The organism is Streptomyces sioyaensis, assembly GCF_004122735.1.
Classification (GTDB): domain Bacteria; phylum Actinomycetota; class Actinomycetes; order Streptomycetales; family Streptomycetaceae; genus Streptomyces; species Streptomyces sioyaensis.
Genome location: NZ_SDIF01000006.1, coordinates 57672 through 115342, shown reverse-complemented (window position 1 = coordinate 115342; position 57671 = coordinate 57672). Strand labels below are relative to the sequence as shown.

Annotated in this window: 47 protein-coding genes, 3 pseudogenes and 1 riboswitch (2 of these 51 cut by a window edge); of the genes and pseudogenes, 39 read left to right on the top strand and 11 right to left on the bottom strand. The window is 72.3% G+C overall.

Features of this window, described 5'->3' with window-relative positions:
- From pyrF to EST54_RS03875, 7 genes are all read left to right on the top strand, one after another.
- Positions 1-534: the 3' portion of an orotidine-5'-phosphate decarboxylase gene (pyrF, locus tag EST54_RS03905; RefSeq protein WP_275415946.1), read on the top strand. The gene continues 438 nt to the left of window position 1, outside the view; only the last 534 of its 972 coding nucleotides appear in the window; its start codon lies beyond the left edge, outside the window; the stop codon is at positions 532-534.
- Positions 535-749: 215 nt separating this feature from the next.
- Positions 750-1073: an integration host factor gene (locus tag EST54_RS03900; protein ID WP_006607450.1), complete on the top strand. Its 324-nt coding sequence runs from the start codon at positions 750-752 to the stop codon at positions 1071-1073.
- Positions 1074-1111: 38 nt separating this feature from the next.
- Entirely contained in the window at positions 1112-1732 is a 621-nt protein-coding gene (gene gmk, locus EST54_RS03895; RefSeq protein WP_129245007.1) for a guanylate kinase, read from the top strand.
- Positions 1733-1832: 100 nt separating this feature from the next.
- Entirely contained in the window at positions 1833-2105 is a 273-nt protein-coding gene (gene rpoZ, locus EST54_RS03890) for a DNA-directed RNA polymerase subunit omega (protein WP_005319902.1), read from the top strand.
- 108 nt (positions 2106-2213) lie between these two features.
- Complete coding sequence (coaBC, locus tag EST54_RS03885; RefSeq protein ID WP_129245005.1) at positions 2214-3449, top strand: bifunctional phosphopantothenoylcysteine decarboxylase/phosphopantothenate--cysteine ligase CoaBC; 1236 nt, start codon at positions 2214-2216, stop codon at positions 3447-3449.
- A 253-nt stretch (positions 3450-3702) separates the two neighbouring features.
- Positions 3703-4911 carry a methionine adenosyltransferase gene (gene metK, locus EST54_RS03880; RefSeq protein ID WP_006607446.1) on the top strand — a complete coding sequence of 403 codons (1209 nt, stop codon included), beginning with the start codon at positions 3703-3705 and terminating at the stop codon, positions 4909-4911.
- A gap of 111 nt (positions 4912-5022) precedes the next feature.
- Complete coding sequence (locus EST54_RS03875) at positions 5023-7161, top strand: primosomal protein N' (RefSeq protein WP_129245003.1); 2139 nt, start codon at positions 5023-5025, stop codon at positions 7159-7161.
- Positions 7162-7399: 238 nt separating this feature from the next.
- Here the strand turns inward: EST54_RS03875 and EST54_RS03870 are convergent, their stop codons facing one another.
- Positions 7400-7954: a hypothetical protein gene (locus tag EST54_RS03870; RefSeq protein ID WP_129245001.1), complete on the bottom strand. Its 555-nt coding sequence runs from the start codon at positions 7952-7954 to the stop codon at positions 7400-7402.
- Between the two features lie 253 nt (positions 7955-8207).
- On the opposite strand from EST54_RS03870, the gene fmt reads away from it, so the two are divergent.
- Together fmt and EST54_RS03860 are read left to right on the top strand one after the other, a co-directional pair.
- Complete coding sequence (gene fmt / locus EST54_RS03865) at positions 8208-9152, top strand: methionyl-tRNA formyltransferase (protein ID WP_129244999.1); 945 nt, start codon at positions 8208-8210, stop codon at positions 9150-9152.
- 319 nt (positions 9153-9471) lie between these two features.
- Positions 9472-10905, top strand: a complete 1434-nt coding sequence (locus EST54_RS03860; RefSeq protein WP_129244997.1) for an RsmB/NOP family class I SAM-dependent RNA methyltransferase — start codon at positions 9472-9474, stop codon at positions 10903-10905.
- A gap of 11 nt (positions 10906-10916) precedes the next feature.
- Here EST54_RS03860 and EST54_RS03855 read toward each other — a convergent pair whose 3' ends face one another.
- The 4 genes and pseudogenes from EST54_RS03855 to EST54_RS36110 all read right to left on the bottom strand — a co-directional run.
- Positions 10917-12098 (bottom strand): hypothetical protein, encoded by a 1182-nt coding sequence (locus tag EST54_RS03855; protein WP_129244995.1) that lies wholly within the window; start codon positions 12096-12098, stop codon positions 10917-10919.
- A 98-nt stretch (positions 12099-12196) separates the two neighbouring features.
- A complete protein-coding gene (locus tag EST54_RS03850; protein ID WP_239012186.1) occupies positions 12197-12985 on the bottom strand; it encodes a dioxygenase family protein in 789 nt (262 codons plus the stop codon).
- 210 nt (positions 12986-13195) lie between these two features.
- Positions 13196-14020, bottom strand: a complete 825-nt coding sequence (locus tag EST54_RS36005; RefSeq protein WP_129244993.1) for a helix-turn-helix transcriptional regulator — start codon at positions 14018-14020, stop codon at positions 13196-13198.
- Positions 14021-15288: 1268 nt separating this feature from the next.
- Positions 15289-15834: pseudogene (locus tag EST54_RS36110) on the bottom strand (AAA family ATPase); the annotation flags it as partial.
- 264 nt (positions 15835-16098) lie between these two features.
- Between EST54_RS36110 and rpe the strand changes: the two are divergent.
- The 9 genes from rpe to EST54_RS03800 all read left to right on the top strand — a co-directional run bounded on the left by rpe (position 16099) and on the right by EST54_RS03800 (position 26112).
- Positions 16099-16782 carry a ribulose-phosphate 3-epimerase gene (gene rpe, locus EST54_RS03840; RefSeq protein WP_129244991.1) on the top strand — a complete coding sequence of 228 codons (684 nt, stop codon included), beginning with the start codon at positions 16099-16101 and terminating at the stop codon, positions 16780-16782.
- Positions 16783-17001: 219 nt separating this feature from the next.
- On the top strand, positions 17002-18018 hold the full coding sequence (locus tag EST54_RS03835; RefSeq protein ID WP_129244989.1) for a sugar-binding transcriptional regulator: 1017 nt from the start codon (positions 17002-17004) through the stop codon (positions 18016-18018).
- A gap of 128 nt (positions 18019-18146) precedes the next feature.
- Entirely contained in the window at positions 18147-18614 is a 468-nt protein-coding gene (locus EST54_RS03830) for a ribonuclease domain-containing protein (protein ID WP_174857384.1), read from the top strand.
- Positions 18611-19054 carry a barstar family protein gene (locus EST54_RS03825; RefSeq protein WP_129244987.1) on the top strand — a complete coding sequence of 148 codons (444 nt, stop codon included), beginning with the start codon at positions 18611-18613 and terminating at the stop codon, positions 19052-19054. Before EST54_RS03830 ends, EST54_RS03825 begins: the two co-directional genes overlap by 4 nt.
- Positions 19055-19243: 189 nt before the next feature.
- The gene (locus EST54_RS03820; protein ID WP_129244986.1) at positions 19244-20707 is read left to right on the top strand and encodes a GuaB1 family IMP dehydrogenase-related protein; all 1464 of its coding nucleotides are present in this window, start codon (positions 19244-19246) and stop codon (positions 20705-20707) included.
- Positions 20708-21084: 377 nt separating this feature from the next.
- Positions 21085-22557, top strand: a complete 1473-nt coding sequence (locus EST54_RS03815) for an amino acid permease (RefSeq protein ID WP_129244984.1) — start codon at positions 21085-21087, stop codon at positions 22555-22557.
- Between the two features lie 10 nt (positions 22558-22567).
- On the top strand, positions 22568-23023 hold the full coding sequence (locus EST54_RS03810) for an Lrp/AsnC family transcriptional regulator (RefSeq protein WP_006607431.1): 456 nt from the start codon (positions 22568-22570) through the stop codon (positions 23021-23023).
- Between the two features lie 403 nt (positions 23024-23426).
- Positions 23427-24290, top strand: coding sequence for a carbon-nitrogen hydrolase family protein (locus EST54_RS03805; RefSeq protein ID WP_129244982.1), 864 nt, complete (start codon positions 23427-23429; stop codon positions 24288-24290).
- 121 nt (positions 24291-24411) lie between these two features.
- Positions 24412-26112 carry a flavin monoamine oxidase family protein gene (locus EST54_RS03800; RefSeq protein ID WP_129244980.1) on the top strand — a complete coding sequence of 567 codons (1701 nt, stop codon included), beginning with the start codon at positions 24412-24414 and terminating at the stop codon, positions 26110-26112.
- Positions 26113-26213: 101 nt separating this feature from the next.
- Here EST54_RS03800 and EST54_RS03795 read toward each other — a convergent pair whose 3' ends face one another.
- Positions 26214-26984 carry a DUF5995 family protein gene (locus tag EST54_RS03795; protein WP_372448080.1) on the bottom strand — a complete coding sequence of 257 codons (771 nt, stop codon included), beginning with the start codon at positions 26982-26984 and terminating at the stop codon, positions 26214-26216.
- A 292-nt stretch (positions 26985-27276) separates the two neighbouring features.
- On the opposite strand from EST54_RS03795, the gene EST54_RS03785 reads away from it, so the two are divergent.
- Together EST54_RS03785 and EST54_RS03780 are read left to right on the top strand one after the other, a co-directional pair.
- Entirely contained in the window at positions 27277-28662 is a 1386-nt protein-coding gene (locus tag EST54_RS03785; RefSeq protein ID WP_129244978.1) for a uracil-xanthine permease family protein, read from the top strand.
- 309 nt (positions 28663-28971) lie between these two features.
- Complete coding sequence (locus tag EST54_RS03780) at positions 28972-29466, top strand: acyl-CoA thioesterase (protein WP_129244975.1); 495 nt, start codon at positions 28972-28974, stop codon at positions 29464-29466.
- A gap of 82 nt (positions 29467-29548) precedes the next feature.
- Here EST54_RS03780 and EST54_RS03775 read toward each other — a convergent pair whose 3' ends face one another.
- Complete coding sequence (locus EST54_RS03775; protein ID WP_129244973.1) at positions 29549-30352, bottom strand: SDR family oxidoreductase; 804 nt, start codon at positions 30350-30352, stop codon at positions 29549-29551.
- Between the two features lie 205 nt (positions 30353-30557).
- Positions 30558-30688, top strand: a riboswitch (FMN riboswitch).
- Positions 30689-30821: 133 nt separating this feature from the next.
- Between EST54_RS03775 and ribD the strand changes: the two genes are divergently transcribed.
- The 10 genes from ribD to EST54_RS03725 all read left to right on the top strand — a co-directional run bounded on the left by ribD (position 30822) and on the right by EST54_RS03725 (position 39519).
- Positions 30822-31970, top strand: a complete 1149-nt coding sequence (ribD, locus tag EST54_RS03770; RefSeq protein WP_129244972.1) for a bifunctional diaminohydroxyphosphoribosylaminopyrimidine deaminase/5-amino-6-(5-phosphoribosylamino)uracil reductase RibD — start codon at positions 30822-30824, stop codon at positions 31968-31970.
- Between the two features lies 1 nt (position 31971).
- A complete protein-coding gene (locus tag EST54_RS03765; RefSeq protein WP_129244970.1) occupies positions 31972-32616 on the top strand; it encodes a riboflavin synthase in 645 nt (214 codons plus the stop codon).
- A complete protein-coding gene (locus EST54_RS03760) occupies positions 32613-33269 on the top strand; it encodes a nicotinamide mononucleotide transporter family protein (protein ID WP_129244968.1) in 657 nt (218 codons plus the stop codon). The genes EST54_RS03765 and EST54_RS03760 overlap by 4 nt, the downstream gene beginning before the upstream one ends.
- Entirely contained in the window at positions 33266-34588 is a 1323-nt protein-coding gene (locus EST54_RS03755; RefSeq protein WP_129244966.1) for a bifunctional 3,4-dihydroxy-2-butanone-4-phosphate synthase/GTP cyclohydrolase II, read from the top strand. Before EST54_RS03760 ends, EST54_RS03755 begins: the two co-directional genes overlap by 4 nt.
- A gap of 54 nt (positions 34589-34642) precedes the next feature.
- Positions 34643-35128, top strand: coding sequence for a 6,7-dimethyl-8-ribityllumazine synthase (gene ribH / locus EST54_RS03750; RefSeq protein WP_129244964.1), 486 nt, complete (start codon positions 34643-34645; stop codon positions 35126-35128).
- 34 nt (positions 35129-35162) lie between these two features.
- Positions 35163-35435 carry a phosphoribosyl-ATP diphosphatase gene (locus EST54_RS03745; RefSeq protein ID WP_006607416.1) on the top strand — a complete coding sequence of 91 codons (273 nt, stop codon included), beginning with the start codon at positions 35163-35165 and terminating at the stop codon, positions 35433-35435.
- Positions 35436-35486: 51 nt separating this feature from the next.
- Positions 35487-36335 carry an ATP phosphoribosyltransferase gene (gene hisG, locus EST54_RS03740; protein ID WP_129244962.1) on the top strand — a complete coding sequence of 283 codons (849 nt, stop codon included), beginning with the start codon at positions 35487-35489 and terminating at the stop codon, positions 36333-36335.
- A gap of 56 nt (positions 36336-36391) precedes the next feature.
- Complete coding sequence (locus tag EST54_RS03735; RefSeq protein ID WP_129244960.1) at positions 36392-36844, top strand: PH domain-containing protein; 453 nt, start codon at positions 36392-36394, stop codon at positions 36842-36844.
- Positions 36845-37018: 174 nt separating this feature from the next.
- The gene (locus tag EST54_RS03730; protein ID WP_129244959.1) at positions 37019-38392 is read left to right on the top strand and encodes a hemolysin family protein; all 1374 of its coding nucleotides are present in this window, start codon (positions 37019-37021) and stop codon (positions 38390-38392) included.
- A complete protein-coding gene (locus EST54_RS03725; protein WP_129244957.1) occupies positions 38389-39519 on the top strand; it encodes a hemolysin family protein in 1131 nt (376 codons plus the stop codon). Before EST54_RS03730 ends, EST54_RS03725 begins: the two co-directional genes overlap by 4 nt.
- Before the next feature lie 131 nt (positions 39520-39650).
- On the opposite strand, the gene EST54_RS03720 is transcribed toward EST54_RS03725, so the two are convergent.
- Positions 39651-41546, bottom strand: a complete 1896-nt coding sequence (locus EST54_RS03720; RefSeq protein ID WP_129244955.1) for an AAA family ATPase — start codon at positions 41544-41546, stop codon at positions 39651-39653.
- 475 nt (positions 41547-42021) lie between these two features.
- Entirely contained in the window at positions 42022-42606 is a 585-nt protein-coding gene (locus EST54_RS03715) for a uridine kinase family protein (protein ID WP_129244953.1), read from the bottom strand.
- A gap of 192 nt (positions 42607-42798) precedes the next feature.
- On the opposite strand from EST54_RS03715, the gene EST54_RS03710 reads away from it, so the two are divergent.
- Positions 42799-44208, top strand: coding sequence for a peptidase C39 family protein (locus EST54_RS03710; protein WP_129244952.1), 1410 nt, complete (start codon positions 42799-42801; stop codon positions 44206-44208).
- Here the strand turns inward: EST54_RS03710 and EST54_RS36105 are convergent.
- Positions 44117-44461 carry a tyrosine-type recombinase/integrase gene (locus tag EST54_RS36105; RefSeq protein ID WP_129244950.1) on the bottom strand — a complete coding sequence of 115 codons (345 nt, stop codon included), beginning with the start codon at positions 44459-44461 and terminating at the stop codon, positions 44117-44119. The genes EST54_RS03710 and EST54_RS36105 overlap by 92 nt on opposite strands.
- A 387-nt stretch (positions 44462-44848) precedes the next feature.
- Between EST54_RS36105 and EST54_RS03700 the strand changes: the two genes are divergently transcribed.
- From EST54_RS03700 to EST54_RS03685, 4 genes are all read left to right on the top strand, one after another.
- Entirely contained in the window at positions 44849-45340 is a 492-nt protein-coding gene (locus EST54_RS03700) for a DUF2975 domain-containing protein (protein WP_129244948.1), read from the top strand.
- The gene (locus EST54_RS03695) at positions 45340-45615 is read left to right on the top strand and encodes a helix-turn-helix domain-containing protein (protein ID WP_129244946.1); all 276 of its coding nucleotides are present in this window, start codon (positions 45340-45342) and stop codon (positions 45613-45615) included. Before EST54_RS03700 ends, EST54_RS03695 begins: the two co-directional genes overlap by 1 nt.
- Before the next feature lie 205 nt (positions 45616-45820).
- Positions 45821-46978 (top strand): FAD-dependent oxidoreductase, encoded by a 1158-nt coding sequence (locus EST54_RS03690; RefSeq protein ID WP_129244944.1) that lies wholly within the window; start codon positions 45821-45823, stop codon positions 46976-46978.
- 125 nt (positions 46979-47103) lie between these two features.
- On the top strand, positions 47104-47373 hold the full coding sequence (locus EST54_RS03685) for a hypothetical protein (RefSeq protein WP_129244942.1): 270 nt from the start codon (positions 47104-47106) through the stop codon (positions 47371-47373).
- Positions 47374-47417: 44 nt separating this feature from the next.
- Here EST54_RS03685 and EST54_RS35195 read toward each other — a convergent pair.
- Positions 47418-47534: pseudogene (locus tag EST54_RS35195) on the bottom strand (HD domain-containing protein); the annotation flags it as partial.
- Positions 47535-47714: 180 nt separating this feature from the next.
- On the opposite strand from EST54_RS35195, the pseudogene EST54_RS03675 reads away from it, so the two are divergent.
- The 4 genes and pseudogenes from EST54_RS03675 to EST54_RS03660 form a co-directional block, all read left to right on the top strand.
- Positions 47715-47855: pseudogene (locus EST54_RS03675) on the top strand (peptidase C39 family protein); the annotation flags it as partial.
- 156 nt (positions 47856-48011) lie between these two features.
- Positions 48012-49442 (top strand): MFS transporter, encoded by a 1431-nt coding sequence (locus EST54_RS03670; protein ID WP_244942433.1) that lies wholly within the window; start codon positions 48012-48014, stop codon positions 49440-49442.
- 16 nt (positions 49443-49458) lie between these two features.
- Positions 49459-51285, top strand: a complete 1827-nt coding sequence (gene asnB, locus EST54_RS03665) for an asparagine synthase (glutamine-hydrolyzing) (protein WP_129244938.1) — start codon at positions 49459-49461, stop codon at positions 51283-51285.
- Between the two features lie 553 nt (positions 51286-51838).
- Positions 51839-57671: the 5' portion of a type I polyketide synthase gene (locus EST54_RS03660; protein ID WP_129244936.1), read on the top strand. The gene runs 1007 nt beyond the window's last position; 5833 of the gene's 6840 nt are visible here — the first part of the coding sequence; the start codon lies at positions 51839-51841; its stop codon lies beyond the right edge, outside the window.

The following is a 57671-nucleotide window of genomic DNA, read 5'->3' as shown; positions in this document are numbered from 1 at the left end:
ATCGGCTCCACCATGGCCGCGTACGCCGCGACCTACCTCGACCCGGCCTCCCCGCTGTTCTCGGACGCCGTCACGGTCAGCCCGTTCCTGGGCTACGGCTCGCTGCGCCCGGCCGTCGACCTGGCCCGGGAGAACGGCTGCGGGCTGTTCACCCTCGCCCTCACCTCCAATCCGGAGGGCCAGGAGGTCCAGCGCGCGGTCCGCGCCGACGGCAGCACCGTCGCGGCGACCATGCTCGGCCACCTCGCCGCCGAGAACGCCGGCGCCGAGCCGCTGGGTTCCTTCGGCGCGGTCGTCGGCGCCACGCTCGGCGATCTCTCCTCGTTCGACCTGGCGATCAACGGCCCGCTGCTCGCCCCCGGCATCGGCGCTCAGGGCGCCACCCCCGCTGACCTCCCGACCGTCTTCGGGGACGCGGTGTACAACGTCCTGCCGAGCGTCAGCCGGGGGGTGCTGCGGCACGGTCCGGACGCCGCGGCACTGCGCGCGGCGGTGGACCGATTCACCGGCGAAGTGCGCACCGCGCTCGCCTGAACGCCGTCCGACGGGGACTTTGGTCCCGAATTGTCCTGGTCAGCAGAGTCTGACCAGGACTTTTCGTCTGTTCTCGCTGACTCCGGAGCCCTCGCCCGCTAGTCTCCGACGAGAGCAGTGCACGTAAGCGCGTTGCTCGTTGCTCCGCAGGTGCGGGGCGACTAGGTTCCACACCGGTCCGTATCCGACAGTTCGACATCCGAGGTGACGTAGGCGTGGCTCTTCCGCCCCTTACCCCTGAACAGCGCGCAGCCGCGCTCGAGAAGGCCGCCGCGGCTCGCCGGGAGCGCGCCGAGGTCAAGAATCGGCTCAAGCACTCCGGTGCTTCCCTCCATGAGGTCATCAAGCAGGGCCAGGAGAATGACGTCATCGGCAAGATGAAGGTCTCCGCCCTCTTGGAGTCCCTGCCGGGCGTCGGCAAGGTCCGCGCCAAGCAGATCATGGAACGGCTCGGCATCTCCGAGAGCCGCCGAGTCCGGGGGCTCGGCTCCAACCAGATCGCGTCGCTGGAGCGCGAGTTCGGCAGTACTGCTTCCTGAATTTTCCGGCACTACCGGGAAGCTGGAATAATCGCGGCATGAGTTCTGCAGTCTCCCGGGGGACGACCCCCGAGCCCCCGGCCAGACAACCGCGGCTGACCGTGCTCTCCGGCCCCTCCGGGGTCGGTAAGAGCACGGTCGTCGCGCATATGCGCAAGGTCCACCCCGAGGTCTGGCTCTCGGTCTCGGCCACGACCCGCAAGCCGCGCCCCGGGGAACAGCACGGCGTGCAGTACTTCTTCGTCGACGACGTGGAATTCGACAAGCTGATCGCCAACGGTGAGCTGCTCGAATGGGCCGAATTCGCCGGCAACCGCTACGGCACCCCCCGCAAGGCGGTGCTGGACCGGCTGGAGGCCGGCGAGCCGGTCCTGCTGGAGATCGATCTGCAGGGCGCCCGCCAGGTACGCGAGTCCATGGCGGAGGCCCATCTGGTCTTCCTCGCCCCGCCGAGCTGGGACGAGCTGGTCCGCCGGCTCACCGGCCGGGGCACGGAGGCGCCGGAGGTCATCGAACGTCGGCTGGCCGCCGCCAGGGTCGAGCTGGCAGCGGAGAAAGAGTTCGATGTGACGCTTGTCAATACCTCCGTCGAGGACGTCAGCCGCGAGCTGCTAGCCTTGATGCTGCATCGATCCGAGGAGCGGAACACCAGCGGCTGACCCCGCCGAGCTTCACCGGCCCCGGATCGTCCACGATTTTGCGCCATTGCGTACGACCAGGCGCATGACCCAGGCTTCATCCCCTTTCGGAAGGCAGAGAGTGTCCTCTTCCATCACTGCACCCGAGGGCATCATCAACCCGCCCATTGATGAGCTTCTCGAGGCCACCGATTCGAAGTACAGCCTCGTGATCTACGCCGCCAAGCGCGCGCGCCAGATCAACGCGTACTACTCGCAGCTCGGCGAGGGCCTGCTGGAGTACGTCGGCCCCCTCGTGGACACGCACGTCCACGAGAAGCCCCTGTCGATCGCGCTGCGCGAGATCAACGCGGGTCTGCTGACCTCCGAGGCCATCGAGGGCCCCGCGCAGTAGGCAGCACAGCAGTACCGTTCATCGAGGCCCGGCGGCGCGTCCGCCGGGCCCTTGGTGTGTCATAGGGGCATACAGGCACACGGACCGAGCCCGGGGAGCGGCGAAGCGATGGACAAGCGGGAGCGGGAGCGGCCCAGGGTCGTCCTGGGGGTCAGCGGCGGGATCGCCGCGTACAAGGCGTGCGAGCTGCTGCGGCGGCTGACCGAGTCCGGGCACGACGTACGGGTCGTGCCGACCGCCTCGGCGCTGCACTTCGTCGGCGAGGCCACCTGGTCGGCGCTGTCCGGCAACCCGGCCGGCACCGAGGTCTGGGAGTCCGTCCACGAGGTCCCGCACGTCCGCATCGGCCAGACCGCCGATCTCGTAGTGGTCGCCCCGGCCACCGCCGACATGCTGGCCAAGGCCGCCCACGGCCTCGCCGACGATCTGCTGACGAACACGCTGCTCACCGCGCGATGTCCGGTGGTCTTCGCCCCGGCGATGCACACCGAGATGTGGGAGAACCCCGCCACCCAGGAGAACGTCGCCACCCTGCGCCGCCGCGGCGCGCTCGTCATCGAGCCCGCGGTCGGCCGGCTGACCGGTGTCGACACCGGCAAGGGCCGCCTCCCCGACCCGGCCGAGATCTTCGAACTCTGCCGCCGGATGCTGGCTCGCGGCCCGCGGGCGGCCGAGCGGGATCTCGCCGGCCGCCATGTGGTGGTCAGCGCGGGCGGCACCCGCGAGCCGCTGGACCCGGTCCGCTATCTGGGCAACCGCTCCTCGGGCATGCAGGGCTATGCGCTCGCCCGGACCGCGGTGGCCCGCGGCGCCCGGGTCACCCTCGTCGCCGGCAACACCGAGCTGCCCGATCCGGCCGGCGTCGACGTGATCCGTATCGGCACGGCCCGTCAGCTGCGCGAGGCCGTACTGAAGGCCGCCGCGGAGGCCGATGCGGTGGTCATGGCCGCCGCCGTGGCCGACTTCCGGCCCGCCGTCTACACCACCGGCAAAATCAAGAAGATCGACGGCCAGGAGCCGGAGCCGGTAACTCTAGTGAGAAATCCAGACATCCTGGCCGAGCTCTCCGCGGAGCGGGCCCGCCCGGGCCAGGTCGTGGTCGGCTTCGCCGCCGAGACCGACGACGTGCTCGCCAACGGCCGCGCCAAACTCGCCCGCAAGGGCTGTGACCTGCTGGTCGTCAATGAGGTCGGGGAGCACAAGGCCTTCGGCTCGGCCGGGAACGAAGCGGTGATCCTGGCGGCCGACGGCGCCGAGACCCCGGTGCCGTACGGACCCAAGGAAGACCTGGCCGATACGGTCTGGGACCTGGTGGCTCCGCGCCTGGCCGATACCGAACGCTGAGACGCGTATCCGGCCTCCGGAATCACTCCTTCGGCCGTACAAAATCGGGCGTGTCCCCTTGACCCGCCCCATTCTCAAGGTGATCGTCCTACCGTGAGTCGCGGTGTCCCAGGTCACGAGGGGTCCATAAATCGAGACTGCGTGTCCGAACGCCGCATACGACCGATAAACTGGCGAGTGGATCGGGCCGAGCGCAGCTCTCGGCCCTTCCGCCAATGATCAGCCAGCAGCCGCTGCAACCCCAGGGAGCGATGTGTCCCGCCGCCTCTTCACCTCGGAGTCCGTCACCGAGGGCCACCCCGACAAGATCGCTGACCAGATCAGCGACACCATCCTCGACGCTCTCCTCAAGGAGGACCCGACCTCCCGGGTCGCCGTGGAGACGTTGATCACCACCGGCCTGGTGCACGTGGCCGGCGAGGTGACCACGAAGGCGTACGCCGACATCCCCAACCTCGTCCGCAACAAGATCCTGGACATCGGTTACGACTCGTCCAAGAAGGGCTTCGACGGCGCCTCCTGCGGCGTCTCGGTGTCCATCGGTGCGCAGTCCCCGGACATCGCCCAGGGTGTCGACACCGCGTACGAGAACCGCGTCGAGGGCGACGACGACGAGCTGGACAAGCAGGGCGCGGGCGACCAGGGCCTGATGTTCGGCTACGCCTGCGACGAGACCCCGGAGCTGATGCCGCTCCCGATCAACCTCGCGCACCGGCTCTCCAAGCGCCTCTCCGAGGTCCGCAAGAACGGCACCATCCCCTACCTCCGCCCCGACGGCAAGACCCAGGTCACCATCGAGTACGACGGCCACAAGGCCGTCCGCCTCGACACCGTCGTGGTCTCCTCGCAGCACGCCAGCGACATCGACCTCGACTCGCTGCTGGCGCCCGACATCCGCGAGTTCGTCGTCGAGCACGTCCTCAACCAGCTCGTCGAGGACGGCATCAAGCTGGACACCGACGGCTACCGTCTCCTGGTCAACCCGACCGGCCGCTTCGAGATCGGCGGCCCGATGGGCGACGCCGGCCTCACCGGCCGCAAGATCATCATCGACACCTACGGCGGCATGGCCCGCCACGGCGGCGGTGCCTTCTCCGGCAAGGACCCGTCCAAGGTCGACCGCTCGGCCGCCTACGCGATGCGCTGGGTCGCCAAGAACGTCGTCGCCGCCGGCCTCGCGGCCCGCTGCGAGGTTCAGGTCGCCTACGCCATCGGCAAGGCCGAGCCGGTCGGTCTCTTCGTCGAGACCTTCGGCACCGCCACCGTCGACACCGACAAGATCGAGCAGGCCATCGGCGAGGTCTTCGACCTCCGCCCGGCCGCCATCATCCGCGACCTCGATCTGCTCCGCCCGGTCTACGCCCAGACCGCCGCCTACGGCCACTTCGGCCGTGAGCTGGAGGACTTCACCTGGGAGCGCACGGACCGTGTGGAGGCGCTGAAGCAGGCCGCCGGGCTGTAAGCCCACTGCCTCGTATGAGGTGACCACGGCCCCGGACCGCCAGGCGGTCCGGGGCCGTCGGTTGTCCACAGCCACCCGTCGCTGTCCGTGCCGTCTGCTAAGACTGGTGCTGTGAGCAGGGAGAACGGGCGACCGGAGGCGGGGGCGTCGGATGCGGGCGAGCAGTTGGCCCTCATCCGCGAGGCCGTGCGGGAGAACAAGGCCGGGCGCGCGAAGCCGCGGACCTGGCGGGGCGCCGAGCTCGCGGCACAGCTGCCGGTGGCGCGGGTGCTGGTCGACAAGGGCCTGGTGCACCTCGACCGGTATTTCGACTATGCGGTGCCCGCGGCGATGGACCAGGAGGCGCAGCCCGGGGTGCGGGTGCGGGTGCGGTTCGGCGCGGGGGAGAAGGGCGGCCGGCGCGAGGGCGGCAAGCTGGTCAGCGGATTCATCGTGGAACGGGTCGCGGAGAGCGACTACCGCGGGGTGCTGGCGCCGATCGCCCAGGTGCTGTCGTCGGAGCGGGTGCTGACGCCGGAGCTGCTGGGGCTGTGCCGGGCGGTCGCGGACCGCTATGCCGGGTCGCTGGCCGATGTGGTGCAGCTGGCGGTCCCCCCGCGGCGGGCGCGGGCCGAGGCCAAGCCGTCGCCCGCCCCACAGCCGCCCAACGCACCACCGGAGCCGGGAAGTTGGGAGCGTTACGGCGCGGGCCCCGGGTTTTTGACGGCGCTGACGCGCGGGGACGCCCCGCGGGCCGTGTGGACCGCGCTGCCCGGGGCGACCTGGCCGCAGGAGCTGGCGCGGGCGGCCGCCGCGGCGCTGGCGGGCGGGCGTGGCGCGCTGGTGGTGGTGCCGGACGGGCGGGCCGCGGCGCGGGTGGACGCGGCGCTCGGCGAGCTGATCGGGACGGACCGGCATGTGCTGCTCACCGCCGATGCCGGCCCGGAGGAGCGCTACCGCCGCTGGCTGGCGGTGAGCCGGGGCGCGGTGCGGGCCGTGGTCGGGACGCGCGCGGCGATGTTCGCCCCGGTCGCCGATCTGGGGCTGGTCGCCCTCTGGGACGACGGGGACGCCAGCCACAGCGATCCCCATGCGCCCCAGCCGCATGCCCGCGAGGTCCTCACCCAGCGCTCGGTCAACGAGCGCGCCGGCTTCCTGCTGGGCGGGCTGAGCTGCACCGTCGAGGCGGCGCAGCTGGTCGAGACCGGCTGGGCGCGCCCGCTGGCCGCCGAGCGCGAGCAGGTGCGGGCCGCGGCGCCGCTGGTGCGTACGGTCAGCGACGGTGACGAGGCGCGGGACGCCGCCGCGCGGGCCGCCCGGCTGCCGACGATGGCCTGGCAGCTGGTGCGGGAGGGGCTGCAGCGCGGGCCGGTCCTCGTCCAGGTGCCGCGCCGCGGATATGCGCCCCGGCTGTCGTGCGAACGGTGCCGTACCCCCGCGCGCTGCCGGGCCTGCGCGGGCCCGCTGGAATCGCAGCACGCGGGCGACCTGGTCTGCGCGTGGTGCGGACGGCCGGAGTCCGACTGGCATTGCGGCGAGTGCGGTGGCGCGCGGCTGCGGGCCCGGGTCGTGGGGGCGCGGCGCACGGCGGAGGAGCTGGGCCGGGTCTTCCCGGCGGTCCCGGTGCGCACCTCGGGGCGGGACCATGTGCTGGCGACGGTGCCGGACGCCCCCGCGCTCGTGGTGAGCACACCGGGCGCGGAGCCGGTGGCAGCGGGCGGCGGGTATGCGGCCGCGCTGCTGCTGGACGGCTGGGCGCTGCTCGGGCGGCCGGATCTGCGGGCCGGGGAGGAGGCGCTGCGCCGCTGGCTGGGCGCCGCCGGGCTGGTCCGCGGTCAGGCGGCAGGGGGCACGGTCGCGGTGATCGCGGAACCGACGCTGCGGCCGGTGCAGGCGCTGGTGCGCTGGGATCCGGTCGGCCATGCGGTCCGCGAGCTGGCCGAGCGGGCCGAGCTGGGCTTCCCCCCGGTGTCGCGGATGGCCTCCGTGACCGGCCGGTCCGAGGACGTCACCGAACTGCTGCGGTCCGCCGAACTCCCCGCCGGCGCCGAGGTGTTGGGCCCCGTACCCCTGCCCATACCGGACCCCGCTCGCCCGCGCCGGCCGGGCGACCCGCCGGCCGGCGAACAGTGGGAGCGGGCGCTGGTACGCGTCCGCCCGGGCCAGGGCGCGGCGCTCGCCGCGGCGCTCAAGGCCGCCCGCGCGGCCCGGATGGTCAAGCGGGAGGGGGAGGCCGTACGGGTCCGGATCGATCCCCCCGATCTCGGGTGAGACCGCTCGGTGCGGCTGGTGAGACCGCTCGGTGCGGGGGACGGCCTCGGCGCTCGTGACCCCGCCATCCCGCCATCCGCAATCGCGCCCCGTCGTACGGCAGCCATGCCGTGTTCGGCACGGCACGGCACGGCCCGATCGGCCCCGGACATGGCGCCGCCCCGGGACCGGTGTCGGGGGCGGTTCCGGGGCGCTGGCGGGCGGCGCGTGGGCGCGAGGCGCCCGAGGGGGGAGTGGTTCAGCCGTTGCGGGGGCCGGGGAAGGCGCCCGGGCGGGCGGGTTCGTCGCGGGAGGTGGCGGACGGCTGGGCGGGCAGGGACCGGGCGGAAGGTACGGCCGCCGAGCCGGGCAGACCCGCCGCCATGCTTACCGTGCGGGGCGCGGAGGATTCGGGGGAACGTACCGCAGGCTCCGCGCCGTTGCTGTCCGCGGCGGGCTGCGCGGCGGCTCTGCGGCCGCCATAACGGCGGTGCACCGCCTGTTTGGTCACGCCGAGCGCCGAACCCACCGCGTCCCACGAGAAGCCCAGCGAACGGTCGAAGTCGACCGCGGCGGTGACGAGTGTTTCGACGCTGTCCCGCAACTCCTGGGCGAGGCGCACCGTCGGAGCGGGCGCGCGTCCGTAGACGACAAAGCCCGCGGAGGGGCCCGTGCGCCGTGGCCGGTAGACGTTGCCGAGCTGAGCGGTCAGCGTGCGCAGTGCGTCCACCTGCCGGCGCACCCGTTCGATGTCCCGCACCAGGAGATGCAGGCTGGCGCGCGCCTGGGCGTCGTGGGTTGCGTGGTCGGCCATGAGCATGCCTCTCGAACCGGCGTGGAAAAGGAAGGATGAAAGAGAGCGGGCCGCCAGGGCGGCCCGGTCTTCAGGTCAATGCTTTTTGACCAACGCGACAGCAGCGGCTCTGGTCACGGTATGGGGGCGTACGAGCTTCCGTACAAGGCGCGGGAATTCGTGTACGCCCCCTGGAACCGTCGCCCGTGGCCCGGGAGCCGGACCCATAGACTGGTGCGTCGTTCCGCTGCGTGTGAGAGGTAGTTCGCCACCCATGAGGCTTGTCTTCGCCGGCACCCCCGAGGTCGCCGTACCCGCCCTCGATGCCCTGATCGCCTCGGACCGGCACGAGGTCGTGGCCGTAGTGACCCGGCCCGACGCGCCCGCCGGACGCGGCCGGAAGCTGGTCGCCAGCCCCGTCGCGGAGCGGGCGGAGGAGGCCGGCATCGAGGTGCTCAAGCCCGTCCGGCCACGCGAGGAGGACTTCCTGGCCAGGCTGCGGGAGATCGCGCCGGACTGCTGCCCGGTGGTCGCCTACGGCGCGCTGCTGCCGAAGGCCGCGCTCGACATTCCCGCCAAGGGGTGGGTCAATCTGCACTTCTCGCTGCTGCCCGCATGGCGGGGGGCGGCGCCCGTGCAGCACGCCGTGCTCGCGGGCGACGAGGTGACCGGCGCCTCGACCTTCCAGATCGAGGAGGGCCTGGACTCCGGTCCGGTCTACGGGGTGCTGACCGAGCAGGTCCGGCCGATGGACACCAGCGGCGATCTGCTCACCCGGCTGGCGTTCGCCGGTTCCGGGCTGCTGGTGGCGACGATGGACGGCATCGAGGACGGCACGCTGCAGGCGGTGCCGCAGCCGGCCGAGGGCGTCACGCTCGCCCCGAAGATCGAGGTCGAGGACGCCAAGGTGGACTGGACGGCGCCCGCGCTGCGGGTCGACCGGGTCATCCGCGGCTGCGCGCCCGCGCCCGGTGCCTGGACGGTCTTCCGCGGCGAGCGGCTCAAGCTGATGTCGGCCGCCTCCGCGGCGGGGCACGACGAGTTGGCGCTGGCGCCCGGCGCGCTCGCCGTCACCAAGAAGGCGGTGTACGCCGGGACGGGCAGCCACCCCCTCGAACTGGGCTGGGTGCAGCCGCAGGGCAAGAAGCCGATGAAGGCGGCCGACTGGGCGCGCGGGGTGCGCATCGAGGCGGGGGAGCGGCTGGGGGACGGGGCTTAGGGGACAGGCTCTAGGGGTGGGCGAACACATCCCGTAGGGGATGCAAGCGCCCCCTGCGGGGCCACAACGCGGCGGGCGCGGGCGGTATTCCGGGAGTCCCGCCCACGCCGCCGAGCCGCCACACCGCCGCACCGCCGAGCCGCCGCTCCTCTCCGCCGGCGCCCGCGGGTACCCGGCCCGCGCTCGTCCTCCGCCCCGGCACGGGCCCGGCCTCCCCGTGCGCCCCGGCCCCCGCGCGCCCCGGCCTCCCGCGCAGGTGGCCGGTTCGCCCGCGTAGGCTGGGACGGACCCCTCATCTCGTATCCGGAGCACCTTTTCTGTGAGCCAGCAGCCCCGTCGCCGCCCCAGCAAGCCCTACCGCCGCCCGCAGAAGGACCCGGTCCGCATCCTCGCGTTCGAGGCCTTGCGGGCCGTCGACGAGCGGGACGCCTACGCGAATCTGGTGCTGCCGCCGCTGCTGCGCAAGGCGCGCGAGCGCGAGGACTTCGACGCCCGGGACGCGGCGCTGGCGACGGAGCTGGTGTACGGCTCGCTGCGGCGGCAGGGCACCTATGACGCGATCCTCGCGCAGTGTGTGGACCGCCCGCTGCGGGAGGTGGATCCGCCGGTCCTGGACGTGCTCACCCTCGGGGCGCACCAACTGCTCGGCACCCGTATCCCGACGCACGCCGCGGTGAGCGCGAGCGTCGAGCTGGCCCGGGTGGTGCTGGGCGACGGGCGGGCGAAGTTCGTCAACGCGGTGCTGCGCAAGGTCGCGGCCCATGACCTCGACGGCTGGCTGGAGCGGGTCGCCCCGCCGTACGACGAGGACCCCGAGGAGCACCTCGGCATCGTGCATGCGCACCCCCGCTGGGTCGTCTCGGCGCTGTGGGACGCGCTCGGCGGCGGCCGGGCCGGCATCGAGGACCTGCTGGAGGCGGACAACGAACGCCCCGAGGTGACGCTGGTGGCCCGCCCCGGCCGGTCCACCACCGAGGAACTGCTGGCGGCGGCCGGCGAGGACAGTGCGCTGCCCGGACGCTGGTCCCCGTACGCGGTGCGGCTCGCGGAGGGCGGCGAACCGGGCGCGCTGGACCCGGTCCGCGAGGGACGTGCCGGGGTGCAGGACGAGGGCAGCCAGCTCGTCGCCCTCGCCCTGGCCAACGCCCCCGTCGAGGGCACCGACCGCGCCTGGCTCGACGGCTGTGCGGGCCCCGGCGGCAAGGCGGCGCTGCTGGCGGCGCTCGCGGCGCAGCGCGGCGCCGCCCTGCTGGCCTCGGAGAAGCAGCCGCACCGCGCCCGGCTGGTGGCCCGCGCCCTCGACGGCAACCCGGGCCCGTACGCGGTCATCGCCGCCGACGGCACCCGCCCCGCCTGGCGGGCCGGAGCCTTCGACCGGGTGCTGGTGGACGTGCCGTGCACCGGTCTGGGCGCGCTGCGCCGGCGGCCGGAGGCGCGCTGGCGCCGCCGCCCCGAGGACCTGGACGGCTTCGCCCCGCTCCAGCGTGAGCTGCTGCGGCAGGCGCTGGCGGCGGTACGGGTCGGCGGCGTCGTCGGCTATGCGACCTGCTCCCCGCATCCGGCCGAGACCCGGGCCGTGGTGGACGACGTCCTCAAGGGGCGGGGCGGAACACCGGTGGCGGCGGAGTGGGTGGACGCCCGTCCCCTGATGCCGGACGTCCCGGCCCTCGGCGACGGCCCGGACGTCCAGCTCTGGCCGCATCTGCACGGCACGGACGCGATGTACCTGGCACTGCTGCGGCGCACGGGGTGAGCGCCTCCTGATCAGCCCTTCAGCCGGGTGATCGCCGGTACGAGGTCGCCGTGTTCGGCGAGACCGGCGGCCCAGAGGTCGGCGCTGTGGGGCACCGTGGTGAAGCCGCGGACGACGAGGCCCGGGGCCGAAGCCGGGTCCCACTGCTTCTTCGGTCCGTTCCACCGCAGCGCGACGGACGCGGCGCCCTTGCCGCCGACGGCCCAGAGTTCGCCGTTCCGCGTCCGGCCGACGGCACGCAGCCGGCCGTCCGCCACGTCCGGCGTCTTCGCGGCCGTCCAGGCGGTGCCGTTCCAGTGCACGGCGTAGGGCCGTTCCGCGCCGCCGGACGTACTGCCGCCCACTGCCCAGACGTCGTCGGCGGCGAACGCGGTGACCCCGCCGAGCCAGTCGTGGGATTCCTGCGGGCCGGGCGCGGTGCTGCGCTTCCAGGCGGTGCCGTCCCAGTGCAGCAGCAGCGCCGTCTGCGGTGACGAGGCGTCGGCGGCGTACGCGGTGCCGACCGCCCAGATGTCGTCCGGGGCGATGGCCGTGACGCTGCTCAGTTCGCCTTTGCCGACATCGGGCAAGGTCTGCCGGTGCCAGCTCTTGCCGTCCCACGACTGGATGGCCGGGACGCCGTCCTTGACCGACCGGTTCATCGCCCGGCCCACCGTCCACGCCTTCCCGTCGGATGTCGTCGTCACCGCGTCGGGGACGACCCGGCCGCCCGGGTCCGCGGCCAGTTGGTGGGTGGTCCAGGAGGTTCCGTCCCAGTGCGCCGACGCGCTGCCCACCGCCCAGATGTCGTTGGCCGACCGGACGGCGAGGGCCTGCGGGAAGCTGTTCGCCGGCAGGGTGGACTCCTGGGTCCAGGAGGTACCGTCCCAGCGCAGTGCGACGGGTTCGAGCGCGGTGGCGCTCTTCAGCCGATAGCCCACGGCCCAGGCCTGCTTGTCGCCCAGCGCCGCTATCGCGGTCAGATCGCCCTTCGCCACCGGCACCGGTGTCGTGCGCCATTGGCCGGCGCGTGACGCGGAGGGTGCGGGGGCGGTGCCGGACGAGGCGGGAACGGTGGCTGCTGCGGATGCGACCGGCTCACCGTTGAGGCCGGCCGCGACCAGCGCCCCGGTGACCAGGGTGGCGGCCAGCGCGGCCGGCAACAGCGGCACCCGGCCAAGACGTCGTCGGGGCAGGGAGGTACGGGAGGGCATACGGAATTCCTTGTCTGAATTCTGAACGGGGAATCAAACCTGCGGGAGCGGGAGCGGGAGCGGGAGCGGGAGCGGGGCTGAGGGGCGCCGTCTGCTCTCTAGGCCGTCGTGGTGAGCACGAAGTCGAAGGTGCCGGTGTAGCGGCCGCCTTCGGGGCCGGTGAGGCCGATGGTGCAGGCGCGATTGAGGAGCCGGTCGGCGGCGTTGAGGGCGGCGAAGTCCCGGCCGTAGGCCTGGGTGTCGTCGGGGAAGTACAGCTGGGTGACCAGCAGCGGGCCGCCGGACACCTGCACCTGGGTGTGGATGTGCGGCGCCCGTTGGCCCCAACGTCCCCAGTAGTCCCGGGGGATGATGGTCTTCAGGCGGTAGCCGCCCCTGCTGTCCGTGTACTGGTGACCGCGGAGGGAGAAACCCTGGGTGTCGTAGTCGCCGTTCTGATCGCACTGCCAGAACTCGATGAGCGTTTCGGGCAGCGGCTTGCAGGCGGTGTCGTAGACGACCCCGGCGAGGTCGAGGCGTACGCCGCGGATGGCCGGCGTGATCAGATCGCCCCGGGCGGGGGAGTGGGGCTTGAACAACGGGCCCTCGATGGACGCCGGGGTTTCCTGGCCCGAACAGGCCGGGGTGACGGCGAGCGGGCGCGCCGCACGGGGTGTCGTCGCCGGACGGCCCCGCTCCGCCGCCTCGGCGGCCGGGCCCGCCGAGGCAGCCACGCTCGCCCCGAGGGCCACCGAAGTCACCCCTGCGGACGTGGTCTTGAGGAAGGCCCTCCTCGAACTTCCCTGCTCGCCGTCTGCCCGTGACGGCGGTTGCGGGCCGGTCGCGGCCTCCGGGCTCGAATCGTCGGCGTAGCGCATCGCATCTCCTTGCCGGAAGAACTCGGTCATGAGGCACCCCACGGGACGGGCCGTCCCTGACGGCGTTCGCTCTCCCGCCCAGCCTCCGGTGCCGGCCCGGCCCGCGCATCGGTCGGTTGACCGGCGAGTTGTACGCGTGACGAAACCCGGCGGGAGGACGGAGGCCCGAGGCCGGAACCAGAGGCCGGAGGCCGGAGGTCCGGGCGACTGGAGACGGGCGTGCCAAGGCCGCCGGTCCGCTCAGCGGCCGGTCTCGGGGCGGCCCGCGGCCTGGTCCGCGACCCGGACGGCGATCTGGGCGCGGGACCTGACCCCCCACTTGTCCCGGACCCGGTCGAGATGGCCGGCCACGGTGCTCTTCGAGAGGCCCAGATGGGCGGCGATCTGCCGGTTGGTCAGGCCCTCGGCGACCAGCTTCGCGACCGCCGACTCCCGCCCGGTCAAGGGCGGGTGCCCAGCGGCGCCGACTCCCTCGGGACTCTCTTCGTACGCGCTGTCGCGTCCGACGGGACCGCCCTCGCCGTCGCGCAGTGCATACGCGACCAGCCGCGCCCCGCGCAATCGGCGCCCGGCCGCCATCGCCGCCGCGGCACCAGCGGGGGGCACCCGCTCCTCGACCCGTGCCACGGTCGCCTCCACCTGTCCCCACCAGTGCGCTTCCGGCTCGGTGTCGATCCGCTGCCGGATGGCGGCGGCCGCCGCGTACAGCTGGAGCGACCGCTGAAGATCCCCCCGCCCGGCCGCCACCATGACCAGTCCTTCCAGCGGATAGAGCGCATGGAAGCTCTCGCCGGGCGGCGTCTTGCGCAGCACTTCGGCGAACCTCCGCTCGGCGGCATCGAGGTCGCCCCGCGCCAACCGGATCGCACCGTCGGTGTGCAGGGCGGCCGTCAACTGGCCCAGCGGAGCCCGTGCCGCCAACTCGGGCAGACACTCCCGCATCAGCCGCTCGGCCCGTGTCGTCGTGCCGGTTTGGAGCAGCGCCCAGGCCAGATGGTGCCGGGAGAGCGCGAGGTCCAGCGGACGGCCGAGCGTACGGACCACGTCGAGGCACTCGGCGAACACCGCGACGGCGTCGGAGAACTCGCCCCGGCACAGCCGCGCGGCCGCCAGCGCGTCCAGGGCATTGGCCAGCCTGGCGGGGTGCTGCCCCGCGCGTCCGACGGCGACGGCCTCCTGGGCGAAGGCGAGGCCGCGGCATGATCGTCCTGCAGACAGGCCGCCCGGGCGGCCAGCGCCAGTGCCGCGCCGCGGTCTGCGCGGTCCTGCACCCGCTCCAGCACGCCCGACAGCAGTGTGCGCGCGGCCGTCAACTGCTCCTGCCGGTACAGCAACCGGGACAGCGCGAGCGCCAGCGGGATGTGCCTGCCGTCAAAACGGGCGGCGGAGTAGCTGACGGCCGCCGCGAGGTTCTCCCGCTCCTGGCCGAGCGGCTCCTCGGTGAGGTCGGCGAACACCCCGGGTCCGGCGGCCTCCGCGCTCTTCCCGGCCAGCCAGTCGAGCGCCCGGTTCCAGGTGTCGTACAGCTCCCCGGCTTCCGCGAGCCGGTCCATCCCATAGGCCCGGATGGCGCTCAGCTGCCGGAACCGCGCGGCGCCCCGCTGCTCATCCCCGCGGACCCGCACGATCAGCGACTTGGCTTCCAGCGCGCAGACCACGCGCACCACCTGCTCCGGACGCACCGTGGGGTGCGGGCCCCGGGGCGCGATGCCGTCCCGTCGGCCGATGCCCGCCCCGTGGACGTCCCGGTATGCGTTCCGGCCGCCGTCCCGATCCCTGCCCTCGTCGTCCTCGACTCCGCCGGCCACGCCGTCGGCGCAGACCGCGGCGGCTCCCTCCGTGTCGAAGCCGCCGCCGAGCACCGACAACCGCCGGAACACCACTGCCTCCAGCGGATCCAGTAATCGATGACTCCAGTCGATCGCGGCCGCCAGCTCGCGGTGCCGGCCCGGCCCGGTCCTGCTGCCGTCGGTCAGCAGGGACAGCTGGTCGTCCAGCCCCCGCAGGATGCCGGGCAGGGAGAGCGAGCCCGCCCTGCCCGCCGCGAGTTCGATGGCCAGCGGCAGCCCGTCCAGCCGTCGGCAGATCTCGGCCACCGTACGGGCGTCGCCGGGCCCGAGCGCGAACGCCGCGTCGCTGGTCCGGGCGCGCGCCAGGAACAACCTGACCGCTTCCGACCGCAGCAGCGCGGCGGTGCCGTGCTCCTCGCCCGCGGGCGACAGCGACAGTTCGCCGACACGGAAGACGACCTCGCCGGGGACCCGCAGCGTCTCCCGGCTGGTGGCGAGGATCCGCAAGCGGGGGCAGCGGGCGATCAGCGTCGCGGTCAACTGCGCGCAGGCGTCGGCCAGATGTTCACAATTGTCCAGCACGATCAGCGTGGTGCGGGAGCCCAGTGCATGGACCAGTGCCTCGATCCCCGCGCGGCCGCCGCGCTCGCGCACCCCTAGGGCGGCGGCCAGAGCCTGCGGCAGCAGCTCGCCGTCGTGCAGGGAGTCGAGCTCCACCCACTGGGCGCGGCCCGTCCGGCTGCCCCGCACGCTGCCCGCGAGCTCCAGCGCAAGCCGCGTCTTGCCCACTCCGCCGGGGCCCGTCAGCGTGAGCAGTCGGGAGGATCTCAGCAGCGTACGTAACCGCGACAGCTCTCGCTCACGCCCCACGAACGCATCGAGCGGGGGCGGCAGTCCACGCCCCGACAGCTCCGCCGGCCGCGGGGCGCGCTGCTCCGCGCGCTGCCGGAACGCGCGTTGCCGACAGGCACGGGAGCAGTACCGCGCGGGCCGGCCGCCCGGCGCCTTGCCGTCCCGTGCGGCCCGCGCGGGGGGCGGGAGCGGGGCACCACATGCTTCACATCTCCGCGACGTCGCCACACCAGGCATCCTGCCGAAGAGCGCGCCGGCCGCACCAGCCGCTCCGGCGCCTCGTCCGGCAACCACCGGCACCCGACGACCGCGCGGGCGGCCGCGCGAGCCCGCTGACCCGGCCCCGGCAGGCGGAGCGGCCCCGGTTGGCCTGGCCCGGGCAGGCGGAGCGGCCCTGGCACGTACCTACCTACCGGTGGCCGCCGGCCCTCGGGCCCCCGGCGCTCGCCCCGCATCCGTCCCGCCTCCACCGGTCCGCGGGCCGCAGGCCATACTGGGGGCATGGCCTTGATCAACCCCAGCATCCTGTCCGCGGACTTCGCCCGGCTCGCCGAGGAGGCGACGGCGGTAGAGGGCGCCGACTGGCTGCATGTCGACGTGATGGACAACCACTTCGTCCCGAATCTCACCCTCGGCGTGCCCGTCGTCGAGTCGCTGAGCAAGGCGACGGACACCCCCCTCGATCTGCATCTGATGATCGAGGACCCGGACCGCTGGGCGCCGCAGTACATCGAGGCGGGGGCCGGTTCGGTCACCTTTCACGTGGAGGCGGCGGCCGCGCCCGTGCGGCTGGCGCGGGAGATCCGGGCCAAGGGGGCGCGGGCCTCGATGGCGCTGAAGCCGGCCACGCCCATCGAGCCGTACGAGGACCTGCTGCCCGAGCTCGACATGCTGCTGATCATGACCGTGGAGCCCGGCTTCGGCGGTCAGGCGTTCCTGGACATCATGCTGCCCAAGATCCGTCGGACCCGTGAGCTGATCTCCCGGCACGGCCTGGAAATGTGGCTGCAGGTCGATGGCGGGGTCTCGGCGGCCACCATCGAGCGCTGCGCGGAGGCGGGCGCCGACGTCTTCGTGGCGGGCTCGGCGGTGTACAGCGCGGACGACCCGGCGAAGGCGGTCCGGGATCTGCGGGAGAAGGCGGAAACGGCGACCGCGGCGGCGGGCTGGGGCTGCGCGCACTGAATTCCCGGAAACGGGGGCGGGCGGCCCGGCCGCCGCACGCCACGGGGGCTTTCCGTGGTGCGGCCGTGCCGCCTCTTGTCCGTGGCGCAACCGAGCGTTCACGTGGGTCGGGGCGGTCATGGTCCCCGTTGCCCCCGGGTTTCTGAAAGGATGAGCAAAGACTCGATCAGATGCGCAAAAGGGGAGAATTTCGTGGTAGCCAGCCGCCCACAGTCCGGAATGGGCCCTGCCGAGCTGGTGCAGGCTGCGGCCATGGCCCGCCGTTTCTATCTTGAGGGAAAGTCGAAGATCCAGATCGCGGAGGAATTCGGCGTCAGCCGGTTCAAGGTCGCGCGGGTGCTGGAGACGGCACTGGAACGCGATCTCGTACGGATCGAGATCCGGGTGCCCTCCGAATTGGACGCCGAGCGCTCCGACGCCCTGCGGGCCCGCTACGGCCTGCGGCACGCCGTGGTCGTCGAGTCGCCCGCGGACGCTCCCCCCGCCTTCGGGGGTCAGACCCCGCCCGATGACGCCGCCGACCCGGAGAACCTCGGCGAAGTGGCCGCAGATCTGCTCGGTGAGCTGGTCAACGAGGGCGATGTGCTCGGGCTGGCCTGGGGCCGGTCGACGATTCACATGGCGGCGGCCCTGCACCGCCTCCCGCCCTGCACCGTCGTGCAGTTGACCGGTGTCTACGATGCGGGTACCGCCGACCGCGGCTCGGTCGAGGCGGTGCGCCGCGCGGCCGATGTCTCCGGTGGCGAGGCGCACCCGATCTACGCACCGATGCTGCTGCCCGATTCGGCGACCGCCGAGGCGCTGCGCCGGCAGACCGGGATCGCCCGCGCCTTCGAGTACTTCGACAAGGTCACCGTCGCCTGCGTCTCCATCGGCTCCTGGGAGCCTGGCGTCTCGACCGTCTACGACATGCTCTCGGAGCAGGAGCGGGAGCACTACGCCTCGCTGGGTGCGGCCGCCGAGATGTCGGCGCACCTCTTCGACGCCGAGGGGCGGCGGATCGGCCGGGACCTCGGCGAGCGGTGCATCACGGTCGAGGCGGACCGGCTGCGCCGTATCCCGGAGGTCGTCGCCATCGCCGGCGGCCGGCGCAAGGCCGACGCGATCGGCGCGGTGCTGCGCTCCGGACTGGTGACGAGCCTGGTCACGGACACCGCCGCCGCCGACCACCTGCTGCTGGAGACCGGCCCCGGGCCGCGCCCCGCACTGGACCGCGCGGATCCTGACGGGGCGTGATCCGCGCCGGAGCGTGCCGCCGCGGGCGTGCGCGGTAGCCGATGCCGGACGGCCCGGCCCCACCCCGGCCCCACCCCGGTGCGGTCACCGGCGAGCGGCCCGCGCGGGCCTGTGACAGCATCGGCGCCATGGTGATCCGCTCCGCCGTGCCCCGCGCCGCCGCGCTGCTCGGCGCGCTGCTCGCCGGGCTGCTCCTCGTCCTGACCGGGTGTGCCACGAGCGGTGCCGGCAACGGGAGTTCGCAGGGATCGCCGGGTGCCACCGCCACGGCCGCAGCCGGTTCGCCGGGCGCCACCAAGGCACCGGCATGGGCCCAGGGCATGCCGGTCGTCACCGTCGCCCAGCTGCCCTCCCAGGCGCGGGACACCCTCCGGATCATCGACGCCGGCGGGCCCTTCCCGTACCGGCAGGACGGGACCGTCTTCGGCAACCGCGAGCGGTTGCTGCCCCGCCAGCCGCGCGGTCACTACCACGAGTACACCGTCCCCACGCCCGGCTCGCCGGACCGCGGAGCCCGCCGGATCGTCACCGGCGAGAGCCATGAGACGTACTACACCGACGACCATTACCGGACCTTCAAGGCGGTGCTCCGATGACGGGTTCTGTGCCCCGGCCGCTCGCGGCGGTGCTCGACGGCAGTACGCCTCCCGGAGTGCTGCCCTGGCCCGCGGAGCGCTCGGTCGCGGAGGCGCTGGCGGCCGCGCGGGACGCCGGCTGGACGGGGACGTCACTGGACCTGGACGGGGTCGCGGACAAGGCCGCGTTCATGGACCGGTGCGCCAGCGCGCTGCGGCTGCCGGACTGGTTCGGGCGCAACTGGGACGCGCTGGCCGACTGCCTGACCGATCTGTCCTGGTGCCCCGCCGGCCGCGGCCGGCTGCTGGTCGTGACGGCCTGGCAGGGCTATGCCGCCGCGGCCCCGGAGGACTGGAGCGTCGTCGAGGGCATCCTGGCGGACGCGGTGGGGTACTGGCGGGACACGGACACCGGCCTGGCCGTGATCATGGTCAGGTGCCGGGCCCGGCAGGGCGCCTAGCGGCGGGGCCGCGCCGTGACCTGCCGTGTTGCGGCGGACGGCCGTGCCGCGGGGGCCGGGAGGCGCGCGGAGCACCCGGCCGGCCTGGCGGCGCCGTCCGCCGCGGGGACCTTTGGGGGATCGCACACACGACTGGCAAATACCTCAGACAATCACATGAGCCCTGGTCAGGGCCCGTATCCTGGCCATATGCGATTCCTGAATCCGAAGAACGGCGCGCTCGAAGAGAGTTCTTCGGTGCCGTACGACCTGACCTACGACGATGTGTTCATGGTGCCCGGCCGCTCCGCCGTGGGCTCCCGCCAGGGCGTGGATCTGTCCTCCCACGACGGGACCGGCACCACCATTCCGCTCGTGGTCGCCAACATGACGGCGATCGCCGGCCGCCGGATGGCCGAGACCGTGGCCCGCCGTGGCGGCCTGGTCGTCATCCCGCAGGACATTCCGCTCGATGTCGTCACCGACGTCGTGACCTGGGTCAAGCGCCGGCATCTGGTCCTGGACACGCCGATCGTGCTGTCCCCGGTCTCGACCGTCGCCGACGCCCTGGCGCTGCTGCCCAAGCGGGCGCACGGTGCGGGCATCGTCGTCGAGGGCGGCCGCCCCGTCGGTGTGGTCACCGAGCACGATCTGGCCGGCGTGGACCGCTTCACCCAGGTCGCCGAGGTCATGTCCAGGGACCTGCTGGTCCTGGACGCGGACATCGACCCGCGGGAGGCCTTCAACCGCCTCGACGCCGCCAACCGCAAGCTCGCGCCCGCGGTGGACGCCGACGGCATGCTGATCGGCATCCTCACCCGCAAGGGCGCGCTCCGCGCCACCCTGTACACCCCCGCCACGGACGCCGACGGCAAGCTGCGGATCGCGGCCGCCGTCGGCATCAACGGCGATGTCGCCGGGCGGGCGAAGTCGCTGCTGGACGCCGGTGTGGACACGCTCGTGGTGGACACCGCGCACGGCCACCAGGAGTCGATGATCACCGCGATCAAGGCGGTCCGCGCGCTGGACCCGCAGGTCCCGATCGTGGCGGGCAACATCGTCGCCGCCGAGGGCGTCCGCGATCTGATCGAGGCCGGCGCGGACATCATCAAGGTCGGCGTGGGACCGGGTGCGATGTGCACCACCCGCATGATGACCGGTGTCGGCCGCCCGCAGTTCTCCGCGGTGCTGGAGTGCGCCGCCGAGGCCAGGAAGTACGGCAAGCACGTCTGGGCCGACGGCGGGGTGCGCCACCCCCGCGATGTCGCGATGGCGCTGGCCGCCGGCGCGTCCAACGTCATGATCGGTTCCTGGTTCGCCGGCACCCTGGAATCGCCCGGCGACCTCCAGCACACCGCCGACGGCCGCCCGTACAAGGAGAGCTTCGGGATGGCCTCCGCGCGTGCGGTGAGCCGGCGGACCAGCGAGGAGTCGGCCTACGACCGGGCCCGCAAGGGACTCTTCGAGGAGGGCATCTCCACCTCCCGGATGTTCGTCGACCAGGCGCGTCCCGGCGTCGAGGACCTGATCGACTCGATCATCGCGGGCCTCCGCAGCTCCTGCACCTACGCGGGCGCCGCCTCCCTGGCGGAGTTCGCCGACAAGGCCGTGATCGGCGTGCAGAGCGCCGCCGGCTACGCCGAGGGCAAGCCGCTCCACGACAGCTGGAACTGACCGCCGAGGGGCCGCAAAGAGCCCCGCACGCCGTTGACCGGCCCCGCACCGACCCGGTGCGGGGCCGGTGGCGTATCCGGAACCATCGGACCCGGTTCGCGGCCCGTCCGGAGGCGGCCGTTACGATCTCACCCTGGCGCGCAACGAACCATCGTCCACCGCGCCGGTGCGCAATGATCATCCGCGGTTACGCAAGGAACCTGCATTACGGCAGGTCAGCGGGGCCCGTAAGGTCATGCGCTGTACGTGGAGTGGCGGGGACCGCCTGCTCGGCGGTCTCCTGCTGCGGTGTGCTTCGGCATGCCCTTCTCCCGACCGCTGCCGGTCGCCGTCTCATCCGTACGTCATCGATCGGCAGCGATAAAGGAGCCACTTCAGTGTTGGAGCACGGCGCAGCCCCGCCCGCAGGGGCCGGCGACCCCGGACCGCCCTCCCCCGGAGGACTCGGCACCCGGCTGATGCGGCGCAAGCCCGTCGAGCGGTTGGTCGCCGAGGGCGGCAAGGGGCAGGGGGGAGAGCTCCGCCGCTCCATGGGCATGTGGCAGCTGACCATGATCAGCATCGGTGCCACGCTCGGCACCGGCATCTTCGTCGTCCTCGGCAACGCCGTGCCGGACGCCGGGCCCGCGGTCATCCTCTCCTTCGTCCTCGCCGGGATCACCGCCCTGTTCTCCGCGCTGTCCTACGCGGAGCTGGCCGGGTCCATTCCGGTCTCCGGATCCTCCTACTCCTACGCCTACGCCACCCTCGGCGAGCTGATCGCCTGGGTCTGCGGCTGGTGTCTGATCCTGGAGTACGGCGTCTCGGTCGCGGCCGTCGCGGTGGGCTGGGGCCAGTATCTGAACGAGCTCCTCGACGGCGTCTTCGGCTTCACCATCCCGGACGCGCTGTCCCAGCCGCCCGGCGACGGTGGCATCTTCAACCTGCCGGCGCTCGTGGTCGTGCTGCTGGCGATGGTGTTCCTGCTGGGCGGGGCCAAGGAGAGCGCCCGGGCCAACACGATCATGGTCGTCGTCAAGATCGTCGCGCTGCTGCTGTTCTGCGGCGTCGCGCTGCAGGGCGTGCGCTCGGGCAACTACGCGAACTTCATGCCGATGGGCATGACGGGCGTCAGCGCCGCCGGCGCGACCCTGTTCTTCTCGTACATAGGCTTCGATGCCGCCTCCACCGCGGGCGAGGAGGCCAAGAACCCGCAGCGCGACATGCCGCGCGCGATCATGCTCTCGCTGGTGATCGTCACCACGCTGTACTGCCTGGTCGCGGCCATCGCCGTGGGCGCCATGCCCTGGCAGAAGTTCCAGGGCTCGGAGGCCGCACTGGCCGGGATCATGAAGTCGGTCACCGGACAGAGCTTCTGGGCGGTGCTGCTCGCCCTCGGCGCGGTGGTCGCCATCGCCAGCGTCGTGCTGACCGTGCTCTACGGCCAGACCCGCATCCTCTTCGCGATGTCCCGGGACGGGCTGGTGCCGAAGGTGTTCTCCAAGGTGCACCCCAAGAGCGGGGCGCCGCGCGCCAACACCGTGATCGTGTCGCTGTTCTGCGGGGTGCTCGCCGCGGCGGTGCCGCTGGGCCAGCTGGCCGACGCCACCAGCATCGGCACCCTGTTCGCCTTCGCGCTGGTCAATGTCGCGGTGATCGTGCTGCGCCGCACCCGGCCCGACATGCCGCGCAGCTTCCGCACCCCGCTCTCGCCGCTCTTCCCGATCATCGGCTTTCTGCTGTGCCTCGGCATGATGGCCAGCCTCGACGTCGTGACCTGGGTCGTCTTCGGTGTCTGGATGGTCGTGGGCCTTGTGGTCTACTTCGGATACGGCTTGCGCCGCTCCCGATTGGCCACCGCAGAGAAGTGATCCACCCGCAGTGCGACTGAACGATCTCGACGAACGCATCGTCCACGCCCTCGCCGAGGACGCCCGCCGCAGCTACGCCGACATCGGCCAGGAGGTCGGACTCTCCGCGCCGGCCGTCAAGCGCCGGGTGGACCGGCTGCGGGCGGACGGCGCGATCACCGGCTTCACCGTACGGGTGGACCCGGCCGCGCTCGGCTGGGAGACCGAAGGGGTCATCGAGCTCTACTGCCGCCGGAACACCTCGCCCGAGGCGATCCACCGCGGCCTGTCGCGCTACCCGGAAGTGGCGTCCGCCTCCACCGTGACCGGTGAGGCGGACGCCATCGTCCAGGTCTTCGCCGCCGACATGCGGCATTTCGAGCGGGTGCTGGAGCGGATCGCCGGCGAACCGTTCGTGGAGCGGACCAAGTCCGTGCTGGTGCTCTCGCCGCTGCTGCGGCGGTACGGGTCGGGGGCGCCGCGCTGATCCGGCCGTCCCTGGGAGCCACGCCACACACTCCGGCCCACCGGATGCCGGCCCACCACGCGCCCTGACCGCCGCGCCCCACTCCTCCGGTCCAGCCGATGTCGGCCACCACGGCGTCCTGACGGCCACTAGGCGCCCTGAGTCGCCACGCGTCCTGAGTCACGACGCGCCCCGACCGCCGCCCCGGCATCCCTCTCCGTGCCCTGACCGGCGGTTTCCCCTACTCCGGACCGCTGAGGCGGCCTCGGCTGCCCCGGCCCCGCCGCTGCGCAACGAATCACCGCACATTCCCGTGAACGCGCAATGAATCGTCCAGCAGCGCGCAACGGTGGCGCCTTGTCCCGCCTCACCGGCGGCCCGTACCGTCAATGCGTCCACCCGCACCACCTCGCCGAGGGATCCCATGACGTCGCTGCACACCGCCCTGCTCCAGAGTTCGGGACGGCCCGGCGATGTCGCGCACAACCTGCGGATCCTCGACGACGCGGCCCGTGCGGCGGCCGCGACCGGCGCCGGACTGCTCGCCTGCCCGGAACTCTTCCTGACCGGCTACGCCATCGGCGACGGGGTCCACCGCCTCGCCGAGACCGCCGACGGCGACAGCGCCCGGGCCATCGCGGAGATCGCCGCCGCACACGGCATCGCGGTGCTCTACGGCTACCCCGAGCGCGCCGGCCGGGACGAGCCCGACAGCACCGCGGTCTACAACTCCGCGCAGCTCATCGGCCCCGGCTCTGCATCCGAAGGACTTGGCTGGAGCAGAGGCGGAGCGAAGCGGAGCGGCGAGCGCCTCGCGAACTACCGCAAGACCCATCTCTTCGGCTGCTTCGAACGGGAGTGGTTCACCCCGGGCGAGCAGGCCGTCGTCCAGGCCGACCTGGGCGGCCTCCGGATCGGCGTCATGATCTGCTACGACGTGGAGTTCCCGGAGAACGTCCGGGCCCACGCGCTGGCCGGCACCGATCTGCTGCTGGTGCCCACCGCGCAGATGCACCCCTTCCAGTTCGTCGCCGAGTCCGTCATCCCGGTCCGCGCCTTCGAGAACCAGATGTACGTCGCGTACGTCAACCGGGTCGGCGCGGAGGGCGAGTTCGAGTTCGTCGGCCTCAGCTGCCTGGCCGGCCCCGACGGTGTCGTACGCACCCGCGCCGGACGCACCGAACAGCTGGTGCGGGCCGAGGTCGACCCCGCCTTCCTGAAGGAATCCCGGGTGGACAACCCGTACCTGCACGACCGGCGGCCGGAGCTGTACGGCCCGCTGACCTGACCCAACCGATCCGCCCGCCCTCCCCTCGTTCTTCTGCTTCCCCCTGCCCCGCCGCGGGCCGGTCCCGCCGGCCTGTACTGCCCTGCCTGCTGTGCCCTGTCTTGCAAGGAGTCCGTCCCCGATGACGTCCACGGTGCCCACCGCCGCCCACCACGCGGATGCCCAGCCCCCGATCACCATGTTCGGCCCGGACTTCCCGTACGCCTATGACGATTTCCTCGCCCACCCGGCGGGCCTGGGCCAGGTCCCCGCGACCGAGCACGGGAAGGAGGTCGCGGTCATCGGCGGCGGCCTCTCGGGCATCATCACCGCCTATGAGCTGATGAAGATGGGCCTTCGGCCCGTCGTCTACGAGGCCGACCAAATAGGCGGGCGGCTGCGCACCGTAGGCTTCGAGGGCACCCCGTCCGAAGCGGCGGGCCTGACCGCCGAGATGGGCGCGATGCGCTTCCCGCCGTCCTCGACGGCGCTGCAGCACTACATCGACCTGGTGGGCCTGACGACCAAGCCGTTCCCCAACCCGCTGGCGCCGGACACCCCCTCGACCGTCGTCGACCTCAAGGGCGAGTCCCACTACGCGCGTACGGTCGAGGACCTCCCCGAGGTCTACCACCAGGTCATGGACGCCTGGAACGCCTGCCTGGAAGAGGGCGCCGACTTCTCCGACATGAACCAGGCGATCCGCGAGCGCGACGTCCCGCGCATCCGCGAGATCTGGTCCCGGCTCGTCGAGAAGCTCGACAACCAGACCTTCTACGGCTACCTCTGCGACTCGACGGCCTTCAAGTCCTTCCGCCACCGGGAGATCTTCGGCCAGGTCGGCTTCGGCACCGGTGGCTGGGACACCGACTTCCCCAACTCCATCCTGGAGATCCTGCGGGTCGTCTACACCGAGGCCGACGACCACCACCGCGGCATCGTCGGCGGCAGCCAGCAGCTGCCGCTGCGCCTGTGGGAGCGCGAGCCGCAGAAGATCGTGCACTGGGCGCCGGGCACCTCGCTGTCGTCGCTGCACGACGGCGCGCCCCGGCCGGCGGTGACCCGCCTGAACCGCACCGCCGGCAACCGCGTCACCGTCACCGACGCGGACGGCGACATCCGCACCTACGAGGCCGCCGTCTTCACCGCGCAGTCCTGGATGCTGCTGAGCAAGATCGCCTGCGACGACTCGCTGTTCCCCATCGACCACTGGACGGCGATGGAGCGCACCCACTACATGGAGTCCAGCAAGCTCTTCGTGCCCGTCGACCGGCCGTTCTGGCTCGACAAGGACGAGGACACCGGCCGGGACGTGATGTCGATGACGCTGACGGACCGGATGACCCGCGGGACGTATCTGCTCGACAACGGCCCGGACGAACCCGCCGTCATCTGCCTCTCCTACACCTGGTGCGACGACAGCCTCAAGTGGCTGCCGCTGGAGGCGAACGAGCGGATGGAGGTCATGCTGAAGTCGCTCTCGGAGATCTATCCGAAGGTCGACATCCGCAAGCACATCATCGGCAACCCGGTCACCGTGTCCTGGGAGAACGAGCCGTACTTCATGGGCGCCTTCAAGGCGAACCTGCCCGGCCACTACCGCTACCAGCGGCGCCTGTTCACGCACTTCATGCAGGACCGCCTCCCCGAGGACAAGCGGGGCCTGTTCCTCGCGGGCGACGACATCTCCTGGACCGCGGGCTGGGCCGAGGGCGCGGTGCAGACCGCACTCAACGCGGTGTGGGGCGTCATGCACCACTTCGGCGGCACGACGGACGCGACGAACCCGGGCCCGGGCGATGTGTACGACGAGATCGCGCCGGTGGAACTGCCGGAGGACTAGGGGGAGTTGACCGGGCCGTTCCTGTCTGTCGGCAGGAACGGCCCGTACCGGGGCGTCGGGACGGGGTTACGGGAGGGGCGGCCCCGGCGGCGGGCGCGGGATCAGCCGGGCAGCGGGGTCAGCAGCATCCGTCCGACCAGGCCCACCCCGGCGTCGAGGCGTTCGATGAGTTCCTCGGTGACATCCGGCAGCCGGCGGACGCTCCACAGGGCGCGGGCCGCCACCCAGGCGCCGTCCCTGGCCTTGTCCAGGCTCCACGATCCGACCAGATGCGTCAGCGGATCGGCGACGTCCAGCACGTCGGGGCCGGGCATCAGCCGCTCCCGGATCCGCTCCTCCAGGCTCGTCAGCACCCCGCCGACCCGCTCGAAGTCGGTCTCCAGCGCGGCCGGTTCGCACTCCAGCGCCCGGCAGGTGTCCAGCACCGCCAATGCCAGGTCGTGGCCGATGTGGGCGTTGATCCCGGCCAGCGCGAACTGCAGCGGATGCACGCCCGGGTGCCGGCGCAGCTGGAAGAGGGGACGCCAGCAGGCCGGCGGCCGCAGTCCGGCGGTCGCGGCGTCCACCGCGGCGAAGTACCGTCGCGCAAAGCAGCGGTCCAGCTCGCCCGCGGCCGCCGGATCCTGGAACGTACCGTCCCCGATACGCCCCGCCACCGCCTCGGTGACGGCCAGATAGACCCCGTTGAAGACGGCCACACCGTCCTCGGCGGGCAGCGCCGCGGCCAGCGCCCGCATCCGGGCCAGCACCTCCGCCAGCTCCGCGGCGGCCGCGGTCTCCGCGGCGGTGGGAGGCCTTGCGGCGGGCCCTTCGGCCGGGCCCGGCCGCCGGTGGACATCAGGGTGCGGGGCAGAGTGCCGAGTCGTCGTCATCCACTCAGCGTGACACCGCGGTGACGGATCTCGCGGGATGGCAGAGGCCGTTGACCGATACGGGGTAACGAACGGCGCGCCCTCTTGTGGAACGGTGCGCCCGACGCGGCGCGGCCATCGAACGGCGCGGCTGCCGTACGGCGCGGCCACTGAACGGCACGGCTGCCGAACCCCGCATCCCCCAGGCCACTCGCCTACTGCGCCTCGGCTTCGGTTTGTCCCCACGCAGTCGTTCGACTATGAATCACCTCGGCTCTGTGACCTGCAGGGCGTCGCAGAGTGGAGAGTGAACATGGCCGGCTTCGGGTGGAAACTTCATGGGGACGGGCGGCATCTGCAGCCCGGCGAGGTGGTCAAGCCACAGGAGCGCCTGACGTGGGGGCGGACGATCGCGCTCGGCGCCCAGCACGTGGTGTCGATGATCGGGGCGTGTTTCGTCGCCCCCGTGCTCATGGGGCTGGATCCCAGTCTTGCCCTGATGGCGTCGGGTGTCGCCACCGCACTGTTCTTGGTGATGACCCGCGGACGCATCCCCAGCTACTTGGGCTCCTCACTCTCCTTCGTGGGCGTCTCCGCCGTGATCGCGGGGCAGGGCGGTGACGCCGGCACGCTGACGGGGGCGATGCTCGTGGTGGGTGCCTGCCTTGCCGGCTGCGGCCTTGCCATCCATGTCGTCGGGGCCGGTGTGATCCACGCCGTGCTCCCGCCGACGGTGACCGGCGCGGTCGTGATGCTGATCGGCTTCAACCTCGCCCCCGTTACGGCGTCCACGTACTGGCCCCAGGATCAGTGGACGGCTCTGGCGACGATGTTGTTCACCGGACTCGCGCTCGTCGTGCTCCGGGGCTTCTGGTCGCGGATCGCCATCTTCTTGGGCCTGGTCTTCGGCTATGCGCTGTCCTGGATTCTGGACCGTACCGCGGGGAAAATTCATTCGGTCAATGGTGCGGGCAAGCTCACCGACCACTGGCGCATCGACTTTTCCGGCGTCGAAAAGGCTGACTGGATCGGCCTTCCCACATTTCACGCACCGAATTTCTCCGCCTCCGCGGTCCTCGTCGCGCTGCCGGTCCTGGTCGCGCTGATCGCGGAGAATGCCGGACACATCAAGGCGGTCTCCGCAATGACCGGCGATCCGCTGGACGACAAGATGGGCATGGCCCTCGTCGCCGATGGCACGGCAACTGTCCTGTCGACTGCGGTGGGTGGCCCCGCCACCACGACCTACGCCGAGAACATCGGCGTCATGGCGGCCACCAGGGTCTACTCCACCGCGGCCTATTGGGCGGCGGCCGGCTTCGCCCTGCTCTTCGGCTTGTGCCCGAAGTTCGGCGCGGTGGTGGCGGCGATCCCCGGCGGGGTGCTGGGCGGTATCACCGTCATCCTGTACGGCATGATCGGCCTGCTGGGAGCCCAGATCTGGGTCCGGAACAAGGTGGATTTCTCGGTCCCCCTGAACCTCATTCCGGCAGCGGCCGGGATCATCATCGCCATTGGCGGCGTCTCGCTGAAGCTCACCGAGAACTTCGAGCTGAGCGGCATCGCGCTGGGCACGCTCACCGTACTCACCGGCTACCACTCCCTGCGGTGGCTCTCCAGGGTGGCGGGCCGGCCACACCCGCCACTCCTCGACGCCGGGACCGGGGAGGACACGGAGCGGACGGACGGGGAGGGCTGAGGCACGCAGGTGTCCGCAGGTGTCCGGGTGCGACCGGTCGACGGGCCGTGACCGTGGACAGGCCGTGACCGGTGGACGGGCCCGGTGCCCGCGGCGCCGTCATGCCGCGCGCCGATCGTCGCCCCGCCGGACGAAGCGTCCTAAGCATCCGCTTACGATGGCTGGGGCAGGTGGCTCACACGAGTGCCACCTGCCCCACAGCACCTACCTGCCCCACAGCACCCACCGCTTCCACCGCACCGTCCGTTTGCGCTGCACCTCCGCTTCCACCGCGCCGGCCGGCACACCACCACCCCAGGAGCATCACCCGTGAGCGTCGAACCCCTCCAGGTCCCCACCGTCCCGTACGGCGAACTGGTCCCCGTCACCGTCCACTTCGACGACCTCGACGCGCTCGGCATGCTCCACAACTCCCGCTACCCGCTGCTGGCGGAGCGCGCCTGGGCGGAGTACTGGCACGGCCGGGGCTTCCGCTTCGACGGTGACTGGGCCGCCGCGGGGGACATGTGCAACGTCATCAAGGAGATGCGCGTCTCCTACGAGCGCCCGATCACCCGGCCCGGCCGGTACGCGGCGCATCTGTGGGTGGAACGCCTCGGCCGCACCGGCCTCACCTACGGCTTCCGGCTCTGCTCGGCCGACGGCGCCGAGACCTACGCCCAGGGCCACCGGGTCCTCGTCCGGGTCGACGCCCGGACACTGCGCCCCACCCCGTGGTCCGACCATGCCCGGGCGGTCGCCGCGGACCTGCTCCGGCCGGCCACCGCGGAGACGGAGACGGACGTGGAGGCGGACGCGGCCTGAGGCAGCAGCGCGCCCGCCGGCCGTCCGCCACCGGCCGGCTCCGCTGTCGATACGGCGCAGTCCTCGCCGCGCGGGAGGCCGCTCAGGACGAACTGTTCGCCCCCGCGGACCGATCCGCCGCGCCGCCCGTGCGCGCGGCGAGAAACGCGGCGTAGGTCCGCCGCCCGTCGGCGTGTTGCGGTGTGAGGTTCTCGCCACGCCGCAGTGCCGCACCCCCCGCGCCCGGCAGCCACAGCGGCACCAGCAGCCGGCGCCGCCCGCCCGCCCGCAGCGTCGTCCGCACCAGATCCCGGGCGTCCAGCACCTCCGGACCGCCCAGGTCGCTGACCCGGCCCGCCGGTTCGCCGACCGCCAAATCGGCCAGCCGGGCAGCCACTTCGTGCACCTCGACCGGCTGTACCCGTACGCCCGTCGGCACCGGCAGCACCGGCGACCGGGCGCCCGCCTTGATCACCCCGAGCACCAGATTGTGGAACTGCGTCGTCCGCAGCACCGTCCAGCCGATGCCGGAGTCCTCGATCAGCCGCTCCACGGCCAGCTTGGTGCGGTAGTAGCCGAACGGGATCCGGTCCACCCCGACGATCGAGATGTACACCAGATGCCCGACCCCCGCCGCCTTCGCCGCCTGGACGAGCCGCCCGGCCGCCTCCGTGTCCCCGCCGGCGGGTGACGAGGCGCAGTGCACGATCGCGTCCGCACCCGCCACCGCCTCGGCCAGCCCCGTTCCGTCGCGCAGATCGACCGCGTACGACCGCGGCCGCGGCCGCCCCGTGCCGGTGTGCGGCCGTCTGCTCAGTGACCGGACGTCATGACCGTCGTCGAGCAGCCGGCCGACCAGGGCCCGCCCGAGTGTGCCGGTGCCGCCGGTCACCAGAATTGTCGCCATTGCGAATCAGTCCTTGAAGGAGAGGGGTGAAGGAGAGAGAAGGTGAGAAGGGTGGGGAGGGGACGTGTGTCGTTCCGTTATGACGGAACACGGGTGCGTTCTGTGACAGGCGGCGCGCCGAGCGTTGTGAGGCAGCCCACAGGGCTTCGCCCGCATGGGCGACGATCGGCCGTGGCAGACTGAGGCCGTACTGACATAAGAGCAGCAGCGCACTCCGGGGTCGGTGTAATTCCGAACCGGCGGTTACAGTCCGCGACCCGTCCGCAGCCAGCGGCCGGTTGAGCAGGTGAAATTCCTGCACCGACGGTGAAAGTCCGGATGGGAGGCAGTGCGCGGCGGGCGAGCTTCGGTACACCGCCGTCGGCGGCGCGTCCGGTCGTTTCCGGGCGGGCCCACCTTTTCCGGCCCGGTGTCCCCGTTGCCGCGTTTCCGCTTTCTGTCGTCCTGACAGCCCCGGAGTCCGTGCCCGATGAGGCAGGAGGACCCGGTGGCCACCCCAGCCCCCGTTGAGACCGCGGCGATGCGCCGGGCCATCGAGCTCGCCGCGCGCGGCCTCGGGCACACCAGCCCCAACCCCGTGGTCGGCTGCGTCGTCCTGGACTCCGAGGGCCGTACGGCGGGCGAGGGCTGGCACCGCCGGGCCGGCGGGCCGCACGCCGAGATCCACGCACTGCGCGCCGCGGGGGAGCGGGCCCGGGGCGGCACCGCCCTGGTCACCCTCGAACCCTGCAACCACACCGGCCGTACCGGCCCCTGCGCCCGGGCGCTGATCGACGCCGGGATCACCCGCGTCGTCTACGCCGTCGCCGACCCCGACCCGAGGGCCACCGGCGGCGCCTTCACCCTGGCCGAGGCCGGCGTCGACGTCGAGGGCGGACTGCTCGCCGACGAGGCCGCCGCCGGCAACGAGGCCTGGCTGACCTCGGTCCTGCGCCGCCGCCCCTTCGTGCTGTGGAAGTACGCCGCCACCCTCGACGGCCGGGTCGCCGCCGCGGACGGCACCAGCCGCTGGATCACCTCGCCCGAGTCGCGAGCCGATGTGCACCGGCTGCGGGCCGCCGCGGACGCCGTGATCGTCGGCTCCGGCACCGCCCGCGCCGACGACCCGCAGCTCGGCGCGCGGATCGGCGGGCTCGCCGACGACGAGATCAGCCAGCCGCTGCGGGTCGTCGTCGACTCCGGCGCCACCGCCGTCAAGGCCGGCGCCCGCGTCCTGGACGGCACCGCCCCCACCCTCATCGCGGTCGCCGAGGACGCCGACGCCGGACACCTCGAAGGCCTCGCCCCGCTCGTGCGGCTGCCGCGCGCCGCCGACGGCCGCGGACTGCACCTCCCCGCACTGCTCCAGGCCCTGTACGAGCGCGAGGTGCGCTCCGTACTGCTCGAAGGCGGGCCCACGCTCGCCGGGGCCTTCCTCGCCGCCCAGGTCGTCGACAAGGTCGTCGGCTATCTCGCACCGGTGCTGCTCGGCGCCGGACCGGCCGTCCTCGGTGACGCCGGAATCACCACCATCGCCCAGGCGTTGCGGCTCGACGTGACCGGAACCGAACGGCTCGGACCCGATCTGCGTGTCACCGCCACGCCCGTCCGCCACGCCCTGAACGAGGAGAACAACTGACGTGTTCACCGGAATTGTCGAAGAGCTGGGTGAGGTCGTCGCCATCGAGAACCTCGGTGACAGCTCCCGTTTCCGACTGCGCGGCCCCCTCGTCACCGAGGACGCCAAGCACGGCGACTCGATCGCCGTCAACGGCGTCTGTCTGACCGTCGTGGACACCGCCGACGGTGAATTCACCGCCGATGTGATGGCCGAGACGCTGCACCGCTCCAGCCTGGGTGCGCTGGCCGCCGGCTCGCGGGTCAACCTGGAGCGGCCGATGGCGCTCGGCGGACGGCTCGGCGGTCACCTCGTCCAGGGCCATGTCGACGGCACCGGCACCCTCGTCGAGCGCATCCCCGGCGAGCACTGGGAGATCGTCAAGATCGCGCTGCCGGCCGCACTGTCCCGTTATGTCGTCGAGAAGGGCTCCATCACGGTCGACGGCGTGAGCCTGACCGTCGTCGACGCCGCCGACGACTTCTTCACCATCAGCCTCATCCCCACCACCCTCGCCCTGACCACCTTGGGGCTCAAGAAGCCCGGCGACCCCGTCAACCTGGAGGTCGACGTCCTGGCGAAGTACGTCGAGCGCCTGCTGGGCCGCGGCGCCGTGACCGGCACGGACCTCAGGGACCTCGACGAGATCAAGGAGATGGACCGGTGAGCGTCCTCGACGCGCTGAACGGCGAGGTCTTCACCGCCTTCGGCCAGCACGTCATCTGGTCGGACATGATCGGCAACACCATCGGTCTGGCCGCCCTGGCGCTCGGCTGGCGGCGCTCGATCTGGACCTGGCCCGCCCAGTTCCTCTCCGGCGTCGTCCTCGTCGCCGCCTATGCCTCTGCCCACCTCAGCGGCGGCGTGGGCAAGCAACTCCTGGTCATCGGGGTGGCGTTGTGGGGCTGGCGGCAGTGGCAGCGCGGCCGGCAGCAGGCCCAGGACGGCTCCATCGCCGTACGCTTCGCCGGCCGCCGCGAGCGCGTGCTGCTGGTCGCCGGCACCGCCCTGGGCACCGCGGCCGTCGGCGGCCTGTTCACCCTGTACCCGCAGCTGTCCTGGAACCCCTGGCCGGACGCCTACATCTTCGTCGGCACGCTCGCCGCGATGGTCGCCCAGGCCCGCGGCCTGGTCGAGTTCTGGTTCGCCTGGCTGCTGGTCGATGTCGTCGGCGTCCCGCTCGCCTTCAGCAGCGGCCTCGCCTTCTCCGGCCTCGTCTACGTCGTCTATCTCGCCCTCGTCGTGTGGGGCATGCGCGACTGGTGGCTGCGCTCGCGCGCCGCCGCCGATCGCACCGTCCTGGAAGGAGCAGCGGCATGACCGCCCTCAAGAGCTGGTACGACACCGAGGACGCCGAGGCACTGGCGCTCGACCCCGTCGAGCGGGCCATCGCCGACATCGCCGCCGGCCGCCCCGTGGTCGTCGTGGACGACGAGAACCGCGAGAACGAGGGCGACCTCGTCGTCGCCGCGGAGAAGGCCACCCCCGAGATCGTCGCCTTCATGATGAGCGAGTGCCGCGGACTGATCTGCGCCCCCATGGAGGGCCCGGAGCTGGACCGGCTGGAGCTCCCGCAGATGGTCGAGCACAACACCGAGTCGATGCGGACGGCCTTCACCGTCTCCGTCGACGCCACCGCCGCGCACGGCGTGACCACCGGCATCTCCGCCGCCGACCGCGCCACCACCCTGCGGCTGCTGGCCTCCGGCGAGTCCGTGGCCGGCGACTTCGTCCGGCCCGGTCACATCTTCCCGCTGCGCGCCCGGCCCGGCGGGGTGCTGGTCCGCAACGGCCACACCGAGGCCGGCGTCGACCTCGCCCGCCTGGCCGGTCTGCGCCCGGCCGCCGCCATCGTGGAGATCGCGGGCGAGGACGGCACGATGCTGCGGCTGCCCGAGCTGGTGCCGTTCGCCCGCAAGCACGGTCTGTCGATCATCTCCATCGAGGACCTGATCGCCTACCGGCAGTCGTCCGAGCCCACCGTCCGCCGCGAGGCCACCACCCGGCTGCCCACCGCCCACGGCGAGTTCACCGCCCACGGCTACCGTTCCACCGTCGACGGCGTCGAGCACATCGCGCTGGTCGCGGGCGATCTCGGCGAGGGCGAGGACGTCTTGGTCAGGGTCCACTCCGAGTGCCTGACCGGCGACGTTTTCCACTCGCTGCGCTGCGACTGCGGCCCCCAGCTGGAGGCCTCGCTCCAGCGGGTCAGCGAGGCCGGCCGCGGCGTGGTGATCTACCTCCGCGGCCACGAGGGGCGCGGCATCGGGCTGCTGTCCAAGCTGCGCGCCTACGAGCTCCAGGAGCGCGGCCGCGACACCCTCGACGCCAACCTCGAACTGGGGCTGCCCGCCGACGCCCGCGACTACGCGGCGGGCGCGCAGATGCTCCAGGACCTCGGGGTGCGCTCGCTGCGCCTGCTGACCAACAACCCCGACAAGACCGCCGCCCTGGTGCGGCACGGCCTGCAGGTCACCGGCCGCGAGCCGATGCCCGTCCGGGCCGGTGAGCACAATCTGCGGTATCTGCGCACCAAGCGGGACCGGATGGGGCACGACCTGCCCTGGCTGGACCCCGGCGCGAGCACCGGCTCCCCCGGAGCGCCCGACACCGCGGCGACCACCTGCGACAACCACTAGCCACCCGGCACGACGACAGCACCACCCACCCCCATCACCCGTACGAGGAGAACCGTGAGCGGCAAGGGCGCACCCGAACTGACCGTGAAGAACTGTGGCGACCTGCGGGTGGCCGTCATCGCGGCGCAATGGCACGAGAAGGTGATGGACGGGCTCGTCGACGGCGCGCTGCGGGCGCTGAACGATCTGGGCATCAGCGAGCCGACGGTGCTGCGGGTCCCCGGGACCTTCGAGCTGCCGGTGGCCGCCAAGGTCCTCGCTGGCCGCGGCTATGACGCGGTGGTCGCCCTCGGCGTGGTCATCCGCGGCGGCACTCCGCACTTCGACTACGTGTGCCAGGGCGTCACCCAGGGCCTGACCCAGGTCAGCGTCGATACCGGCGTTCCCGTCGGCTTCGGCGTGCTGACCTGTGACAACGAGGAGCAGGCCGTGGACCGTGCGGGCCTTGAGGGCTCGAACGAGGACAAGGGCCACGAGGCGGTCACCGCCGCCGTCGCCACCGCCGTCACCCTCCGCTCGGTATCCGAGCCCTGGCACTGATGGGGCGGGGCGACCGCGTAGGGTAGTGGCCATCATGTCCAAGAAGACGTTCGAGGAGCTCTTCGCCGAGCTCCAGCAGAAGGCCGCCACGGGCGACCCCGCCACCTCCCGTACCGCCGAGCTGGTGCAGGCCGGCGTCCATACGATCGGCAAGAAGGTCGTCGAGGAGGCCGCCGAGGTGTGGATGGCCGCCGAGTACGAATCCGACGAGGCCGCCGCCGAGGAGATCTCCCAGCTCCTCTACCACCTCCAGGTCATGATGGTCGCCAGGGGCATCTCCCTCGACGACGTCTACGCCCACCTCTGATCCAGCTCCCCGCTTCTCCCAACACCCTTAGCTGTAAAGGAACTCGCTCTCATGCTGCGCATCGCTGTCCCCAACAAGGGTTCACTGTCCGAGCCTGCGTCGGCGATGCTCCATGAGGCCGGCTACCGCCAGCGCAAGGACCGCAGGGAACTGGTCCTGGTCGATGCCGAGAACGAGGTCGAGTTCTTCTTCCTGCGGCCGCGTGACATCGCCGTCTACGTCGGCTCCGGCAAGCTGGACATCGGCATCACCGGCCGTGACCTGCTGCTGGACTCCGGCTCGCCGGCCGAGGAGATCCTCCAGCTCGGCTTCGCCGGCTCGACCTTCCGCTACGCCACCCGCCCGGGTACCGCCAAGGACGTCAGCGAGTTCGGCGGCATGACCATCGCCACCTCGTTCGCCGGCCTGGTCCGCCAGCACCTCGCCGACAACGGCGTGGACGCCTCCGTCGTCCACCTCGACGGTGCCGTGGAGACCGCCATCCAGCTCGGCGTCGCCGAGATCATCGCGGATGTCGTGGAGACCGGCACCACCCTGCGCAACGCCGGCCTGGAGATCATCGGCGAGCCGATCCTGGAGTCCGAAGCCGTGGTCATCCGCGGCACCGGCGCCCCGGACGACGACCCGAAGGTGCGCCAGTTCCTGCGCCGCATGCAGGGCGTCCTGGTGGCCCGCCGGTACGTGATGATGGATTACGACATCCGCGTCGAGCACGTCGAGAAGGCCGTCGGCCTCACCCCCGGCCTGGAGTCGCCGACCGTCTCCCCGCTGCACCACGAGGGCTGGGTCGCGGTCCGCTCGATGGTTCCGTCCAAGGACGCCCAGCGCATCATGGACGAGCTCTACGAACTCGGCGCCCGCGCGATCCTGACCACCGGCATCCACGCCTGCCGGCTGTGACCCGCCGTCACTGATCACCCGTACGCCCGCCTCACCCACGACGGAAGACCCACGACGTGTCCGCGCCCCTGACCGGCCTCCCGGTGACCTTCCGGCCGACCCGCACCCGGGCCGTCCTGTACACCGTCGGCATCGCCCAGCTGGTCGCCCTCACGGCGATCGCGCTGGCGCTGCCGAAGCTGACCGGCGGCGAGCGGCTGAGCTTCGTGCTCACCGGACTGCTGGTGCTGGCCGTCCTCCTGCTGCTCAGCCGCCCCAAGGTGGTGGCGCGGCAGGAGGGCGTCACGGTCGTCAACCTCACCACCAAGCGTGAGCTGGCCTGGGCCGAGATCCTGCGGGTCAATCTCCGGGCTGGCGACCCCTGGGTCCATCTCGATCTGGCCGACGGCACCAGCCTGCCCGCCATGGGCATCCAGCCGGGCATCGCCAGGGAGCGGGCCATCCGCGACGCCCGTGCGCTGCGCGACCTCACCGAGAAGCACGGTGCGCTCGGCCACACGGCCGGGTGAGCCTGCCCTAATCGGGGTCCCGCTGTTTACTCTGTTCTCCGGGGCGCAGCATGCGCCCTGCCCCTCCGTGGGCTCACCGCGACCCGAGGAGTGACTCCCTCCGGCAATGGACGGATCGTCCTGTAGTACCTGCGCCGCCCCTCCCCAACCCCCGCACACCACGGAGGAGGCGGCATGACCGGCCCGCTGCTGCTGCTCGCCGCGGCCCTCGTCCTGATCCTGGCCAACGGATTCTTCGTCGCCGCCGAGTTCGGGCTCGTCACCGTCGAGAAGGCCGATGCCGAACGCGCCGCGAGCGACGGCGACCGCCGCGCCCGCACCGTCGTCTCCGCCCTGCGGGAACTCTCCTTCCAGCTGTCCGGCACCCAACTGGGCATCACGATCACCTCTTTGGTGGTCGGTATGCTCGCCGAGCCCGCGCTGGCCCAGCTGCTGGCCGGGCCGCTGCTCGCCACCGGCCTGCCGAAGGCCGCGGTCCCCGGCACCGCCGTCGTCCTCGGCATGCTGCTGGCGTCCGCCGTCCAGATGGTCATCGGCGAGCTGGTGCCGAAGAACTGGGCGGTGTCCAAGCCGCTGCCCGTCGCCCGGGTCGTCGCCGGTCCGCAGCGGGCCTTCTCCCGCTTCTTCCGCCCGGTGATCACCCTGCTGAACACGGTCGCCAACCGCCTGGTCCGCGCCCTGGGCGTGGAGCCGACCGACGAGCTGGCCTCCGCCCGCACCCCCGGCGAACTGGTCTCCCTCGCCCGGCACTCCGCCCGCGCGGGCGCGATCGAGCAGGACACCGCGGACCTGTTCGTCCGCACCCTCTCGCTGGGCGATCTGACGGCGGAGAACGTCATGACGCCCCGGGTGCGGGTGAGCGCCCTCCAGGCGTCCGCGACCGCCGAGGACGTGGTGAACCTCACCCGCGCCACCGGACTCTCCCGCTTCCCCGTCTACCGCACCCGCCTCGACGAGGTCGTCGGCATGGTGCACCTCAAGGACGCCCTGGCCGTCCCGGCGCACGACCGGCTGCGCATACCGGCCGGCCGGATCGCGGTGCCGCCGCTGCTGGTGCCCGAGACGCTCCCGGTGCAGCCGCTGCTGGAGCGGTTGCGCAGCGAACAGCCGATCGCGGTGGTCGTCGACGAGTACGGCGGCACGGCCGGCGTGGTCACCCTGGAGGACATCATCGAGGAGCTCGTCGGCGAGGTCCGCGACGAGCACGACCGGGTGGACCTGCCCGAACTCGGCCAGGCCCCGCCGGAGGAGGGCCGCCCCGCCTGGGACGCCGACGGCGGCTGCCGGGTGGACACCCTGCGGCGGATCGGCCTGGACGCCCCGGAAGGACCGTACGAAACGGTGGCAGGACTGGTGGCGCACATACTCGGCCGGATCCCGGCCCCGGGCGATACCGCGGAACTCGACGGCTGGCGGCTGCGGGTGCGGCTGGTGTCGCACCACCGCGCCGAGCGGATAAGGATCGTACGGACCGCGACCGTCACGCTGCCCGCCGCCTCCGAGGCGCCCCGCGAGCCCGTCGCCATCGGCGCGGAGGTGGCCCGATGACGCTGGCCCAGCTGTTCTTCGCGATCCTGCTCGTGCTCGCCAACGGCTTCTTCGTCGGCGCCGAATTCGCGCTGGTCTCGGTACGCCGCAGCCAGATCGAGCCGCTGGCGACCGAGGGCTCCACCCGTGCCCGGCAGGTGCTGCACGGCCTGGAGAACCTTCCGCAGATGATGGCCGCCGCCCAGTTCGGCATCACCGTCTGCTCCTTGACGCTCGGCGCGGTCGCCGAGCCGACCGTCGCCCATCTCCTGGAGCCGCTGTTCGAGGCGGTCCGTCTTCCGGCGGCGCTGGTCCACCCGCTCGGCTATGTCATCGCCCTGGCCCTGGTGGTCTTCCTCCACCTGGTCATCGGCGAGATGGTCCCCAAGAACCTGGCGATGGCGGCGCCCGAGCGGACCGCCCTGTGGTTCAGCCCGGGGCTCGTCGCCTTCGCCCGGCTCTGCCGCCCGGTCACCACGCTCCTCGGCGCCTGCGCCCGAGGCGTACTGCGGATCTTCCGGGTGGAGCCGAAGGACGAGGTCGAGGCGGTCTTCACCAGCGAGCAGCTGACCCACCTCGTGGAGGACTCCGGCCAGGCGGGACTGCTCGACCCGGCGGAACAGGAGCAGCTCTCCGACGTCCTGGAGCTCGGCAGCCGCCCCGTCACGGACGTCCTCCTCGACCGGGCGGCCCTGGTCACCGTCGAACCGTCCGTGACCCCCCGTCAGGTGGAGGAGCTGACCGTACGGACCGGCTACTCCCGCTTCCCGGTGTGTGCGGCCGGCGGCGCGTACATGGGCTATCTGCACGTCAAGGACGTCCTCGACCTGGAGGAACGGGACCGCGCGGTGCCCCAGCGGATCTGGCACCCGATGACCACGCTCCGCGCCGAGCTGCCCCTGGACGACGCGCTGACCGCGATGCGCCGGGCCGCCTCCCATCTGGCGGCGGTCGCCGACGCGACCGGCCGGGTGCTCGGCCTGGTCGCGCTGGAGGACGTCCTGGAAATGCTGGTCGGCGAGGTCCGCGACCCGGCCCACCGCCGGGCCCCGGCCGCCCGTGCCGGACGGCGGGGCGCGGGGGAGCGGGTCACCGAACCCCGCGAGGAGGCGTCGCTGCCGGCCGGGAACCGGGCGCTGGCGGGCTGAGCTCTCCGGGGTCCCTCGGCACGGCGTTCCTCGGCACCGCGCCGGGGGACGCCGGCCGGCGCGAACGGCGTTGCGGCGGCCCGGCGACGGTCAGAAGTCCGCCCCCCGGGTCAGCATTCCGCCCGCCCTGGTCAGAAGTCCGGCCGCTGCCCCGGCGAATCGGGGCCGCGGCCCGAGAGCACCTCCCCGTACGCCTGCATCAGGTCGGGCAGCCGCAGGGTGGCCAGGTCGTCGCGGGTGGGGGTGCCGCGCCAGGTGGAGAGCCGCAGATCGCGGTAGGCGCAGCTCTTCTCGTACAGGGTGCGCAGAAAGCGGCCGTTGCCCAGCTCGTCGATCCAGCCCTGGTCGACGACGTGGCCGCTGATGCTGCACAGCTCCTCCCGGGCCTCCTCGTCCCAGCGGTCGCCGTTCTCCGCGGCCAGCACCTCGCCGATGGCGGTCAGCTCCAGCGGCCGGTAGCTGGGGAAGTCGACCCGGCTGGTGAAGCGCGAGGACAGCCCCGGGTTGGCGGCCAGCAGCCGGTCCATGCCCTCGGGGTAGCCCGCCAGGATGACGACGAGCCGGTCGCGGTTGTCCTCGGCGCGCTTGAGCAGCACCTGAAGCGCCTCGTCGCCGTACGCGTCGCCCTTGCTGTAGCCGGAGTTGGACAGGCTGTACGCCTCGTCGACGAACAGCACCCCGCCCAGCGCCGAGTCGATCAGCTCATTGGCCTTCACGGCGGTCTGGCCCAGGAACTCGCCGACCAGATCGGCGCGTTGGGCCTCCACGAGGTGATCGCCGCCGAGCAGCCCCAGGGCGTAGAAGACCCGCCCGAGTATCCGGGCCACGGTCGTCTTGCCGGTGCCGGACGGGCCGGAGAAGACGAAGTGCCGTTTCGGCGGCTGGACCGGCAGCCCCTGGCTCGCCCGCAGCCGCGCCATCCGCAGCTGCGCCGAGAGCGCCCGCACCTGCCGTTTGACCGGCTCCATGCCGACCATCCGCTCCAGCTCCGCCAGCGCCTTCTCCAGCAGTACCGGGTCGGCGGGCCCGGCCGGCAGCCGTTCGGCGCCGCGCGGCACCGGCGCGGTCGTCTTGGCCCGGGCCGCGGCCCCGCCCCCGGCCGGCGTGCCGCCCACCTCGCCCTCCGGCGCGTCCGCCTCACCGGTCACCAGCAGCTCACGGCCGTCGACGGGGTCGAGCGGCGCCATCGGGTCCGGATCGCCGCCGGCCTCCTGGCCGAGGCCGGACGCGGGGACCGTCGCGAGATCCAAGCCCTCGTCCAGTCCGTCCCCCTCGGCGATGGCGGCGAGCCGCGCCGCGGTGTCCATGAACGCCGGGTCGATGCGGTGCACCGCACGGTAGAGGGGGAGTGCCGCGGCGCTGCGGCCGGTGCCCTCGTGTGCGCGGGCGAGCCAGTACCGCAGCTCCTTGCGCTGCGGCTGCTCGCTGCGGCAGCGCATCAGCGCGGCGGACAGCAACGGCTCGGCCTGCCCGTACATCTCCAGCCGCACCCGCGCCATCCCGCCGAACAGCCCCGCCTCGATGCCCAGCACCGGGTCGGCGAGCAGCGGCTCGGTGTGGCGTACGAGCTGGTCCCAGTCCTTGACGAGGTAGGCGCGGCAGGCGTGCAGAAAGCGCACCTGGGGGTCGGTGTCGACGGGCGGGCAGCCGGCCAGGGCCTGGTCGAGCTCCGCGACGTGCCGGCCGTCGAGCCAGTGGGAGGCGTGCGCGAGCAGCAGGTCACGGCCGGTCTCCAGCACCGGTTGCACCCACCAGCCCAGCCAGTACCAGGAGTTGAGGGTGCGCCGGTGCCGGGCGCGCATCTCGCCGAAGCGGTCGCGGTGCCGGTGCATCCGCAGCAGGGCGATGGAGGTGTCGGCGCGCAGCGCGTGCAGCCCGAGCCAGGCGTCGGCCATCGAGGGATCGAGCCGTACCGCGGCCCGGAACTCCTCCTCCGCCTGCGGATAGGCGCCCACGGTGTAGGCGTCGACCGCCCGCAGCCATGCGAGCTCGGCCGGGGCGGGCGAACCCTGAGTGCCGACATCCATCCCGTCCCCCCATAAAACGTTCCCCCGTGCCGCCGGGCGAGTGCGGGCCGCGGCGCTGTCGAACCTGCGTACGGGGAACGGGAGTTGACCGTCACCGCGCACACCTCGGTCCCTGGCCTGCGGCGGCCCGGACTCGCATGGTACCTGCGGGATCGGTACGGGCCGTAGAGGGCGGTACGGGGCCAGAACTGACCGTTGGGTACGCTACGGCGGCGCGAAGAATGCGGTGACCCAGGGTGAGGGAGAAGCGGCGCTCGGCGGGCGGCGCGAGGGGGTTCGGGCAGAACGAAGCCCCCGATCACGGGGGAACAACCGGGGGCTTCGCATCTGCGGGCGGTCCGTTGAACCGCACATTGAGAACGTAAGTCCTGTACGCCCCCCAGGTCAAGCCGAGTTGAGGCACTCGGCGGGACCCTGTCGGCATCGCCGGGCGAGTCGGCCGTTGTCCGTTACGGAGCGTTAAATGCGGGGGCGGTCATGGCGCCGCGGGCGGTCCCACGAGTACCTCGTACCCCATCGCCCCCTGATGCACCAGGAAATCCGCATACGGACGGGAGGGATCCGCTGCGAAGTGCGCGCGCTCCGCCGAAATCCAGCCACTCCAGAACGTGGAGAGCCCCGGCCCGTCGCGGAGTTGACCCCTTTCCCAGGAGTGTTCGCTCGCCAGTTCCATCCACAGCAGGCACGCCAGATACGGCCGCAGCGCCCGCCGGCCCGCGCCCACGCCCTCGACCAGCACCAGCGGCGCGGGTGCCAGCTCCCGCTGCCCGGTGAACTCCCCGCGCACCCAGTCGTAGACGCCGTAACGCGCCGTCCCGCCCCGGGAGAGCGGGTCCAGGACCTGAGTGCGGAAGCGGTCGCTCCACCCGAACAGCTCCTCATGGGTGGCGAGGTCGTCGGTGTGCACCACCGGCGCCCCGCCCAGCGCCTCGGCCAGCTCCGCGGCGAAGGTGCTCTTGCCCGACCCCGCGTGCCCGTCCACCGCGATCAGCCGCACCGGCCCGCAGGAAGGCGGCAGGGCGTGCAGCCGGGCGGCGAGCGAAGCCAGATCATGATCCATCGCGCCAGCGTACGCGTCGGGCCCGCGCCACCTGGCCGCCAGTGGTCCACACCAATATTGCTGCCGCGACGCGCGCCGCACCGCCTTCCGAAGCGGGCTCGCAGCGGCAATAGTTGAGCGACTGCGATCCGCCCGTGCCCCGCCCGACCCTCCCGTACCCACTCGTATGCATCCGACTGGGGGACCTTGATCATGACCAGCTCCGCGCCCCGGCGCACCGTTCTGGCCGCCGCGCTCGCCGCCGCGGCGGGCGCCGCCACCCCCTCGGCGCAGGCCGCCGACGCGTCCCGCACGTCCGCCGCGGGGACCACGGCCCCGGCCGCCGCGCCCACCGCCCCGGACGCCCTCGCGCACCGATCGAAGAGCCTCGTGGACTATCACGCCTGGACCACCGCAGCCGACTGGGCCAGGGGCCACGCCCGGGGCACCGGTATCGCGCACGGCGCCCGCCCCGGCATCCGCCTCGTGCACCCGGCCGGCACCGTCGACTACAAGGATCCGCACACCGGGAAAACCGCCGCCTGGGAGTACGCCACCTGGACCTCCCCGGTGCACACCCTCAAGGTCCCGGCCACCGAGGCCGTCGCCTCGTGGAACGCGCACACCCCGCCCGGCACATGGATCGCCGTCGAGCTGCGCGGCGGCTACACCGACGGCGCACGCACCCCCTGGTACGTCATGGGCCGCTGGACCTCCGGCGACAGCGACGCCGACATCCGGCGGACCTCCGTCGACGGCCAGAAGGACGGCAGGAGCAGCATCTCCACCGACACCTTCGCCATCGACACCCCCGCGAGCGGCCTCCGGCTGGCCTCGTACGAACTCCGCGTCACCCTGTACCGCAAGCCCGGCGCCCGGCTCACCCCCACGGTCTGGCGGCTGGGAGCGATGGGTTCGGACCTCCCCGACCGATTCGAGGTGCCGGCGTCCGAGCCCGGCCGGACCGGCCGCGAGCTGGTGGTCCCGCGCTATTCGCAGGAGATCCACAAGGGCCAGTACCCGGAGTACGACAACGGGGGCGAGGCCTGGTGCAGCCCCACCTCGTCCCAGATGATCATCGAATACTGGGGCCGCCGGCCAAGCCAACAACAGCTGTCCTGGGTCAACCCCGACTACGCCGACCCCCAGGTCTGTCACGCCGCCCGCTACACCTTCGACCACCAATACGACGGCTGCGGCAACTGGCCGTTCAACGCCGCCTACGCCGCCACCTACCGAGACCTCCAGAGCGTGGTCACCCGCCTCACCTCTCTCACGGACGCCGAACGCCTCATCCGCGCGGGCATCCCCGTCATCACGTCCCAGTCCTTCCTGAAGACCGAACTCGACGGCGCGGGCTACGGCACCGCCGGCCACCTGATGACCGTCATCGGCTTCACCAAGGACGGCGACATCATCGCCAACGACCCGGCCTCACCCGACGACGCGGCGGTCCGGCACATCTACAAGCGCCGCCAGTTCGAAACCATTTGGCTGAGGACGAAGCGCAAGAACGCCCAGGGCAAGGTCGTCAGCGGCAGTGGCGGTGTGTGCTACCTCTACTTCCCGGCCGAGCCGACGCCGAGTCAGCACCGGGTACTCGCGGAGCTGGGAATCCGCTGAGCATGTGCACCCCGAAGGTGGCCTCGATGACCTGACGGCAGCGCTCACTGCCGTCGAGAGTGAGGTGGCCGTACCGGTCCACCGTGATCTTGATAGAGCTGTGGCCCATCCAGCGCGACGCGTGGATGGGCACGCCGTTGCTCAGGGTCACGGTGGCCCATTTGTGTCGGAGGTCGTGCGGGTTGTAGTCGGGAAGTCCGAGGCGTTTCAGTGCCCGGTCCCAGGACTTACGGAAAAGGCCGGGGTAGATCATGCCTCCGGCCTGATTCCGTATGGGGAGCCGTTCGACGAGTGGTTCAAGACAGGCGGGTGCAGGTATGTCGCGCCACTTTCCGGTGTTTCAGCGGCGCGTATCTTCTCCAGAACGGGCTTGAACTGCGTGCAGTCCGCCCACTGTCCAGGTGTGAGGACCAGGCGCTCAGACCACCTCGCCCCATGCGTACAACACCGCCCCGGACACAGCGCAGTCACATGATCGGCCGGACAAGCCCTAGCCGCTCCACGCGGGCCCTGGAAGCGGCTCGCCCCACTACGTCAGGAATTTTGGAGGACACGCAGGCCCATCCCGCCGACGGACCCGACTTGCCATGCCTATCGATATTCGATAGTTTTCCATCGTGATTCGATCAAGGGAGTGGCATTGGGAAAGCTGACAGTGCTCGCGCTGCGCGCCGTGATGGTGGCTCTGCACGCTGGGGCGGTCTCCGCCCAGGCGGTGATGGTGGCAATGCTGACGGGCGCTATGGAGGAGAGCATCCTTGTGGACCGCCGCACTCCGGTCCTCGTGATCATGGTCCTGGGTGTCGTGACGGTTCAGGTGGTCCTGGTCTGCGTGTGGCGGCTGGTGACGATGGCGCAACGCGGAACTGTGTTCTCCCACGCCGCATTCCGCTACGTCCATCTCGTGATGGGCGCGTTCGTGGCGGCCTCGCTCCTGGTTCTCGCGCTCGGGGCGGTCCTGGCGCCTGGCGATGTCGTTCCCCCGGGCGTTGTGGCCCTGCTGGGCGGGGTCAGCCTGGCGATCTTCGGGAACGCACTCATCGTGCTCGTGCTGCGGATGCTGCTCGCACAAGCCGTCGCACGCGACGTCGAGGCGTCGCAGCTGGGGGCCGAGTTGGCCGAGGTGATCTGATGCCGATCGCCGTCGACATCGATGTGATGCTGGCCAAGCGGAAGATGTCCGTGGGCGAACTGGCGGACCGCGTGGGGATCACACCCGCCAACCTGGCGGTGCTCAAGAACGGCCGGGCCAAGGCGGTGCGCTTCACCACGCTCGCCGCGCTGTGCGAGGTGCTTGAGTGCCAGCCCGGAGACCTGCTGCGCTGGGCGCCCGATGATCCCGGTGACAGGGACAGGGCTGCGCACGAATCCGGAGCATCCGTCCCAGCCGGCTCCCCGCCGCGGTGACCACGATCACGAGGCGCGACGCCATCGACCATCCCTGCTGCGCGACCCGCTCCGCCTGATCTTCAGCAAACTCCCGAGTGACGACCTGACGACGACGTCCGCACACCTCATCCCGGCACGGACTTGGCCGTAGTGCCCGCCGCCGGTCGGCGCCTGCCTCGCGCCGCACGCACCGATGACGGACTCCACAACGAACAGAGCAGACATGACGACAGCACGCCTCTCTTGCCGCCTCGGGGGCACAGACAGTGCCGACGTACTGGTGGTCGGGGCCGGCCTGGCCGGACTCAACACCGCCACACTCCTCGCCCGACAAGGCCACGAAGTGCTCCTGGTCGAACGCCGAACGAGCCTTGCCGGCGCGATCCGCACCACAGGAATCTTCGTACGGAAGACACTCGACGACTTCCCGCTGCCCCCTGACTGCCTCGGACCACCGATCCGACGCGTGGTCCTCTACCCCCCTGACCTGCGCCGCCCGGTCAGCCTCACCAGCCCCCGCGACGAATACCGGGTGGGCGACATGGCGCCACTCTACGAAGCGACGGCCGCCACCGCGGTCGACGCCGGCGTACGCATCGCACTGGGCACGCGCTACGCCGGCCGGCAGGGCAACACCTTCCACCTAGCCGGTCGCGACGGACCGACCACGGTCCGGGCCCGCTTCATCGTCGGCGCCGACGGGGCCCGCTCAAGAGTCGCCCGCGACCTCGCTCTCGACCGCAACCACCACCTGATCGTCGGCGCCGAAGAGGTCTTCGAACTACCCGGAAGCGACCAGCCACCGACATTCCACTGCGTACTCGACCCCTCACTCGCCCCCGGCTACCTGGCCTGGGTAATCAACGACGGGCAACACGCCCACGTCGGAGTCGCAGGCTACGCCGACCGCTACCCAGACGGTCTTCGCCGTGCGATGGAGCAGTTCAGCGCCTCAGCGCCCGGACTGACCGGCATCGAACGTCCCGAAACGGTGGAGCGGCGCGCAGGCCCCATACCCGTCGGCGGCCTGCTGCGCCGGATCAGCTGCGCCGACGGGCTTCTCGTGGGGGATGCAGCAGGCGCGGTCTCCCCCCTCACTGCCGGCGGCCTGGACCCGTGCCTACGGCAGTCGCAACTCGCAGCCGAGGTCCTCGACGACGCACTGCGCACCGGAAATCCGGACACGATGGCCCACTACGACGGAGCCGCGCTCCGCCCCCACTTCCGCGGACGACTCATGCTGCGCCGGGCATTGGCCCACGTACGGACGCCTGCCACAGCAGCAGCGGGATTCACCCTGCTACGCACACCGTTCGGCCGGGCCGCGGCAAGCCGAGTCCTCTTCGGCGACAGATCCTTCCCCGACCCCACACCCAAGTGAACTCGCTGAGAGGCCACGTCATGCCCACATTCCCCATACCAGCAGCCACGAAGCTCATCACCACGATGGCGGGGCTGGCTGTTGCCTGCGGACTCCTGACGGCTTGCGGTGCCAAGAGTCCCGACGTGACGTACAAAGCCTGGACCGAAGGAGGCAAGCTGCAATCCGTCAGGCACGACTACATCGATGGGCTCAACGGCGCGGTAAGCATGCCGGCCAAGGTGAGCGGAGCCACATGGAGCACCCATGAGGACGGCGGCCACACTCCACGCCTCAAGGTCGTACCTACTGGCAAAGGCGTGGCGCACTGCCTCCTGCAGGAAGGCGACGACCGCGTTCTGGACCAAAAGAAGGGAGCAGCAGGCCAGCCGGTGACATGCTCCGCCCAGCGGTAGCGCACGACCTCCGCCACTTTCTACCGTTGCAGTATTAGCCGTCTCTCCTCGACGATCCGCTGCGCTCCAGCCTTCACCGCCGGGTGCGCGGCTGACACCTGGTCCGCGGTGACCTTCTCGTTGCTCGCAGCTTCGAGGTAGCGCCGGCCGATGTGCGGGATGTGGGCGCCAGAAGCCAGCACCGAACCAGCACAACGCCCCCGAACGGACCGGAAGGGGCGGCAGCGGAAGTCAGCACGAACTCAGCACGGTCCGGCTCGGGCTCGTTCTAGACGAACGAGCCCGAGCCGTTGACCTGCATGTTTGTCATCGCCTCCGGCGTCTGCTGTCTGCCGGCCTCCCAGTTCGAGAACATCTGGCTGCGGACCAAGCGCAAGAACGCCCAGAGCAAGGTCGTCAGCGGCAGTGGGTGCTACCTCTACTTCCCGGCCGAGCCGACGCCGAGTCAGCGCCGGGTACTCGCGGAGTTGGGGATCCGCTGAGCGGCGGGCGTAGCCCGGGGGAGCGGTGGGGGTGAGGTCTTTTCCGGGTACGGCCGGGAACTCGCCCCGGATTCCTCTCGACTCATGAGGGGAGGTTGCCGTCCGGCAGCCCGCTCGTGACGGTGAGGGGGCAAGGTGACAGACGACGGTTCCCGTGTGGGACGGTCCGGTCACATACGCGTCGGGGAGGACCGCTGGTCGCTGGTCGTGGCGGCGGGTGTGCTGGCGTTCGTGGCGATGCTCGACATGAACATCGTCAATGTGGCGCTGGCGGATCTTGCCGACGGGCTGCACGTGTCGACCGCCACTGCCCAGTGGGCGGTGCTGGGATATCAACTGCCGGTGGTGGCCTTGCTGTTGCCCGTCGGCCGGTGGCTCGACGGAGGGGGGCTGCGGTCCGCCGTGCTGGCCGCGACCTGCGGCTTCGGCCTGTGCAGCGCCCTGGCGGCCGCGGCGCCCTGGATGGCCTGGCTGATCGCCGCCCGGCTGATGCAGGGGGCGTGCGGGGCGGTGCTGTTCGTGCTGATGCCGGTGCTCGCGATCCGGTCCGTACGACCGGAGCTGCGCGGACGGGCGATGAGTGTGCCGGCCACGCTGGGGCCGCTGGGCGCGGTGACCGGACCCGCCGTCGGCGGTCTGCTGCTGGACCACTGGGGCTGGTGGTCGGTGTTCCTGGTGAAAATCCCCTTCTGTCTGCTCGCCCTCGTCATCGTGTGGCGGGCCATGCCGCGGGACGGCGGGTTGCGCCGGCCCGACCTGCGGTTGGTGGGGGACGCACTGCTGGTGGCCGCGGGGGTGGCGGTCCTGCTGCTCGCCCTGACCCTGGCAGTGGGCCGCCCGTCGTGGCTGGTGCTCGCCGGCGCGGCCGTCCCGACGCTCTGGTGGTGGCTGCGCGGTCCGGGCGGTCGGCCGGCGGTCGGTCTCCTCCGGTCCGCGGGGCTGTTCCGGGCCCACGGTGCGGTGCTGGCTCTCGCCACCGGGTTCGCCGCCATGCACTACGTGGTCGCCCTGCATCTCCAGCGGGACGACGGGGTCAGCGCCACCACGACCGGGCTGACCGTGCTCGCCTTCCCCCTCGGCATGGGCCTGGCCGGGCCGCTCGGCGGGCGCCTCGCCGACCTCCCCCAAGCTCTCGGCTCCGCTCGACGAGCAGGGGGGACCCCCATCGGCGCCCGGACGGTCGCGGTCGCCGGCGCCGCCCTCACCGCGGCCGGTCTGCTCCTGCTGGTCCCGCTGGGCGACGGCTGGTCACCGCCGGACGTGGCCTGGCGGCTGGCGCTGGCGGGCTTCGGGCTGGGGCTGAACGGCGGTCCCACCCAGGCTCTGGTCATGAGCGCCGCCCCGCCGGACCGGGCCGCGACCGTCGGGTCCACGGTGCAGTTCGCCCGCAGTCTCGGCTTCACCCTCGGCCCCGCCCTGGCCACCGCCGCCTGGGGACTGGGCGGATCCGGCGCGGGCGTACGGGCCGGGCTCGTGCTGGCCGCCACCGCCGCCTGTCTCGCCGTACCCCTGCTCGCACTGACCGGGAGAGGGCCCGCACCTCTGCCGGAGAAGACCACCGACGCGGCGCCCGCCGTCCACGACTGATCCAGGAGTCACCCGCATGTGCGGAATCACCGGCTGGGCGTCGTTCCCTCACGACGCCCGCACCCAGGCCGCGGTCATCGAGGCCATGACGGCCACCCTCACCCCGCGCGGCCCCGACGCGGGTGGCGTCTGGCTCGGCGAGCACGCCGCGCTCGGCCACCGCCGCCTGGCCGTCATCGATCCGGCCGGCGGCGGGCAGCCGATGACCGACCGGCCCGACCGGCCGACCGTCGTTCTCAGCTACAGCGGCGAGGTGTACAACCATCACCAGCTGCGCGCCGAACTGCGCGGCCGAGGGCACACCTTCCGCACGCGGAGTGATACCGAGGTGGTGCTGCGCGCCTACGCCGAGTGGGGGGAGGACCTCGCCGACCACTTGGAGGGCATGTTCGCTTTCGCGGTGTGGGACGAGCGTGCCCAGCGGCTGCTGCTGGTACGCGATCGCCTCGGTGTCAAGCCGCTGTTCTGGGCCGCCGTCGAGGGCGGCCTGGCCTTCGCCTCCGAGCCGAAGGCGCTGTTCGCCCACCCGGAGATACGGCCACGGGTGGACGCCGACGGGCTGCGGGAGGCCTACAGCCTGCTCTTCAACACCGGGCCGACGGTGTGGTCCGGTGTGCGGGAGGTGGAGCCCGGCGGCCTGCTCGTCCTGGACCGCGACGGCATCCGCGAACGCCGCTACTGGCAGCTGGCGGCCGAGCTCCACGACGACGACCAGGACACGGCCGTCGCCCACGTCCGTGAGCTGGTCGGGACGGCCGCCCGCGGCCAGCTGGAGGCCGATGTCCCGCTGTGCAGCCTGCTGTCCGGTGGCCTCGACTCCACGGTCCTGACCGCGCTGCTCGCCGACGAACTCCGGCTGCGCGAAGGCCCAGACGCCCGCATCCGCTCGTACGCCGTCGACTACAGCGACCAGGCCGAGCGGTTCACCGGCGACGTGCTGCGCACCGGCCACGACACCCCGTACGCCACCGAGGCCGGCGCGTTCATCGGCACCGACCACAGCACGGTCGTCCTCGACCCGCGCGCCCTGCTCGACCCCGAGCACCGCAAGGCGGTCGTCGTGGCGCGGGACTCACCGATCGGTGTCGGCGACATGGACACCTCCCTGTATCTGCTCTTCGGCGAGATCCGCAAGCACTCCACGGTGGCCCTCTCGGGCGAGGCGGCGGACGAGGTCTTCGGCGGTTATCCCTGGTTCCACTCCCCGAAGGCGCTGCACGCAGCAACCTTCCCCTGGCTGCTCGTCACCGGTGACGAGGCCGCGATGCCGCTCAACCCGGAACTCGGCCTGCGCATGGAGGAGTTCCGCCGGGACACCTATACCGGCGCGCTGGCCGCCGTACCGCACCGGGACGACGAAACCCCCGCCGAGCACCGGCAACGCGAGATGCAGCACGTGTCACTGACCCGCTGGCTGCGCCAGCTGCTGCACCGCAAGGACCGGTTGAGCATGGCCCAGGGCCTGGAGGTCCGCGTCCCCTACTGCGACCACCGCCTGGTCGCGTACGCCTTCGCCGCGCCCTGGGCGCTGAAGAGCTTCGACGGCCGGGAGAAGAGCCTGCTGCGCGCCGCCGGTGCCGGACTCGCTCCGCACTCCGTGCTGCACCGGCCCAAGAACCACTATCCGGCCACCCACCACCCCGACTACAACCGCGGCCTGCAGGACCTGGCCCGCGAGGCCCTGGCCGTCGAGCAGGTCCGGGCGCTGGCCGACGAGACCCGCATCAAGCCCAGCCTCGACACCCCGCCGGACCGCTTGGAGTGGGGCCACCGCCTCCGCCTGGAACGCGTCGTCGACCTGGCGCTGTGGCTGGACCACCACCGGCCCGAACTCGCCCTCTGAGGAGCCCTTGCCCGATCTTCCACGTTTCCCGGCCGGCCGGGAAACGGCGGTGACGGCCCTGGGGCGCGTCCGATGACGGGCAACCACCGGCGGCCAGGCACGCTCGGCGACGCCGGTCGTGGTCATCTTGCCGCCGCCACAAGGGACTTGAGCGGAGCGTGAGTGGGGCGTGAGCCGAAGGTGAGCGGGTCGGCCGACGGGGGTCGGGCCGAGGGGAGGGCCGTCCTCGTTTCCCACGGTCTTCCCGCTGACTTCCCCGGCGTCGCCACGCGGCCGAAAGTCTAGTGATTACCGCAATCTACGGCGTGGCCGACCACGTACTTCCGCGGTGTTCGTTGACGTGCGAGCGGCGGCCTGCTGAGGCTGTTGTTGACCACCGCACCGCAGGCACTCGGGATTTGTGGCCCGGCAGCTGCGTGTATCTCCTGTGCCCACATTCTTCGGAGCTTCTGTGACCACCGCGCGTCTGGCTGATGCTGTCTTGGGGATAAGTCCTTTCGGGGAACCCGATCCGAGAATCGTCGCCGCCGTCTGCCGGGCCGGGGGGCTCGGCGTGCTCGATCTCGGCAAGGGGGACAGGCGGGCCAGGGAGGCGCTGGAGTCGGTCCGGCAGTGGGTGTCGAGGCCGTTCGGGGTGCGGGTGGCCGCCGGGTGTGCCGTCACCGCGGCCGACCTGGTGAGTGGCGGGGACGTACACACGGTGGTGCTCGGCGTGGACGCGCCGCTGCGGCTGGACGACGTCGTCGCCGAGCACCGGGTGCTCGTCGAGGTGACGAGCCATGCGGAGGCGCTTGCGGCCGCTCGGGGCGGTGCGCACGGACTGATCGCCCGTGGCAGTGAAAGTGGCGGGCGGGTCGGTGAGTTGAGCACCTTCGTGCTCCTCCAGCAGCTGATGGCGGACCCGGCGCTGGAGCTGCCGGTCTGGGCCTGCGGCGGGATCGGGCCGCACACCGCCGCGGCCGCCGTGGTGGGTGGCGCGGCGGGAGTCGTTCTCGATACGCAGCTTGCCCTGCTGGCGGAGTCCGGCCTCCCGGAGGACGTCGCCGCGGCCGTGCGGATCCTGGACGGTTCGGAGACGGTCGTGGTGGCCGGGCACCGGGTGCTGTGGCGCCGGGGGCCGGACGCACCGGCGGTTCCGGACGACCCGGTGGACGTGGCCGGCATGCTCGGTGCCGGCGATCTGCGGACGCAGCTGCTCCCCGTCGGCCAGGACGGCTTCCTCGCCTCCCGGTTCGCCGAGCAGTGGCGCGATGCCGGTGGGGCGGTCCGTGCGGTCAGCGCCGCCATGTGCGACGCGGTGCGGGAGGACGCGCCGCTCGACGCGCTGCGTGGCGGTTCGGCGATGAGCCGGGCGCTGGGTACCCAACTCCCCCTCGCCCAGGGGCCGATGACCCGGGTCAGTGACCAGCCGGGGTTCGCCGCGGCGGTCGCCGAGGACGGGGCGCTGCCCTTCTTGGCGCTGGCGCTCGCCGGCCCGGAGCAGACGCGCACCCTGCTGGAGCAGACGCGTGCCGCACTGGACGGGCGGCCCTGGGGAGTGGGGGTGCTCGGCTTCGCTCCGCAGCGCACCAGGGCCGCACAGCTGGAGATCATCCGGGAATTCCGGCCGTCCTGCGCGATCATCGCGGGCGGCCGGCCCTCGCAGGCGACCGCGCTCGAAGAGGCCGGCATCGACACGTTCCTCCACGTGCCCTCGCCCGGCGTGCTGCGGCAGTTCCTGGACGTCGGCGTCCGCAAGTTCGCCTTCGAGGGGTCCGAATGCGGCGGTCATGTCGGGCCGCGGAGCAGTTTCGCGCTGTGGGAAGCCCAGATCGCCGTCCTCACCGAGTTCCTCGACGCGGCCGAGGACACCGCGGGCGACACGCTGCGGGTGCTGTTCGCCGGCGGGATCCACGACGCCCGGTCCGCGGCGATGGTCACCGCGCTCGCCGCCCCGCTGACCGCCCGTGGCGTGGCCGTGGGCATGCTCATGGGCACCGCCTACCTCTTCACCGAGGAGGCGGTGAGCCATGGCGCGGTGCAGCCGCTCTTCCAGCGGCAGGTCCTTCAGGCCCGGCGGACCGAGCTGCTCGAAACCGCGCCCGGCCACACGACACGGTGTGTGACCAGCCCCTTCACCGACAACTACCTCGGCATCAAGGACGAGTTGCGGGAGCAGGGCGTCCCGGAACGGCAGGCGTGGGAACAGCTGGAACGGCTCAATGTCGGCCGGCTGCGGATCGCCAGCAAGGGCGTGGAACGGGTCGGCGAGGAGCTGACCGAGGTGGACGAGCCCCGGCAGCTCGCCGAGGGAATGTTCATGGCCGGCGAGGTCGCCGTGCTCCGCAACCAGCCCACCACGATCGCCGCACTGCACGCGTCGGTCAGCAGCGCCGCCGCCGACTTCTACACCGAGCACGCCGCGCGGGCGCGCGAGCGGCTCGGCGTGGCCCCCCGGCCGAATGCGGAACTCCCCGCCCCGGCCCCCCTGGACATCGCCGTCGTCGGCATGTCCTGCATGTTCCCGGACGCGCCGGACCTCGCCAGTTACTGGGCGAACGTGGTCGGGGGAGTCGACGCCGTCACGGAGGTGTCCCCCGAGCGGTGGGACCCGGCGATCTACTACGCGCCCCAGGCGGACGGCGGCCACACCGATTCGAAGTGGGGCGGCTTCCTGCCCGACATCCCCTTCGATCCGCTGCGCTACGGCATTCCGCCGTCCTCGCTGGGCAGCATCGAGCCGGTGCAGCTGCTGTCCCTGGAGGCGGCGCGCCTGGCGTTGGAGGACGCGGGGTACGGGGAGCGGGACTTCGACCGGTCCCGGGCCGCCGTGGTCTTCGGGGCCGAGGCGGGCAGCGACCTGTCGAACGCCGCCGCGCTGCGCTCGCTGCTGCCGGCGTACGTGGCGCAGCTGCCGTCCGAGCTGGACGCCCAGCTGCCCACGCTCACCGAGGACTCCTTCCCCGGGATGCTGGCCAACGTCATCTCCGGCCGGATCGCCAACCGGCTCGACCTGCGGGGCATGAACTACACGGTGGACGCGGCCTGCGCCTCCTCGCTGGCCGCGGTGGACGTGGCGTGCAAGGAACTGTCCGCCGGCACCAGTGACCTCGTGCTGTGCGGCGGCGCCGATCTGCACAACGGGATCAACGACTTCCTGCTCTTCTCCTCGGTCCGTGCGCTGTCCCCGACCGGCCGCTCCCGCCCCTTCGACAGCGCGGCGGACGGCATAGCGCTGGGCGAGGGCGTCGCCTGCCTGGTGCTCAAGCGGCTGACCGACGCGGAGCGCGACGGGGACCGCGTCTATGCCGTGATCAAGGGCGTCGGCAGTGCCAGTGACGGCAAGTCCCTCGGCCTGACCGCACCCCGTGCCGAGGGACAGCGTGCCGCGCTGGAACGCGCCTACCGCAACGCGGGGATCTCCCCGACGGAGGTCGGTCTGATCGAGGCGCACGGCACCGGGACCGTGGTCGGCGACCGCACCGAACTGAGCGCCCTCACCGAGCTGTTCACGGAGGCCGGAGCGGCGCCGGGAAGTTGCGCGCTGGGGTCGGTGAAGTCGCAGATCGGGCACACCAAGTGCGCCGCCGGTCTGGCGGGCCTGATCAAGACCGCCATGGCGCTGCGCACCGGCGTCAAGCCGCCCACGAGGCAGCTGGAGCGGCCCAATCCGGCCTGGGACCAGGAGAGCAGCCCGTTCGCCTTCCACACCTCCGCGCGGCCGTGGTCGGCGCGGCCGGCGGAGCGCGTCGCCGGGGTCAGCGCCTTCGGCTTCGGCGGCACCAACTTCCACGTCGTGCTGCGTGCCCACGACGAGGGACCGCCGCCGGTGCAGGGGCTCGACTCCTGGCCGGCGGAGCTGTTCGTCTTCCGCGGCGCCGACCGCGAGGACGCCGGCCGGGCGATCCAGGAGCTGCTGGACCTGGCGGAGAAGAACGAGCGGGACGGCCGCCCGTGGCGGTTGCGCGACTTCGCGCTGACCGCCTCCCGCCGCTGTGATGCCTCCCGGCATCCGGCGCAGTCGGCGGTCGTGGCCGGAGACCTGGACGAGCTGGCCGTGCTGCTCGGGCGGGCGAGGGCGGGCGAACACGACCCGGCCGCGGGGGTCTTCGCCCTCGGGGCGGACGACGGGGCCCCCGACCGTGACACGGACGCGAAGGTGGCGTTCCTCTTCCCCGGCCAGGGCAGTCAGCGGCCCGACATGCTCGCCGACCTGTTCGTCGCCTTCCCGGAGGCCCAGCGCTACCTCCAGCTCGGCCGCGAGTGGGCCGAGGACCTCTACCCGCCGCACGCCTTCGACCCCGCCGTCGCGGCCGAGCAGCGGGCCAAGGTCACCGACACCACGGTGGCCCAGCCCGTGCTGGGCATGGTCGGCCTGGCCGCGTACGACCTGTTCTGCCGCGCCGGGGTGGTCCCGGACATGGTGGCCGGGCACAGCTACGGCGAATTGGTGGCGCTGTGCGCCGCCGGGGCGCTGGACCCGGCAACCCTGCTGGAGCTGAGCGCGCGGCGGGCCGAGGCGATCGTGTCCGCGGCCGGCGCGGACCCGGGCGCGATGGCGGCGGTGTCGGCCGGCGCCGAGGACGTCTCCCGGCAGCTCGACGCGGCGGGCCTGGCGGACCGCGTCGTCGTCGCGAACCACAACGCGCCCGAGCAGGTCGTCATCTCCGGGCCCGGCGACGCGGTCGCGACCGCGGTGGAGCACCTTCGCGCGCACGGTTTCGGCGCCAAGACCCTCCCGGTGGCCTGCGCCTTCCACAGCCCGGTCGTCGCCGACGCCGCCGAGCGGTTCGCCGAGGCACTCGCCAAGGCGCCGGTACGCGCACCGCAGACGCCGGTGTGGGCCAACCGCACGGCGTCCGTCTATGCGCCACGCCCCGAGGACGTACGCACCGAACTGGCCGCACAGATCGGCGCGCCCGTGCGGTTCACCGAGCAGATCGAGCAGATGTACCGGGCCGGGGCCCGGATCTTCGTCGGGGTCGGGCCCGGCTCGACGCTCACCTCCCTCGTGTCCGCGATCCTCCGGGACCGCCCGCACACGACGGTCGGTGCCGAAACGGCGGGCGGCCGCGGTGTGCGCGGCTTCCTCGGCGCGCTCGCCCAGCTGGCCATGGCCGGCGTGCGGGTGCGCACCGGCTGGCTGTTCCACGGCCGCCATGCCACCGACCTGCGGCACGCGACTCCCCCCGAACGACCCGGCTGGACCGTCAACGGGCACCTGGTGCGTACCCGTGACGGCAGCCCGCTGCCCGGCTCTCTCATGCCGGCCCGACGTATCCAGGAGATGTTGGTGACGACGCCCGACCCCCACGAAGCTGCCGTCAGCCCGGACCGGATGGTCTCCGAGTTCCTGCGCACCAGCCGGGAGATCGTCGCGGCGCAGCGCGATGTGCTGCTCACGTACTTCGGTGCCGCGCCGGGCACGCCGGCGCTCGCACCGCCGGCTCCGGTGGCGCCCGTTCACCAGGTGCCCGTACCGGTCGAACCGGTCACGTCCCCCGCGGTCCTCGGCGACCCCGGCCCCCTCGCGCCCGCCCCGGAGGCGGCGGCCCCGCCGGCGCCGGAGGCCCCCACCACTGCCGCGCCGCTCACCGAGGACGACGTGCTGCAGACCATCCTGGGGCTGATCAGCGAACGCACCGGCTATCCGGTGGACATGATCGAACCCGATCTCGACCTGGAGGCCGACCTGAGCGTCGACTCGATCAAGCGGATCGAGATCGCCGGTGAACTGGCCGCCCGGGTCCGGGCCGGCGGCGAGGGCGGGGCGGGCGTCTCCCAGCTCGACGACGCGGAGTTGGACGCGCTGTCCGCGGCCCGTACCGCCTCCGGCATCGCCGGCCTGCTGATGGCACGGCTCCGCGGCGACGAGGAGCAGCCCCCCGAGGACGGGAGCCCGGCGGATCCGGTCGGCCGCCCGGCCGCGGCCGAGGTGGTCGCCGAGGCGCCCGCCCGGCTGCTGCTGCGGGAGGTGGCCCTTCCCGAGCCGGCCGCGGAACCCGGCGCGCTGGCCGGAAAGCGGTTCGCGCTGCTGGGCGGGGACAGCCCGGTGGGCGAGTCCCTGTCGGCCCAACTCGCCGCACAGGGAGCGGAGTTCGTCGTACACGACGGCCAGCACCTGCTGACGGACGAGGACGGCCCGCTGGACGGTGTGCTCCACCTGGAGGCGCTGGCCGGCACCGAGGACCCGCTGCTGCCGGAGTCGTTCCCGGTGGTGCAGGCCGCGCTGCGGCGCGCGCCCCGGTGGCTGATCGCCGCCGTCCCCGGCGGGGCGGCGGCCGACGACGGGCGACCGGACGGACTGCGCGGGATGTTCCGGACCATCGCCCAGGAATATCCGGACACGGTCGCCAGGCTGGTCGAGGTCGCCCCGGACGCCTCGGCGGAGGCCGTGGCGACCACGC

Bases quoted from the DNA above. Each gene is read 5' to 3' on its own strand.
- EST54_RS03710 (WP_129244952.1), top strand. From the start codon at position 42,799: ATGACCAGCTCCGCGCCCCGGCGCACCGTTCTGGCCGCCGCGCTCGCC.
- EST54_RS03870 (WP_129245001.1), bottom strand. From the start codon at position 7,954: ATGGCCGACCACGCAACCCACGACGCCCAGGCGCGCGCCAGCCTGCAT.
- EST54_RS03755 (WP_129244966.1), top strand. From the start codon at position 33,266: ATGACCGCCCTCAAGAGCTGGTACGACACCGAGGACGCCGAGGCACTG.
- gmk (WP_129245007.1), top strand. From the start codon at position 1,112: ATGAGTTCTGCAGTCTCCCGGGGGACGACCCCCGAGCCCCCGGCCAGA.
- hisG (WP_129244962.1), top strand. From the start codon at position 35,487: ATGCTGCGCATCGCTGTCCCCAACAAGGGTTCACTGTCCGAGCCTGCG.
- EST54_RS03850 (WP_239012186.1), bottom strand. From the start codon at position 12,985: ATGACCGAGTTCTTCCGGCAAGGAGATGCGATGCGCTACGCCGACGAT.
- fmt (WP_129244999.1), top strand. From the start codon at position 8,208: ATGAGGCTTGTCTTCGCCGGCACCCCCGAGGTCGCCGTACCCGCCCTC.
- EST54_RS03725 (WP_129244957.1), top strand. From the start codon at position 38,389: ATGACGCTGGCCCAGCTGTTCTTCGCGATCCTGCTCGTGCTCGCCAAC.
- rpe (WP_129244991.1), top strand. From the start codon at position 16,099: ATGGCCTTGATCAACCCCAGCATCCTGTCCGCGGACTTCGCCCGGCTC.
- EST54_RS03695 (WP_129244946.1), top strand. From the start codon at position 45,340: ATGCCGATCGCCGTCGACATCGATGTGATGCTGGCCAAGCGGAAGATG.
- EST54_RS03690 (WP_129244944.1), top strand. From the start codon at position 45,821: ATGACGACAGCACGCCTCTCTTGCCGCCTCGGGGGCACAGACAGTGCC.
- EST54_RS03835 (WP_129244989.1), top strand. From the start codon at position 17,002: ATGGGCCCTGCCGAGCTGGTGCAGGCTGCGGCCATGGCCCGCCGTTTC.
- ribD (WP_129244972.1), top strand. From the start codon at position 30,822: ATGAGGCAGGAGGACCCGGTGGCCACCCCAGCCCCCGTTGAGACCGCG.
- EST54_RS03785 (WP_129244978.1), top strand. From the start codon at position 27,277: ATGGCCGGCTTCGGGTGGAAACTTCATGGGGACGGGCGGCATCTGCAG.
- EST54_RS03720 (WP_129244955.1), bottom strand. From the start codon at position 41,546: ATGGATGTCGGCACTCAGGGTTCGCCCGCCCCGGCCGAGCTCGCATGG.
- EST54_RS03795 (WP_372448080.1), bottom strand. From the start codon at position 26,984: ATGACGACGACTCGGCACTCTGCCCCGCACCCTGATGTCCACCGGCGG.
- EST54_RS03820 (WP_129244986.1), top strand. From the start codon at position 19,244: ATGCGATTCCTGAATCCGAAGAACGGCGCGCTCGAAGAGAGTTCTTCG.
- coaBC (WP_129245005.1), top strand. From the start codon at position 2,214: ATGGACAAGCGGGAGCGGGAGCGGCCCAGGGTCGTCCTGGGGGTCAGC.
- EST54_RS03715 (WP_129244953.1), bottom strand. From the start codon at position 42,606: ATGGATCATGATCTGGCTTCGCTCGCCGCCCGGCTGCACGCCCTGCCG.
- EST54_RS03730 (WP_129244959.1), top strand. From the start codon at position 37,019: ATGACCGGCCCGCTGCTGCTGCTCGCCGCGGCCCTCGTCCTGATCCTG.
- EST54_RS03825 (WP_129244987.1), top strand. From the start codon at position 18,611: ATGACGGGTTCTGTGCCCCGGCCGCTCGCGGCGGTGCTCGACGGCAGT.
- EST54_RS03805 (WP_129244982.1), top strand. From the start codon at position 23,427: ATGACGTCGCTGCACACCGCCCTGCTCCAGAGTTCGGGACGGCCCGGC.
- EST54_RS03775 (WP_129244973.1), bottom strand. From the start codon at position 30,352: ATGGCGACAATTCTGGTGACCGGCGGCACCGGCACACTCGGGCGGGCC.
- EST54_RS03855 (WP_129244995.1), bottom strand. From the start codon at position 12,098: ATGCCCTCCCGTACCTCCCTGCCCCGACGACGTCTTGGCCGGGTGCCG.
- EST54_RS03800 (WP_129244980.1), top strand. From the start codon at position 24,412: ATGACGTCCACGGTGCCCACCGCCGCCCACCACGCGGATGCCCAGCCC.
- EST54_RS36105 (WP_129244950.1), bottom strand. From the start codon at position 44,461: ATGATCTACCCCGGCCTTTTCCGTAAGTCCTGGGACCGGGCACTGAAA.
- asnB (WP_129244938.1), top strand. From the start codon at position 49,459: ATGTGCGGAATCACCGGCTGGGCGTCGTTCCCTCACGACGCCCGCACC.
- EST54_RS03745 (WP_006607416.1), top strand. From the start codon at position 35,163: ATGTCCAAGAAGACGTTCGAGGAGCTCTTCGCCGAGCTCCAGCAGAAG.
- EST54_RS03830 (WP_174857384.1), top strand. From the start codon at position 18,147: ATGGTGATCCGCTCCGCCGTGCCCCGCGCCGCCGCGCTGCTCGGCGCG.